Raw genomic sequence first — 57,671 nt, 5'->3', positions numbered from 1 at the left:
GTTAATATTACTAAAGGCAGCGTTTTTGACGGGCTTTCGCTTTTGGATTTTCATTCTTTTATCAGGGAAGAAGGCCTTATTACTCTGGTTGAGCGCGGGAAAGAATGTTTTCTTCCATCGGGATCGACAGTTCTAAGTCCGGGAGATTTGATCCATATCATTACAAGAGAGGAAAACATGGATCAGGTGTTTCATCTGGCGGGAAGAACTGAGACTCCTATCAATCGCATAGGCATTGTTGGCGGAGGGCGGTTGGGAGAACTCATCGCCGAAGAACTTTTAGCCAATAATGACATTTCCTTTGAGGCAAAAAAAACAAAAAAGAATTTTTTTACGTCATTCATCAAATCTTTTCTTCCAAAAAGCAAACGCAGCGTAATAATCATTGAAAAGGATTACAATATCTGTAAAGAGCTATCCGCTAAATTTCAAAACGTCCTTATTTTAAACGAAGATATTTCCGATGAGGCCTTTATCGCGGAAGAAAGATTAGGCGATCTTGATCTCATCATTACCACGACCGATAATCAGGACCTCAACATTATTGCGGCAATTTATTTAAAATCTTTAGGAGTAAGACGCGCTATCGCTTTAGTCATGAGCCCCGGACACAAAACCATCGCGCATCAGCTTGGAGTCGATGTGGCAATCCCGCTTAAATCCGTAGTAGTAGATTCAATACTGTCTCATTTAATGGGCAGGGGCATAAGCGACGTTCACAATCTTGGAGACGGAAGCGTCAGTATTATTAAAATAGAAATAGCGGAAGATTCTCCGGCGATTGAAAAAAGCATAAAAGATTTCCGTCTTCCGCAAAACGGGCTTTTAATGCTGGTAAACCGAGGCGAAACATCTTTTATTCCGCAGGGAGATTATGTTTACAAGGCGGGTGATAAAGTCGTCTTAATTGTCAAAAACGGCAATGAGGCGGAACTGGAAAAATATTTTGGTACGGCAAAATAAAATCATGAGAAAAAAAATAAAACATTTAGCGACTGTCAGACTGCTTGGAATCATCATCGGAGGGGTAACGCTCTTTATGATCCCGCCTTTAATAACATCAATTGTTTTAGCCGAAGTTTCCATGATTCGGGCTTTTGTAATCCCCTTAATAACAGGAATTGTTTTAGCCCTGTCTGCTATTCTTTTTATCCGCAAAGATTCACACGGCATCAGGCCGAGGGAAGGAATCCTTTTAGTATTTTTAACATGGATTTTTTCCAGCCTTATAGGAAGCATCCCGTATTATCTGTCTCCATCAGGAATATCTCTAATCGACGCAATTTTTGAAAGCTCTTGCAGTTTTTCAACCACGGGGGCGACAACTTTTCCCGACGTGGAATCGCTGCCCCGATCATTGATTCTCTGGCGGAGCATAGGCCATTGGGCGGGAGGCATGGGAATCATACTGCTGACAGTCGCTCTTATGCCGCTTCTCGGAGTCGGCGGGCTACAGCTAATAAAAGCCGAAGTGCCTGATCCCGAAAAAGAAAAAATAACGCCGAGGATAACTATAGCGGCAAAAATTCTCTGGGGCGTTTACTGCGTTTTCACTATTATCCTCGCCCTGCTTTACCGTATCGGAGGCATGGATTGGTTTGACGCGGTTTGCCACAGTTTTACGATAATGTCTACCGGAGGAGTAAGCACTAAAAATACCGGATTCGGTTATTATAACTGCGCGTTTATTGATTGGGTTACAGTAATTTTTATGTTGCTTGGAGCGTTAAATTTTAATTTGTATTACAGAATTTCTCAGAGAAAAATCCGCGACGTTTTTAATAATACCGAATGTCGCGTTTATTTTTCCATTTTTATAATTGCCGCGCTGGTAATCAGCTTTAGTCTGATTCCTCAATACGGTTCTTTTGGAAGCGCGTTGCGTTACGGGTCATTTCAAACAGCGTCGATACTGACAACAGCCGGAAACGCTAGGGCGGATTATTCCGCGTGGCCAAGTCTGGCGCAGGCGGTTCTTTTTCTGCTTATGTTTATCGGCGGCTGTTCCGGTTCCACTGCGGGAGGCATTAAGGTAATACGCTGGTCGGTACTTTTTAAGCAAACAATAAATGAGTTCCGGCGCATACTCTACCCACAGGGAGTTTTTAGCATCCAGCTAAATAAAAAAGTCGGACGCAAAGATGTAGTGTACGGAGTTGCGGGTTTTATTTTTCTCTACTTTATAATCGTCGCTATAACGACTCTTGCGACAGCCGCGTCGGGGTTCGATCTTTTTTCATCTTTCAGTACCGCTCTTTGCGTTACAGGCAACATAGGAACAGGCTTTGGCATAATCGGTCCGCATAATAATTACAGTATTTTTCAACCTCATCTTAAAATTCTATACTCGCTTGTGATGATCGCAGGGCGATTGGAGTTGTGGACTGTCATTGTACTTTTCACTCCCGGTTATTGGAAAAGTTTGTAATGAGCAGTGAGCAGTGAGCAATGTATTTATTCTTTGCTCCTTGCTCACTGCTCATTGCTAATTGCCTATAACCGTTTTGAGGGACGCTTTTACAGATGGGTTTTCCGTATTAATACACTGTACTTCGTTTCCATAGTCTTTTTGTATACCGGAAATAAATTCATCGGCCCATGACGGCGCCAATACTTTTACGTTGTCAAAATCAAGCAGAATAATTTCACCTGTTTTTATTTCTTTGAAAACATAGGCTTTTGCCTTTAAAAACGCTTCCCGTCCGGCAGGGCGGGACATAAGAATATCGCCCAAGTTACTTACTCTTATTTCCATAATTTACCGTTCTCCATTAAAATCAAGAATTGCCAAACAACCAGTTATTGAAGGCGTCTTTTCAAAAAAATTAATTCCATGTCTGTCTATAAAACAAGAACCGGAACCCGACTGAAAATACAAATGCCAGTTGTTTTCCTGAATTGTTTCGGCAATGAGCGCTTCTATTACTGTCTCTGCAATCATGTATTGAGAGTATTATTCTTTATCTGTTTTAGCAATAGAGTAACGGAGGACACGGAGTCTTGGTACGAGAATCTTCTCTTCCTCCGTGTACTCCAATAATAAGAAGGGCGTTTAATTAATTTGATTCAAGATCAGCCCAGTCTAACGTTGCGTTTCCATTAGTAAACTGCACTGTTTTGCCAGCTTTAAGCGTATACCCATAGGCTGGGGATACTGTTACTCCGGGTTTTGCATATGAAAACCCTTCTGATGTCCAGGGTTCTTCTGCTGAAACTACATAAATAGTAAAATAATTAGTAGAAGTATACGTTGCTGTTCCTGTGAATTTAGGATTACCCGATCCCGATGTAGCACTAAAGGCATTGAGCTTTGCTGTGCCGTTAGTAATTGCGGAGCCTTTTTGAGTACCACTGGTAACATAGGGGTCATTTGCGATCAAATAAAGAGGAGGAGTACCAACCATCGCCGTTCCTATAACATACCCTGTTATTTCACTTGGTATGTTTTGAATAGTCAGCCCACTGCTGCTACCGCCGCCACCGCCGCCGCCGCCTTTATCATCGTCATCGTTACAAGCAACCATTGAGAATCCAATTACCGCTGTTAAAGCGATAATCCCAAGAAATTTAAAAAAGTTTTTCATAGAAAACTCCTTTGGACGTTTAGTCCGAAGTGATTCCTGCCCATAGTGACAGGTAATCACGAAGATTTATCTGCCTCTATTGGCAGAAATTATCCCAACGGGATAATGTGTATGGTATTTATATATCACTGCTTTTTCTGTTTTATACCTGTAATGGTTTAGAATTCGTATGAAAAGGAAAAAACTATAATGGATTCTAGTACTGACAATAAGTCCATCTTGAACTTTGCGTGAAATTCTTCAAATAAATCTCAATTTTTTTCATTTTCGGTCAAGCAAAATGGCAAGTCCACGCCATATATAGTGAACCTTCTTTTGAAGGTTCGGGAAAAAACTATCTTATGGAGACCTCTATGGAAAATGTTAACAGAAACCACAAGAACAGCGTATTCTCTTCGCTGTTCAGCACACCGGACGTTCTAAGGGAACTATACTCGGCTATCGAAGGTATCCCCATCTCGCCGGATATACCCATCGAAATTAACACACTTTCAGGCGTCCTTTTCATGAAGCAGATAAATGACATCTCTTTCTTAATCGACAACCGCCTTGTCGTGCTAATTGAGCATCAGTCTACCATTAGTGAAAATTTGCCATTGCGCCTGTTTGAATACTCAGGGCGGATTTACGAGAAAATGATCGATTTGGAAAAAAGTATCAGAGAAAAATGATAAAAATTCCAAGGCCGGAATTTATCGTCTTGTACAACGGCATGGAAAATTATCCCGATTATTCGGAATTGAAACTGTCAGACGCTTTCATGGACGTTGAAGGGTTAAAATTAAAGGGTATAGATAAAACACCTCTGGAATTAATAGCGCAGGTATATAACATAAATCAGGGGCATAATTCTGAAATATTGAAAAAATGCGAGACGCTGGACAACTACAGTATTTTTGTTGACAAGCTTCAAGAGTTCCGAAAAAACGGACATAAACTTGATGAATCAATAAAACCTGTGATAGAATACTGTATAGAGAACAACATACTGAAGAAATATTTGCAAGAACACGGTTCGGAGGTAATAAATATATTATATACCTCCGAACCATGTTTCCTTAAAAAGTCTTTTATTTCTGTTGAAGGCGTTCTTTAATTTCCTCTTTAGTAAAACCCTGCTCTAATAATTCAAGGAAATACTTACGTTCTTCTTCTCTGCCGTCTTCCCAAGCTTCCCTGCGGTTAACGGCTATATCCATTTCCCGGTCATATTCGCCATCGCCAAAAATCATGCTGTTTTTCCCTCTCTCATAAATATTCCCCCGTGAGCGCGGCGCAAAGCATGCTCAGTTCCTAGTGGCTGTGACGGCGGATTACGCACGCCTCGGCGTGGCTGGATCGGCGCTCAAGAGGGGAACCTCGACCTACGATCTCGGTTGAGTTTCCACATCAATGTCGCCGGGCGGGTTTCGCGCCACCGCTCACGTAGAAAAATTTTTCAGTAACGAAAAAAAAATTAGTGGTTAGACCTGCCTGACCGCTAAAAATATAAATTTATATACAAGAACAAGAAATATCTTTCAATGAACAAATTATTAAAAAGCAAAAATATAATCAATATTTTTAGTGGTCAGGTGAATGTGGTTCGCAGTAAATTCTTCCCTCGCTCTCACAAAACGAAAGGGAAGAAGGAAAAAAGTCGCCGTCTTATGACATGAACCTTTATCCTTTTTCCCTCTTCCCTTTTTTCTTTCTTCTCTCTTCTTTTTTCTTTTTCTGTTACTTCACCGCCCACACTACGAAACCGCTAATGAGCGCCGTTACCGGGATCGCTATTAGCGTAAAAGTCCGCCAGAACTTTGAGCTTTGTGCGTATATCGCCGATAAGGCTGACTGCTTCTTGTAGGTTTCTAACATTGCGTTCAGTTGTTCCCGTAAGTTCGCCAGCAAGTTTTCTTGCTCTGTTATTATGTTCTCGTAACTGGCGATTAATATCTCGCTCTCGCTCAAGTTCAGTTTCAAGTCTTCCAATAGTTTCTGTTGCTCTTGCGTGTTGATTAGCGTATCGTTTATCAAGTTCTCCAATGTTTGCAAATCGTTGTCTATTGAAGAAAAGTCCTGCGAGAAGACAGCCTGCGATGAAAGCGAGAAGAAGAAAAAACAGGTAACGGCGGCGATGAAACGTTTTAGATAAGGATTCAAGAATTTTTTTGGGTGTTTGGGGTTCATTCAAATTATAATCTCCTGCAGAATATCGGCTATGCTGATGGAAATACCCACAATGAGCAGGGCTGTTTCTATACTTTAAATATACGGTTATTGGAGCGAAAAGGCAAGGAATAAAAGCGGTGTTAGGTATCATGTGCACTACCTAAAAAAAAGAAAAGGTGGAAAAGTTAAGACTCATAAATTTCTCTTTCTCATCAAAACACCATGCGCTTACCATTGATTCTAGGTGCTTTTTACATTGGGCTTGTATCATAACTTGATATATCTTTCTCGCCCATGTCAAATAAGCTGTCATAACTCTCTGTTACCGGTTTATTTCCCATACAATAAAATTCCTTCCGTTAAAATAGTGTTTTCCACGCATCTTTCATTCATTTTTATCGCGTCTTCTACCGTTTTTTCCGTAGAAACTATTAGATCACAAGGAATTATTTTATTAGCTCTAAATTTATTTTTTATGTCCATATACGCTTTCCAATCATCATAATCATTACTTATTATTACGCATATATCTATATCGCTGTCCTCATTCGGTTCCCCATACGCATAGGAGCCAAAAAGATATATTTTTTTTAAGTATTTGCTTTCAATACTTGAAACTATAAGAGAAGTGATAAATGGTATTTTTCCGTCAAACCTTCCTTTTTGCTGAACAGTTTGAGTAGTATTAATTCTTTCTATGACTGCCATATTTATCCTTATATTATTACTGTATTACAAAATTGCAATGGTTACAAGGAGAATAACAAAGCAAAAGAAAAATGAAAAGAGCAAGAGAGTTGCGTTTCCTTACAATTTTTTAACAACACTTTTATTTTAGATTTTTCCGAAAAAATTCTCACAAAGGACACGAAGGGGGAGAAGATCACAAAGAGGAAAAGGAGGTTGTCGTCCGAAATCTATGCTTGACAACTTCATGATAAGACAACGTATAACAACCTTTAATTCTTCTTTGTGCCCTTCTCTTTCTTGGTGTTCTTTGTGAGAAAATCTTCTGGAAATAATTAAAAAAAAGGGAAGAGGGCGCGTTGTCCGCTCCCTCTTCCCTACTCCTTTTCTATTCAATACTTGTTACGGCGCTGTGTATCTCTCCCCTACAATCACCGCAGGCGGCGCTGTTACCGTTACCGATGCTTTCGCATCATTGATGTAAATCGCGTAGGCTGTCGAGTTTACGGGTGCCGTAACCGTACCGCCGGTAATCGAAATTGTACCAGTGGATTCGTTGTGAATCGCCCTGCCGCTGGTTCCCGTTGCCGAGACTGTGCCGCCGGAAACGGTCAGCGTACCGGTGCTGTAGTTGAGAATCGCCCTGCCGCTTGTCGCAGTTGTCGAAACAGTGCCACCGCTCATTGTTATCGCGCTGGCTGATTCATTGGACACCGCGTTGCCGTTAGTACCGGTCGAGGTGTTTTGTACCGTACCGCCGGTAATTTCAAGCCGCACGACATTATCGGTTCCGCCTGTAATGTAAATCGTGCCGCCCGAAGCGTCTGTGTTTGTGTTTGCCGATGTTATCAACGTCGCCGTTGCGGTCGGTTGCGACACGGTGATTTTGCCGGTGGTGTTAGCAGCGTTGTACACCGTCCAGCCCGTTGTCGTTGAAACCGTGCCGCCTGAAATTGATACCGTGCCGGTGGAGGAATAAGCGTTGTACACCGCAGAGCCCGTTGTCGCTGAAACCGTACCGCCTGAAATATTTATCGCGCCGGCGATATAATTGTACACTGCATTGCCCGTTGTCGCTGTCGCCTGAACCGTGCCGCCGGAAATATTTATCGTGCCGGTGGCATAATTGTGAACCGCATTGCTGCCCGATGTCCCTGTCGCCCGAACCGTACCGCCGGAAATATTTATGGTGCCAGCGGCATAATTGTACACCGCCTTGCCCGATGTCCCTGTCGCCTGAACCGTGCCACCTGAAATATTTACGCTACCTGTGGAAGCATTGTAAATCGCTCTGGCGTTTGTGCTAGCGGCGGTGTTTGCTATATCCGCACCGCTAGTTATGGAAACGCTGCCTTCAATAACTATAGTGCCTATGGTTGCGGTTGCGCTGTTTCCGGTTATTTTCCCGCTAATCTCAACCGTACCCCATGTTCCGTTAGTATTGTTAAAACTGACGGCGGTAGTGCCGGTGTCCAATACTGAGCTTCCGTCCCCGAACTGTATAATGCAGGCGGATTGGGCGGCATCGGTTCGTATTGCGTTAATAACGGTCTGGATCGGTTGGTCTGCCGTTCCAACGGTTTCTGCGGTTGTACTTGTTTTTTTTGTTGCATTAAACGCTGTACTACTTCCGGTAATGGTGTATAAAGGCGAGCCGGGCTTTGCCGCCAGCACCCATGAATCAGACGAATCAATTCCGCTTGATGTAGCCTTGTTCGCCGTTACTACAACGCTGTACGTCGTGCCGTTGGCCAGGCCGTTGATTGTACCGCCACTGCTTGCGTTGGTGATTTTCGTGCCAGTTTTAACATCAGCCACGGAAAGGATTCCGGCTTTCCAGTACACATCATAACTGTCAGGCGTGATAGTCGGAGTTGTCCATGTGTAGGCGATTGTTCCGTTACCCGGTACTAGGGTAAGGGCTGGCACGTCGGTAAAGAGCTTCGGAAACGTATTCCCTACAATCACCGCAGGAGGACTGGTGATGGTCAACTCGCCGGGCGTTGCGTTAGCGCCGTACACCGAGTAGACCGTCCCGCTTCCGATTGCCCGAACCGTGCCTGCGGAAATCGTAACCGCGCCTTTGGATGCGTTGTAGATCGCCCTGCCGTTGGCTCCGGTGTTTTCCACTATGCCGCCTGTTATTTCAAGACGTAAATTGGTATTGTCCGATGTAGGCGCATTCAAGAAAATAGTGCCTTGAGCGGCGGTTGTATTTGCCGAAGTAATTAAAGTTGCTCCTGCCGTTTGCGACACGGTAATTTTGCCTGTGTTATTGTTGTATACCGCATAGCCGGATGTCGCTGAAACCGTACCGCTGGAAATGGTTACCGAGCCTGTGGTATTGTTGTACACTGCGGAGCCGGATGTCGCCGAAACCGTGCCGCCGGAGATGGTGACCGTGCCTGCGTTATAATTGTACACCGCGTAGCCAGATGTCGCCGAAACCGAACCGCCGGAAATATTTATCACGCCGGTGTTGGCATTATTGGCCACCGCATGGCCCGCCCCTGTCGCCGAAACCGTGCCGCCTGAGATAGTGACCGTACCTCCGGCATAATTGGTCACAGCCCTGCTTGATGTCCCCCCTGTCGCCGAAACCGTACCGCCGGAAATATTTATCGCGCCGGCGGCATAATTGTACACCGCAGTACCCGATGTCGCCAAAACCGTGCCGCTGGAGATATTTACACTGCCTCCGGCAAGATAGTTATTAATCGCATAACCGTTGCTCGTCCCTGTTGCCTGAACAGTGCCGCCTGAAACGTTTATCGTACTGGTGGAATAACTAAAAATCACCATGGCGTTACTGTTATTAGCGGTATTTTCTACCGTGCCGCCGTTTATTTCAAGGATGCAAGAACTAGCTAGATAAATCGTGCCTGTGTTATTGGCCGCGTTTGCCGAGGTAACCTTTGCCGTTTCCGACACGGTGATTTTGCCGGCGCCACTGACATACACCGCGATACCCGTACCCGCTTTAACCTCGCCGCCTGAGATGTTTACAGCGCCGGTGGAAGTGTAGTAAATCGCATTGCCTGTATTTCCTTGAACCGTGCCGCCTGAAATGTTTACTGCTCCTGTAGAATTGTTAAAAACCGCTCTGCCATTGGAGCCAGTGGCGGTGTTTTCTACCGTGCCGCCTTCAATGACAAGCCGTGGGTCGATAGCGGTATTAGCACTTTGAATGCTAATCGTGCCACTGGTAGCGGCGGTTGTGGATACGTTTGCCGAGGTAACCTTCGCCGTTCCAGACACGGTGATTTTGCCGGTGGAAGCATTGTACACTGCGGAACCCGTATCCGCTTTAACCTCGCCGCCGGAGATGTTTACCGCGCCTGTGGAAGCGTTATAAATCGCCCTGGCAGTTGCATTATTGGAAATGTTTGCCACCGTACCGCCGGTAATGTGTAAGGTACCCGTGGAATTGTGGTATACTGCAACACCTGTAGTGGTGGTGTTTTCTATATCCGCAACGCTGTTTATTGAAACAGCGTCGGCAATGACTATAGTACCAGTGGTTGTACCTGTCGAGCTTCCTGTTATTTTCCCGCTCAGTTCTACAAAGTTCCCCCAGCCTGTACCGCTAAAACTTGGGGGAGTCGTGCCGATGTCTAGCGCGGTAGTGCCGTCTCCGAAATCTATGATACAGTCTTTGCCCGCAGCATCGGCTTTGATAGCGTCAATGACTGACTGTATCGCTCCTGTGGTTCCAAATGCCGCGCCGTTTTTGGTAGCAGTAAATGATGAGCCGCTTCCGGTGATGTTATAAACGAGGGCTACCGGGATTGCCGATGCCACTTCCGAATCCTTGTTTGCATAGCTCGCCTTGATCGCAGTTACTAAAACGCTGTATGCCGTGTTATTGGTCAAACCGGTGATTTCTCCGCCGCTTGTCGCGCCGGTAATTTTCGTGCCGCCGTCTTTGATAGCCGCCGCAGTCAAGTTTTCTCCCTCTTTCCAGTACACGTCGTAACTGTCAGCTTCGGGAGCAGAGGCTGTCCATGTGTAAATGATTTTTCCATTACCCGGCTCAAGTTCAAGAACAGGCGCGGTGGTAAAGGGTAAATTTAAAGTATAGGTAACCGACAATACAATCGAATTATCCCAACCGGCTTTAATGCCAATGATTTTCAATGTAGTTGTCGTGTTAATGCTGATCTCTCCCGTATATAACGTGCTTGAAGCTGAGGGATTTGTTCCGTCTATGGTGTAGTAGATTGCCGCGCCTTCAGTTACATCTGATAAGGTAACCTCTAGCACCCTGGTGTATGTTCCCTGTTGAACTGATGCATATGGTCTTGTAACTTGCAGAGTATATGTCACATTCAGTTCGTCGCTGTCGTTATAGCCTTCCTTAACGGCAAAGGCTCTTATTCTCATTGACTTGTCAACAGTAATCGGCCCGTCATATAAAGTGCTTTCATCTGTGGGTTCCGTATCGTCTGTAGTGTAGTAAATATTCGCGTCAGATGGCGTTGTGGTTAAGGTAACGGTTTGCACCTCGGTATATAGTCCAAATCCAGCCGGTGATGCCGTGGGCTTCGCAACGGTTGGAATAGTTGGGTCAATAACATTAACAGTGAATTCGGCGGTTTTGCCGTTGTAGGTTACGATAATTTTATGATGTCCAACCGCGTTTTTGTCATAGGCGCTGGTATCCGTAGTATAGCCGGTAACCGCCGCCGTCGACTCGTCGCTGTAGGTTGCCGTTACGACCATGCCGGCAAGATTAAGGTCTTCGCCCAAGTTGTACCTGACCTTCGTCGGCAGGGTTACCTCGATGCTTTCAAGATCAGGGGCTATGACTTGCGCTCTAACAGTTACTTTAAATTCATCCGTCTTTCCCTTGTAAATGACGGTAATGGTTTTTTCTCCCGCAGTTGCGGAATCAAGGGCGCTGATTGTCAGTTTGCCGTTGTCGATTATTTCTGTTGAGCCGTTACTGTAGGTCGCCCTTACTACCATGCCGTCAGTATTTAACGTTTCGCCAATGTCGTATGTGTTTTTTGTTGGCGGTGTCGTTACCTCGATGCCGGTGAGGGTTTTTTTTGTCGTTCCGTTATCGCACCCCGTAAAAGGCAGGATTACGAAACCGATTACCGCTATAAGAGCGATAATTACTAATACTTTTCTTGTGTTTTTCATCTAAAACTCCTTCACTAATGATTTATACAAAAAACCGTAATTTCCAACAAAATGCGGAAATCCGGTATTTTTCCAGAATGAGTATTGTTTTTTTATGAAATTTATAATATAATAAATAACAAATGGAGAAATTAACTCTTTTATCAGATTTCCAGCATATAATTCCCCACCGGGGGGGGGGGGGGGGGGAAACCTGCCCCCCGTTTAAGGGGTGTAAGTGGACAAAAACCAAACCCCCCGGCCCCGAACAGCGTACCCCAGAAGAAAAAAAAGGGGGGGGATTTACCCCCCCGGGCCCCTCCTCCCCCCCAAAAGGTTGCGGCCCTTTTATACAACAGGCTCCTTCGTAGACTTTTTATACAAAACTTTGTTTTCACAATAAATCTTACAAATATGTTTTTTTCTAAAATGTTTATTTTTTTTTTATAAATTTTAATAATATAAAAAAAAAAATGGGAAATTAACTTTTTATCAGATTTCCAGCATATAATCCCCCCGGGGGGGGGGGGGGGGGGGGCAGATCATGCACGCCGTTTAAGGCGTGTAGATGGACAAAATCCAAACGCCCCGGCGCCGAACAGCGTACCCCAGATGAACAAAATGAGGCGGGATTTATCCCTCCGGGCGCTACTGCCTCACCAAAAGGTTCGGCGCATTTATACAACATGGGGATTTTTTTTAGCGCCACGCTGTGCCACATTATCCATCTGCACGGCTTCGTCGTGCCTTTTTCAGCGCCGTCCGCGCCGCGGTCAGAGCGAGGTACGCAACACTCTTCAAAAAATTCCCTATATTCGCGACCAAATTCCTTCACTTTCAACCCTGATATTGTTCTTTTGCTCATATTCTTCTATATACCACAACTATCTCCATTTGATACCTGTAATGGTTTAGAATTCGTATGGAAAGGAGAAAACTAGAATGGATTCTAGGTGCTTTTTAGCCGTTTTATCGGCAAGATGTAAGCCTCCCAGAGCCTCTTGCTTTTTTCTTTTTTCTCTCTTCTTTCTTCTTTCGTTCCTCCCTGCCCAGGAAAACAGGTTTTTTATCGACTTGCAGAAATTTCCACTGTACGTTAAGGCTGATTTTAACTATTCCGATGTTGTTTCTCCCGATCTACAGGACGGCTCATGGCAGGTTAGGGATAAATGGACAAACGCCGTCATACGCAGACTGGGTTTTCCCGGACTGCCTAAACGCCCTTTTCTGTCGCCTTGGGGGAGGCCGCCGCAGGAATGGACTTTTGTAATTCCATTTACATTGGACTCGTCATTATCGGACGATGACGCGCCGGTAATTCCATGCTTGTATCTTGCGTCTATCGGCATTAACTGGAAAATATATCTAAACGGAATTCTGATCAAGAAGGAAATGCATTTGTCAGATGGGCGTATCACGGAAGAACACTACGAGCGGGACGTAATCGTTCCCATAAACAGCAGCTTGTTGCAAAAAGGCAAAAATGTTCTTGTGTTCTGCATTGTTGGAGATCCAACCGATTATACAACCGGCTTTACATATCAATTTCCTTATTATATCGCCGACTACAATTATGTAATGCGTAAACATAACGAGACTGACCAAATAATTATTATATCAATACTTGCCATACTGGGGATATACCACTTTCTGTTTTTCGCAATTTTCCGCGAGAACCGCTACAACATAACATGCGGAATTTTTACATTTGGCATGGGTTTGTATTATCTGTGGCGGACTAACTGGGTACATCAATTTATCCACAATACCGCCGTTTTGATGAAGCTGGAATACTTTACGCTTTATTTCATGATACTGGCTCTTATGGCTTATACGGACAAGCTTTGCAATGGGCGTTATTTTATCGTTACAAAAATATACGGCGTTTTTTGTTCGGTTTTGGCGGTGTCCCAGTTGTTTTTTTCACGGACTTACGGAAGCGAAGCGGCGGGCGTTTGGCAAGTCGCAAGTATTTTGGCAATGATGTGGATTTTTATTTATAACATAATTTTCCCATTTAACCGCGAATTGAAAAAAGGCAAAAAGTTCGCCGATACATTGGTTAATACATATCCGGGGAATCTGTTGCTTTCTTTTACCATTTTCGTCTTAACCGTAATCTTTGATCTTGCTGATTCTCTTGCCATGCACTACTCGCTGGATTTAACCAGATACGGCATGGTAATCCTTGCATTGTCAATCATATTTATGTTATTCCGAATGTCCTTCTTGAAGAATAGGGAACTTAAAGATAAAAGCGCGTTACTGGAAAAGACGGCTAATCCCATATCCGCGCGTGAAAAGATATTCAATTCATGCGGTTTAACGGAACGTGAAAAGGAAATTGCCCGTCTAATGGTAGAAGGGCTTGACAATAAGGAGATTGGAGAGCGCCTTTTTATTTCCAACAGCACCATCGCTTTTCATGTAACAAATATTTTCCGCAAATTCGGCATTATAGACGGCAAGAACAAAGGCCGCGCGATGTTTTTGGTTAAATTACTCAATTAATGAGGGGCTGTTCACTCAGAAAGTAAATTCGATAACACTTGTCTATGCTGACGCGGCAATCCGTTCCTGTACCATTTCACCGATGATTTGGGAAGGAGTTTTATGATCGGCTATGGCTTTTGTATTCAGATAATTGGCGGTAATATTATCAATCGTTATAGTATGGGCGGTCTTTTTGCATTGGGTGAAATAACCTGTTCCATTAGGTCCTGGTTTAGGCGGATTTTTTGTCCATTTCTCGTCCAACCTTTTTGCTTCTTCGTCTGTCATGTGCGCCATTTTTACTCCTTCTGTTTTAATAGATAGTGATAGATATTCCTGCATGGCATTGCATGGAATACATTGCATCAAGCTTATCTCATTTTTCGGCAAAATAAAAGTGCTTTCTTGTTCTATCACTCCACCTTAAAGCGCGAAACTTCCCTTATCAAGGCGTCAATGGCGTCACGGTTCTTGAGGGTCATTCCATTGACATTGTTTACCGCTATGTTTATTTGCTCCGCGCCAATTGCCATCTCGTTCATGCCGCCGGTTATTTCCACTGTCATCTTCCCCAAATTCTGGCTCTCATTCATTACTTCCTGGCTGCCGTTAAGCATTTCTTCACTGCTGCTCTTTACCTGCCGCGTAAGATCATTCAAACTGCCGACGCTTTGCAGTACCTGTTTGCTCCCCTGTCCTTGCTCTTCCATAGCGTTGCGGACATTTTCTTCCTGTATCGAAACCGTCTTTACGCCTGAGTCAATCGCTTCGAACTTTTTAAGCACGTTATCTGTGGAGCTTGTAATATTTTTGATTGATTCCGCTATTTTTTTCAGTACCGTGCCGATTGTCTTGGACTGATCGCTGGAACTTTCCGCCAGTTTGCGGATTTCATCGGCGACTACGGCAAAGCCTTTGCCGGCCTCTCCGGCGTGGGCGGCCTCAATTGCCGCGTTCATCGAAAGCAGATTGGTCTGGCTGGCGATGTTCTCCATTACAGAGTTAATTTCCAGCAAGCCTTCCGACTCGCGGGATATTTCCTGAATGTCCGTTGCTACTTCCTGCAATCCGCCGCGGCCTACTTCGGAGGCTTCTTTTAATGAATTTACATTGGTGGCGTTATTCACCAGCGTGCTAGTAACAGAGCCGATATTGGCTACCATTTCCTCAATCGCGGATGACGCCTGCGAAACATTCTGACTTTGTTTTTCCACATGGCCGTTGAGTTTGTTAATATTCACTATTACCTGTTCCATTGTGGCGTTTGTCTCGGTTACGCTGGCGGACTGATTTATAACACGGCTCTTGATGCTCTGAATGTTGGAAGTGATTTCGTTTATCGCTGCGGCAGTCTCGGTCATATTGCTGGCAAGATCATTGCCTATATCTTTTAATACAGCGGCTTGCTTTTTAATAATAAGCACAAGGTCTTTAATTTTTTGAATTGTTTTATTAAAGTAATTGGCAAGATCGCCTACCTCGTCCTTGGAACTGACGGCGACGCTTCGGGTCAGGTCGCCTTCGCCCTCGGAAATGTCTTTGAGGGTATTCGCTACCTTTACGATTGGGGCGGTAGTGTTATTCAAAACAAAGTATATAAGTACCACCGCCGCAACAAGGGATATTGACACCAATATAATAGAAAACCGTTCTATCGCTCTAACTTCTTTCATGATATAAGATTCGACTGAACCGACCATTACCGACCAATTTGTTTTAGAACTCCCTATGGGAACATTAGCTATAGCTATTTGTATATTTTCTTTCAGCGTTGGAGCGTAACTGAAACATTCGAATTCAATTCCGTTTTTAACGGCATCTAACGCTTTGTTTATATAGTTGCCGAATTGCACTTCCGCATCGAGCATATTCTTTCCTATGCGTTCCGGCCTGTAACTCGCCATAACAAACCCAGTATTGGTGTAAATTGATATAGCGGAAACTTCATCAAAATCTTTCATTGTCTGCTCTATTCTGGGTTGTATCATGTCAATATCCAACTGACAGCCTACGGCTCCTACTATTTCATTGAGCCTCTTGTTAAGAATGGGGACTACGAGTCTGACGCAATATATGTCTTTTCCCGACAGATTAAAAATGGTTGGGTCGCTCATTCCAACTGTTGTCCTGTCAGGTCCGTTAATATGATCCATTACCTCTTTAACGACGGCGCTGGTTTGAGGCTGTATCTTTCCGGTTTCCTTTCCCAAAGCATAAGCAAACTGCCCCGTAGGGGTTGAGCCTACCCTGTTAATATAACGCGCGTCCATGCCGTCAATGGCGTCAGGTTTCCAGACGGTAAACATTCGGATAAAATCGGGCATGTCTTCAAAAACAGACTGCATCAGATTTTCATACTCATCGCGCCGCGTTGCCGGTTCAAGGTGTTCATAAAAATTCATTTCATTAGATAGCGTTTGCAGTACCTGTATATAGCCGCCTATCCTGCCGTCCCAGTACTGGGCGCGTTGACGCGCTAGATACATGGTTTTCTGTTTGGACAGATTCAATGCTATATCGGACGCCTGCCGTAATTGAATAATGGCAATGCCGCCGGCAATGACCGCCATGATTGCGATCATCATAATGCTCAGTTTAATTTTAATCTTCATTTTTCCCCCCTTAGATTTAAAACCCCTATTTTTCTCTAACAAAGCTGTGTTATTTTAGTTATTTAAAATAATACTATATTATTGTGAGAAAATCAATACTAAAATGGGTATTTATTGGACAGCCATGTAATTTACGCGGCAAACGCCATGCGCGTGTTACCGCGCATGGTGCCCCGCCGCTATCGCAAACTTATGGTGATGTTGGCTCTGTCGAACCCGTGGCGATTCCTATCTTATATGTGCCGGTTGCAGTGCTTGTATTAGGCGTTACTTTGAGATAGTAAACAGTGCTGGCGGTTAAGCTCGCTCGGTTGACAGAAGAAGAAATAGCAGTGTAGTTATAAAGAGTCGATGATGCCCCTTGAAGTCTACCTTCGCTAGTGTACAGTTGTACAGTCACAGTACCAGTCAGTGCGCCATCGTCCGTAACTCCTTTGAAGTGGATATATGCTGATGTATTCCCCGGACTTGTTGCATTTGTTGTAAATTTAAACCATTGATCGCCGCCTGCGGTTGTAATATTGCCGTTACCATATGTGCCTATGGTCAGATCGGTTATGCTTGCTGCTTCCGGCACAGTTACTTTTGGTGTTTGTGTATTTGACGTGTTGAACCCTATTATAAATGAGCCAGTGCTATAAGAAGGAGGCGTTACTTTTATATAGTAGGTACTGCCGCTGGTTACCGATCGGTTTGTAATAGTAGTGGAACTGGAAAAATATTCGTTGCCAACGAAAATTCTACCGTCGCTAGTATACACTTGTGCATACAGGTTGGACAATGTGACACACCGAATGTGTATATATTGTGCTCCCGTTACATTTGCGGTAAATTTATACCATTGTACGTCGCTTGATGTAGCAATACTTCCGCTAGTAAATTGGTCTGCCGTCAGTTCGGTTGCGCCTGTGGTTGGTATAGGAGAAGGTGTTATTATGGGCGTTGATTGTGTCGAGTTAAACGCTATCTTATATGTGCCGCTGTAGGTATTTGAATAAGGCGTTACCCTGATATAGTACGTAGTGGTGGCAGTTAATCCGGTTTGGTTGGTACTGGGAGTGGAGTTATCAAGATTTACTGGGTCTCTCACATTTTTACCGTCTGCTGTAAACAGCCTGACATATACGTCGGTCAGCGCGCCCGAGCCGGTTCCCGGCAGGAAGTGGATATAATGGGAAGTTGCCGTCGCGGTAAATTTGAACCATTGTTCGCCGACTGTGGTAGTAATATTGCCGTCAGTCCATGTGTCGGCGGTCAGCGCGGGTATGCTATCTATTGATGGTATAGTTATTGCGGGCTGTGTAGATGAATCACCGAACGCTATCTTATATGCGCCGTTGGTAAAGGAACTTGAATAAGGCAATACCATGATATAGTACTGAGTGTTGTTGGTTACAGTTTGGGTTGTATAGACATTACCACTGCTAAGATATGACCTGCTTCCTACTGGTGCACCAGCAGCAGTATACAATTGCACATCAATTCTGGCCAGTGTACCCGGTTGGAAGTGTATATATTGGGAAGTTGCCGTCGAGGTAAAGCTGAACCATTGTTCAGTTACTTTTGGTTCTGTTGAGGAAAGAGCTCCGTCATACCATGTTGTGTTGGCAGTGGGCAGTGGGGTTATGCCTGTGGTTGGTATATTTATTGAAGGTCTTGTTGTTGTTGTATTGAACCCTATCCTATACGTGCCGTTATAGGAGGTTCCTGCAGGCACTACTCTAATATAGTAAGTAGTGCTGGCGGTTACCGTTATAGAGGAACTGGTAGAATAGGTAAAAGATAGTCTATCCCCTTGGGTTCTACCTTCGGTAGTGTATACTTGTACATAAGCGCCGTACATGGTGCCATACAGGAAGTGTATATACGCGGAAGTGCCAGTCGCACCCGTGGTAAACTTGAACCACTGTTCGCCGCCTGTAGGCATACTTTTGCTGTCTGACCATAAGCCGGTGGTCAATTCGGTTACTCCAGTGGTCGGTATATCTACTATTGTTGGCGATGATGCTGTCGTGCTAAACGCTATCTTATATGCGCCGCTGAGGATGCTGGCCGATACTTTTATATAGTACACACTGCCGTTGGTTACAGATCGGTTTATATTAGTAGAACTGGCGGAAAGAGATGCGCTGGTTCCTACAGTTGTTGTAGTGTCGGCGCTGTACAGTTGAACAGTCGCGCTGGTCAGTGTGCCGGGTTGGAAGTGTATATACTGGGTTGCCGCCGTCGCTGTAAATTTGAACCATTGTTCCTTTACTGTTGAGCTAAGGCTTCCGTCAAACCATTTGTCGGCGGCAGTTAATTCAATGGGGGTTTGTATGGTGTATGTCGCCGTGAATACGCTGCTGTCGTTCCAGCCGGCCTTAACGGCTATGGCTTTGATGGTTGTTGTCGTAGTAATACTGATTGGTGTCGAAGCTGAAAACAATGTGCCAGAAGTAGCAGAGGGAGCTGTTCCGTCTGTGGTGTAGTAGATTGCCGCGCCTTCGGTTGTTGAGGACAAGGTAACGCTCTGCGTATTGATGTAGACTCCCTCCGCAGGGTTTGCCGTAGGCGTTGCGACCGTTTCCTTGTCAGTAATGGTAACGTTAAAGGTTCTCGAAAAACCCCCGTAAGCGACGGTAACGGATATACTTCCCACTGCGCTGGAATCAAAGCCGGTTATTGTCAACTTATCGATAGGAACAACCTCCCTTTTCCCGTCGCTGTAGCGTGCCGTTACTATCAAGCCGTCAGTATCCAAATCTTCGCCGACAGAGTACGTAGTTTTTGTTGGTCCCTCTAGGTCAATGCCATCGAGGGTTGGCTTGGGTTCCTCGCACCCTGTCATTGACAGGATCATGAAGCCTATTACGGCTACAAGCGCTAAAAAGCTACGCCTTTTAGCTTGGAGTTTTACCATTGTAAAACTCCCCGCATTTGTTCTTTTGTTTTTCATCTAAAACTCCTCTTTGTGATTTATTAAAAAAGCCGATCTTCCCCCATATCTCACTCCGTTCGACGCGCGTAAGGAATTGAGTTGTACAACGCCGCCAACGGCGGTTTGTACATAAGTGGAAATTCGGCATTTTTTCAAAAAATGAGAATATTGTAATAAAAGTGATGTTACTTTGCTTGTATAAGCGCTTATTGTATGGGGGGGGGGGGGGGTGAAATGTATATTACATGGGTTATTTACTAAAAATACCGCCGATATTTTTTGTGTTGGAGATTGATTTTTATCAAAATCGGCGGCTTTTTGACTCATTATAACTATTATAACGCAATATGATGGATTTTTCAGTCTCATTGTAAGAAAAATATCATATCAGAGTGAAAATTACATGTGGAATAGTTTAATCTGTCTGTTGTTTTTTATCTCTGTTTCTCCTACCTTGATTATCTCCCCGAGGAGAAGGAATACGCCTATTATTGTCCGGGCGAAAATCCCGCTTTCCGAAACCGTGCTTCGGTCCTTGACCGTGATTCCACGCGATAAAATCGTAGGATTTACCGTCAATTGTCACTTTGGTTGGGCGAATCATGCTTCTAAATTCGTATCCTTCAACAGAAACTTTTTCTCCCTCGCGCAGTCCGCTAATAAAACCAATATAACGGTTCAACATCGGAACAACGTAAACTTTATCCGCGCTTTCTACCGCGACAAATCCCTTTTCCAGTTTTAAAACGCCTTCTACTGTTACAGAACGAACCTCGCTACGGCTGCCCCTTTGTTGGCGAGTGGCATCGTTTAATTGCTCGGGTTTCTCTCCAGAACCGGAATTACGCTGATCCCTGATAGGTTGGGCGGAAATTGTACCCGCCACCAAAACAGCGATAACTAGGAAAATAATCAATTTTTTCATTTTTACTCCTCCATTATTTATTATATCTCTTATATAACCAAAAAACATTAATTATGTTACACTTTTATAGTGAAAAAATACTGTTTTTATCATTATGATTTCTGTAATCTTTATATTGCCGAAGAAGACGGAGCCGTCTGTTTTGTCTCATTTGGAGCGGGGAAAATACCTGATAATTTTGAGAAAAGCGAGACTCCGCTGATAAAAAAAGCGGCAAAGCAGTTTGACGAATACTTTAAAAAAGACAGGCTAAATTTTGACTTGCCGCTTGTTTTACATGGAACGGATTTTCAGGTAAAAATTTGGAAGGCGCTGCAAAAAATTCCCTATGGGCAAACGCGCAGTTACGGCGAATTAGCCGCTATGATTGGAAATCCAAAAGCGTGCCGCGCAGTAGGAATGGCAAATAACCGTAACCCAATTGCAATAATTGTTCCCTGTCACCGCGTAATCGGCCATGACGGAAGTTTAACAGGTTTCGGGGGCGGGTTAGATATTAAACAAAAATTACTTGATTTGGAAAAACGCTAATTTACCCTAAAACCGCCTCCGCAAAGTAACCGTCTTTTTAGACAGACTAACTCTGTTGAGAGGCAAGCGAAAGAAGCGAAATAAATAACGTTACGGCAAGAGCCGCGATAAACGCAATTAACGCGGCGGTAAAGCCAAAACTTATTACAAGCCAAATGCCCAATGTGTTGATTGCCGAGCGGTACATAAAAACAAAACCATGAAAAACAACCGGCAGGAGAGGAAGTAAAAGAATAAATAAAAAACGAGGTTTTCCTTTTGTGCGATACCGCCATGCGATTCCAATTATAAAAATCGCCATAGGCAGAAAATACAAAACACAGCCAAGCCGGTTTAAAATTTCCGCTTGAAAAATTTGACTTATATATCCGTCATCACCAAGTTTTTCCGCCGCCTCAAAGAGGTCACTAATCCGCAGATTTGTAAGCCCTCTTCTTACATCAGTAATTACCATTAAATCTTCATAACTGATATTTAAAAATATCCCGCCTACAACAGGGCTGCCAATAAGCCATTCGCCTTTAAAATCGTTATTCTTGTCTAAACGATCTAGAGCGTGGGTTAAAACATACACCTTAGGCTTTCCGTCATTTGTAAAAGGCGTAAGTTTCGCGTATTGGGAGGCGACGCTTGTCTTTGGAGTCATATTCGCGTCAAATTCCATGTATTCAAATCCGGTACCGTAAGCGACATCATCCGTTGTCGTAAGACCGTTAAAACGCATCACTACCCTGCCGTCCGCGCCGGGAATGGAAAATACAGCGCCGTTTAAATTTTCGCCCAGGGATAATTCCATCTCTTCAGTAAAAAAGGCGATTTCTTTGGCGTTTTTCTCGCTTACGGCAATAAAATTTTTCGCGTCGGGATCATCGGGAGTATATGTCAACAGTTCCTGAAAAATGTAAAACGCGCGTATCCATTCGCCCGACGCCATCGCCTCATAACCTGAAAGTTTTAAATTGTACAAATCAAAAAGATGTTCTTCCTTAGCGTTAGGCGCAAGAGAGGCAATCATGTTCCATGCTTCGCTTGCAAGCCGCGCGGCGTTGGCGGCTTCTACGCTTCCTCTTACGGCAAGCCGCGTTCCAAGATTAGCAAGCCAATGGGCGTCATAATAGCGTCTTTCATTAAAAGCTTCCCTGCTCATGGCAATAGCCTGCGCGGCGTCAACAGGTTTTTGATCTTCATTTAACGGGACAATATCTGAAATGTGGTAATCCGCCGCCAACGCTTCACGGGCGCGGTTTTTTTCATCATCTTTTTCAAAAGCGTCTTCGCGTAAATTTATTTTAATTTCCTTTCTAAGAGGTTCTAATTCGGGGCTGTTATACCAGACATGATCGCAGATACTCAAAAGTTGGTAAGCTTTTTCCCAATCCTTTAAGTCTCTGCACTCCTGCGCGTTCTTTTTCGCAAGCCGGTACATATCTCCGCTGTATATCATATTTTCTTCATAATTCTTAACCATTGGGAACACAAGAAAAAATATAATGCCATAAATAACAGCCGCGACAATCGCGGTAACTACGGAAGAAACAAGGCGTTTAAAAAACATTTCAGAAAAACTCTGATAATGATCATCAAGCGAAACAAGTCCAAAAGGAATCACAAGCGCGGAAAAAGCTACAGCGGGAAAAAAATTAATTATTTCTAACACCCCATGTATCAGCCGCCAACTGCGGGAATAAAGTAATATAGGAGCCGGCGAGCCGGGAAAAATAAATCTTAAAATCATGATAAGAAGAAAGGCAGACAAGGAATAAATAATAAAAATTGCCTGCGGGGAACGCATTTTATCAGTGTTAATCGCCATCATCCACCCGCCTCTTTGCGGCAAAAGCCAAAAGCGAATACAGGTTTACAAGCGTTCCAAAACCAAGAAAAACAAACGGAAGCGCGTATACCACGGGTATTCTATTATCAAGGAAAGACGCCGTAATCATCTGCATCTCCTGACTGTTAAAAAAAGTGTTAAGCGCAAGAATGCCCCTAAACGCGAGTATGGACAAGAAAAGATTGGCAAGCGGCCATGCGCTGAATTTAAGCACATAACCAAGCGAACATAAAAGGTAAATAAGAGACCCGACGTAAATTAAATATGGAAGAAAACCTTGTGAAAATTTTCGCTGGAACATTTCCGCGTTAAGCCTGATGTCTATTTCAATATCTTTTAAAAACCACGGCGCATCGTCGCCAAACGGGACTGGAGGAAGATCAAAATCCGCGCTTGCCGAGCGCTGAAAAGCCAGCGGCTGATTCGGTATCGCTACAACCCTCGGACCAAGAGGGTCAGACGCGCCATTTAACAGAATAACCGCAGTCTCATTTTTATTTAACGTATTCGACAGTATCAATCCTTTTCCGCCAAGAGCTATGCCGGAACTTTTTGCTGGCGGTACGGATCTCCATTGGTCTAAGGCAGTAGAAATTCCAAAACTAAACAGGAACGACAGTAACATTACGCATATAAGAGACATCAACGCAAAAAAACTTTTTCTAATTGAATAATTTAAAGCTATTACAATTGATAAAAACAAAGCCACTGTTAACGCCCAATGCGCGGCTGTTATAAGCAATGTAAGGGAAGTTTCCGGTTTAGGCGGCAGATTTTTAGCCCAATCAACACGAAGGGACAGAAACCTTATGCCTGTTACTACCGTAAAAATAATGATGAAGACAAGGCTGAAAAATATCGTTAATTTTGCTAATTTCCTCACAATATTAGATTATCACGGTAAAAACACACTTGCAAGGGTATTTATGGCTTTTTAAGCCTTAAATTTCAATTTAACACTTGGAATTCCCCGCCAATCTTTAATTGCGGGAGAATAATTGTTGAGAAAATACAGATTAAAGTGCATAATAAAGTATGAACACTCAAATAGCGGTTTTAGGCGCGGGCGCATGGGGAACGGCAATAGCAAAGGTCATTGCTGAAAAAGAGAAAGACGTACTTATCTGGAGTTATGAGACTGAGGTAAGAGACGATATAAACAATAAAAAACAAAATTCCAGATATTTGCCTGATGTTGAATTACCAAAAAAAATAAGAGCGACCTCGGATATCGAAGAAGCCGCAGAAGGTAAACAATTCCTTATTTACGCGGTACCATCTTTGTTCCTGCTTGACACGTTGAAAAAAACCCTTTCAATAAATTCCATAAGAGAGGGAAAAACTATAATCGCAGCGATAACAAAAGGCTTTTTACCCGCCGAAAACGGCCCCCGTCTGATTCTGGAAACTATGGAAGATTATCTGCCAGGCTTTTTCCGCCAATCCCTTGTATACATTTCCGGTCCAAGCCACGCTGAGGAAGTATCGCGGGGAAAAGTAACGGGGCTTATCGCGGCAAGTGAAAATCCAAAGAACTCAATCCGTTTTAGGGACTTGCTAAAAGGCCCGCGCTTACTGGTTTATTCATCGCTTGACGTAAGGGGAGTACAGGCGGCGGCGGCGGCAAAGAACGTTATAGCAATCGCGTTTGGTTTGTTAGACGCAATGAAAACCATCGGTAAAATGGATATGTTCGGAGACGGCACCGAATCTCTTTTGCTTGCGGCGGGATTAAACGAGATACAGACTCTTGGCAAAGCGTTAGGCGCGACTCATACCGAGACATTTACTTCCATTTCCGGAATTGGCGATTTAGACGTTACGTGCCGTTCTATTTACGGAAGGAACAGGCGCTTTGGCAGGGAAATAATCGAAAAAAATATACTAAAACCGTTTAAAAACATCGATGATCTCCTATCCCGAATCAGTGAAATAGGCTATTTGCCGGAAGGCGTAGCCGCCGCTAAATATGTCCATATTCTAGCCGAGAAACACAAGCTTAAAATGCCCGTCTCCATCGGATTATGCAGACTATTAAACAGGGAAATTGATCCGCAGGAATACTGTGAAACTCTTTTGGCGGATTGGGTTAAATAATGAATTTTTCTTACGCTCTAAATACTTTTACAGGTCCGGCATTAATCATCATAATTGTATTTGCCGAATGTATGGTAAAATTTTCAAGTAACCGCAAAATAAGAAAAAATTTCTGTATTGTGTTAATCGCTGTATTTTTATTGTTAATCGCGGATTTCGCGTATTCACTCAATAAAAGCGCCGGAAATTTTACTGAATACAGAATAATCTGGCCTGTTATCGCCGCTCTGCTCCTTTTTACTTATTTATTTGTCATACTCAAAGAAAATAAAACCGATTATTTAACCGGACTTGACAACCGCTACAGCTTTTTTGAATTTGTGCATAAATTTACACGTAACAAGAACGGCAAATCGCTTATAATCGCCATGATTGACATAATTAATTTTAAGTCTATAAATGAATCCTACGGTAATCTTGAAGGTGATAACGCCCTGCGTAATATGGCGCAGATCATAAAATTTTGCGGCAGAAAATCAGATTTCGCGGCGCGTTACGGCGGAGATGAATTTGTACTTGCCGTAAGAACAGAAATAGGCATTGACGATTTATTGGACAAGATTAATGAAAATTTAGATATGTACAATAAAAATAATGGAAAACCATATCAGATAAAAATAATTTATGGGTTTGACGCGTACTTCTCAGACGACACCAGACGGATAGATGATTTTTTAAATCACATTAACGGCCTAATGCACTTAAATACCGAAGAAAAACGCCGCGCGGGAGATTTTAAAATATGATTACTTTAGAATATTTCAGCGCGATAATCGGTTCCTGCATAATAATAATCCTTATTGCGGCTGACTATTTGCAAAAATACAATACGGATGTTTTTCAACGCAAATTATTACTTATAATGCTAAGCGCGGTTTTTATTTCCGCTATATGTGATTTTATCGGTTCTTTATTGGGGGGAAAAGCGGAAATTCATGTAAATAACGAATTATACTATGTTTGGTCAATTTATTTTATTGCGCGTAATTGCTGTTATTATTACGGCGCTGTTTTTATAGACTATTTCGCGCATGAAAATATTATCAGGACAAAAAAATTTATAAAAATAGTAACTGTTTTTCTGGCGTTATATACGCTCAGCATAATACCTAATTTCCAATTTGGATATTATTTTTATCTTTCAAAAGATAATACTTATATCAGGGGAATAGTATTTTTTCTTCAAATAATAATAAGTTATTTCCCAATAGTAATAATTTTAGTCGATATAAGCCTTGCCTACAAATATATTAAACACAACCAAATTTTAATGATTATTATTTTTGTTGTCATTACGTCCGTTGGAGCGGTCGTGGATATTTTACTTGGTACGACAAAACTGATTTGGCCGTGCGTTACAGCGTCAATATTATACATATATTTCTTTATGCTTAGATACGATTTAAAAGTTGACAGTCTTACCGGCATGGGCAACCGCAATGATTTTTATAAATTCATTAACAAATTTTATCTTGACAGCCGGAGCTATAAACAAAAAAATAAAAATGAATACGCGTTTATTAAAATAAATATAAATAAATTAGGAGAAATAAACGATATCCACGGCCATCTGGAAGGCGATAACGCGGTGCGCGACATCGCTACAATAATTAAAACTTATTTCAGGCATACTGACTTTGCGGTGCGTTATGGCGGAGATGAGTTTATTCTGATTACTACGGCAAAAAATGACGTTCATCGCATTATTGAGCGCATAAATAACGCCGTTGACAACCAAAACAATAAAAATATACGGCCTTACAAACTCTGTATAAGTTACAGTTACGACATATATAAGGTTAATTCCGGCATGCAAATTCAGGATTTTCTCGCGCAACTTGACGGTAAAAATAAAATAAATCAATAAAAATAAAGACGGGGTAAAAAATGTTTGAAAAATTATCCGGAAAAATTACCGACGCTCTTCGTTTTGTTACGGGCAAAGCGTCAATCAGCGAAAAAAATATTGAAGACGCGGTAGAAGCGATTAAAATGGCGCTTCTGGAAGCGGATGTAAACCTGCGCGTCGTGCGCCGTTTTGTAAACTCGACAATTGAAGAGGCAAAGGGAGAAAAAGTTTTACGCTCCGTAGATCCCGGCCAGCAATTTGTTAAAATTGTCCATGACAAATTGGTTTCCTTTCTTGGAGACGAAGACCCCGCAAGCCGCGCTTTAAAATTAAAAGGCCCCGATGTAATATCGACAATTTTAATGCTTGGTTTGCAAGGATCGGGAAAAACCACAAGCGCGGCTAAACTTGCCCTGCGTCTTAAAAAAGATGGGCGCAAACCCCTACTTGTAGCATGCGACTTAATCCGCCCCGCCGCGATTGAACAGCTTGCCGTACTCGGCGGACAAGTTGGAATCCCAGTTTATAAAGAAGACGGCGCAAAGGACAGCGTAAAAGTTTATCAAAACGCCTTGTCGTGGGCTAACAAAAACATGATCGATACCGTCATCATCGACACGACAGGCCGCCTGCAAATTGACGAACCGATGATGCAGGAGCTTTCCCGCCTAAAAAACGCCTCGGCTCCCGATGAAATGCTCCTTGTTGCCGACTCAATGACGGGACAAGCCGCCGCGGACATCGCAAAAACATTTGACGAAAAGGTAGGGCTTACCGGAGTAATCCTAAGCAAGTTCGACTCGGACACGCGCGGCGGCGCAGCGCTCTCGCTGAAAACGGTAACAGGAAAACCTTTAAAGTTCACGGGCACCGGAGAAAAACCCGAAGATTTTGAGCCGTTCCACCCAGAAAGAATAGCAGGCCGTATCCTCGGCATGGGCGACGTAGTCAGTCTTGTAGAAAAAGCCCAGGAAGTGATTGATCAGAAGGAAGCTTTAGAACTCCAGAAAAAAATGGAGAAAGAAAACTTCACTCTTGATGACTGGCTGAACCAAATCCGCTCCCTTAAAAAAATGGGCTCTCTGCAAAAAATGTTAGAGATGATTCCCGGTATGCAGGGACAGATAAGCGAAGATGACATTGATAAAGCTGAATTAAAAAGTCAGGAAGCGATACTAAGCTCCATGACTATTAAAGAGCGCAATAATCACTTGATTATCGGTCCGCCGCGAAGAAGCAGAATCGCCCGCGGTTCGGGAACATCTGTCGCAGAAGTGGCTAGATTGTTAAAAAAGTTTGAAAAAATGCGCGGCATGATGAAAAAAATGGCAAAAGGCGCAAGAGGCGGCTCAATGCCAAATATGCCGGGTATGTTCCAGTAGTGTATAATAATTAATTTTTTTAAGAAGACCTCTCGCAAAGGCGCAAAGACGCAAAGTTGTTGTTCGCAGGATCATCGTTTTTCCTTCAAGATTTGTAGTCAAAATTATATATCTTGATCAACAATGGACTGTCGGACATGAACTTTGCGCCTCTGCGCCTTTGCGCCTTTGCGAGTAAAATTTGGGAATAATGCCCTGTAAATATTTAATAATTACGGACTACTAACAATCAGAGGGTTCGTCTCTGTTTGTGCGGAAGGGCATCGCGGCTAGACCGTTTTGGGCGTATAACGGAGTGGGGCCGTACTTGTACCACGCGTACCGCGCTCTTTTGGGCTGTTGTACTTTTTCTGAACTTAAAATTACGCTGTCGCCTTCTATTTCTGCTTTCGCGGGATAGTATTTGCCTTGAGCGGCGGCTATTTCAAAACTTGTGGCAACATCATTTGTACTGCCCCGAAATTCAAGGCCGCAGTCAGCGTTATCAAAGTGAAGACGTAAAGCGCTACCCTGCTCTTCCAGCCAACTGAATACGGGAGCGTCGGCGTCAATGTCTTTACCATAAACTTTTTTTAGCGCTTGTAGGGCAAGACGGAGACCGACAGTTTGTTTGTCGTAGGGGTGAATATTGTCAAGCTCTCCGCAATCAATGATTATGGCAAGACCTGAATTTGCGATGTCAAGGGAAGCTAGATATTGGCTTTCCCTTAGCAAGCACCAATGGCGCGGGGGATTCCCGGAATCAATCTCCTGGCGCGAAGCGTACATGGTCAATTGAACAAATAAAAACGGAAGGCTGTTGTCGTTCCAGTCGCCGCGCCACTGTTCTACAAGGTAGTACATCATTTCGCGGTAGTCACAGGCGCGAAGATCGTCTTCCTCTCCCTGATAGTAAATAAAACCTTTTATAGTAAAAGGAGCGGTGCGCCGTATCATCGCGGTATGAAGATTTGTTGGGCGATAAGGGCTGGTTTTTCCCGCGGGCTGAGGCCACGGGCACTCGCCGCATTCCTTGTTCAGTACTTCCCAGCTTACATCAGGCTCTTTTTCCCTGCGGGCGCAGATACGCTCGTCCCACTGCCGCCATTGTTCAAAATAATCCGTCATTTCGGCATTGTACTGTTCGATGGTTTTATTGCCTATTTTTTGCGCGTAATCATCAATATAACGTTTGCCCGCCACGGTCTTGTTAAGCTGTTCTTCACTCATCCACGCACTGATTGACGTGCCGCCCCACGAACAATTTATTATACCGATGGGAATTTTAGTTTCTGCGTTAATTTTTCGCGCGAAGAAAAAAGCGGCGGCGCTGAGCATTGCAGACGTTTCGGGCGTACATTCCTTCCAGCAACATTTAGATTCTTCGCGAAAAAAGTCTTCGTCTACAACGGCGCGTTTAGTCACTTGATAAAAACGTATGTTGGGATTGGCGCAGGAGGCAAGTTCGGCTTTTCCGTTTTCGCAGTTTACAAGCTCCATTTCCATATTGCTCTGACCGCCGGCAAACCACACGTCGCCTGTTATTACATTTTTAAAACGTATCTCATCCCAGCTGTCGCTGAAGACCAACTCGCCTGTTAAACCGGCGGCAAGGGGCGGCAGCATAAGGCTCCATTCAGTACGATACACTGTGGCTGACGCGCGAACGCTATGTTCACCGCATTCCCAACGGACGCTGACAGTCCCTCTTTCATCTCCGCTACATCCCCAAATTCTAACCGGTTTTCCGCATTGTAAAACCATGTTATCGCCGAAGATCGGAACTGTCTGCAATGTCAACCGTACCATGTTACATCCGGTTCTTTTTTACCCAATCGACAATCTCGTCTATTTTTCCAAAGACGAGGCCTGTTACCGTATCCGCGCAACCGTAATAAATCGCCACCCTGCCTGAGTCTTTGTCAACAAGCGCGGCTACTGGGAAAGTTACGTTAGGCACGTCACCCGCCAATTCATAAATCTCACGCGGGTTGATGATATACGGTCTTGGCCGCGCTATAACCTTCCACGGCTTTTCAATATCCATCAATGCCGCGCTGAACGAATACACAAAGCCGTTACAGCTTGTCAGTACCCCATGATAAAAAACAAGCCAGCCTTCTGATGTTTCGATGGGGCAAGGCCCCGCGCCTACTTTTGTACTTTGCCATCCGCCTGACGGCGACATAACATGACGATGTTTGCCCCAGTAAACCAGATCGGGGCTTTCCGAATAGACAATATCTCCAAAGGGAGTATGCCCCGAATCGCTGGGACGGCTGTACATGGCGTAATTTTTTCCAATCTTGCGCGGAAAAAGGGCGCCGTTACGGTTGAATGGCATTACCACGTTTTCCATTTGATAAAATTTTTCAAAGTCATAAGTGTAACCCAGGCCGAGGCATGGGCCATGATAACCGTTACACCACATTATGTAATAACGGTCTTCTATAAAAATTACGCGGGGATCGTACTTGTAATCCGAGTCGGGGATTTCAGGATTATCCTTGATAAACTTTACAGGCTCATCTTCAATAACCCAATGAATACCGTCCTTACTGCGTCCCGCATGAATGTCCATGTGACGCGCAGTATCATCACAACGGAACACGCCGGCAAACTCTCCCTTAAACGGAACAACGGCGCTGTTAAAAATACTGTTGGACCGTAATGTTAAATCCCGTGGAATAATAGGGTTTTTAGAAAAGCGCCACATCAGTTCCTTTTTTGGATTGCTGTCAGACGGCCTGTCTTCCCAGGGAATGTTCGGCAGACTGTTTCCATTTACAATTATACTGCTCATATCTTTCTCCTTAATTATTTATTCGCGTCTTCTATTAACGCGTTCCATTGCTGGGAAACCGATTCAATAAGTTGGGCGGCTTCGCCGTCATGATACCAGATTTGCCATGCTATGTCGCCGCGGTTCAGCCCCGGAACATGCAAGTTGTATCTCCACCGCTGGAATTCCGGGTCGCGGATATATACCCATGTCTCGTCAATAGCGCGGGTATCCCTGTAAACTTGATACAGAGGCGCTTTCCAGTCATTATCAATCGGCGTATACCACGCCTGAACTGCCCACATAATAGCGTCTACTTGATCTTTTTTATATGTGGCGGGAACAACCATTACGTTTTCATCGGTAAATACAATATAACTTTTGGCTTTTGGACCTTTTGGCGGAAGAACCATTCCCCAGTCGTCTTTTATAGTAGAAAAATTATTTACGATATATTGCTGGTCAATACGCATTGCGACTTTACCGTCATTGAAAGCGGGAATATGCCAGTCCCATTTAGCGTTTGGCGGCTTTTCCATCATAACTTTTTCATCTCTTAACTTCATATAAAACTGTACCGCTTCTACAAACTCCGGCCTATTTGTCGCGTTGACAAGTTTTCCGGTTTTCGGATCTTTATCAACATATGTCGCTCCGTTACCGCCGACAAAAGCGTCCAGTATTTCAGTACTCAGATCGCTTGGCATGGCGTAAATATCAATTTTACCGTCGTTGTTTATGTCCCTTGTAAGCTTTTTGCAGATTTCAAGAAATGTATCCCATGTCCATTGGTTGTTTTTCTGCAAGTCATAAGGAAGGTTTGGATCAAGCCCCGCTTCCCTGAACAATCTCTTGTTCCAAACAATAATAGTGGCATGAAAGCTGCCGCCATATCCGGGCGTAAAAGCATATATTTTATTGTTAAAGGCAAATACGTCATTAACAGTTTTGTTCCAATCAACAATATTTGTTTTTCTAATATCTACCTGCCCGTTATCGCTTACTGGGTACAATAGACTTTGACGATACAAGGCAAACGCCCAATCCGGCTGTAATACCATAACTTGCGCCGCCGGTTTTCCAGCCATGATGGAAGTGGAAGAAATTTGTGACATTTGACTCCATGTCGCAATTTTTTTTTGCTTGATTTCAATGCCATTGTTATTTAAAAGCGCTTTCCTGTACTCAAGTAATTTTTCGTCATAATCGCTTTTCGGGACGATTGAATTAACATCGTATTCCTCCCACCAATTGCCAATGATAACACCGCCCATCGCTTTAATCGCTTTTACAACCGATGCGGGAGCCTTAGGAATTTTTGTCTGCCCGGATATTAGTTTTACATCAGAGTTAGACGTTTGTCCCGTATCAGAGCCTTCCGTACTCCGAGTGTTACAACGGGCAGCCGGTAAGATCATAACAAGTATCACCACAACAGCCAAAAAAGAAATCTTTTTTGGACTGATTGATGACGGTCCGCGTCCGTTTTTGATGATACTCATACTTATTCCTTAATGCGTTAAGAGGGAAAATATCCCCGGTAATGTAATTACCGGGGTTTAAAATATTATTTATTAGCTTCGGCTATTTTTGTGTTCCAGTCTTGAGAAACCGATTCAATTAACTGGGCGGGTTCGCCGTCATGGTACCACATATTCCATGCAATATCACCACGTTCAAGTCCGTTGATATAGGTATGGTATTTTATCATGGCAAGTTTCGGATCGCGGACAAGCACCAGGGTTTCGTCAACGGCGCGGGCATCACGGAAATAATTGTACTGTCCGGATTTCCAGTCGTCATCAGCGGGAGTATACCAGAGCGCCACTGCCCAAAGAATTTTTTCCACTTCCGCCGGCTTATATGTGGCGGGAATGACCATCAGGTTATCACGGCTAAACACTCGATATGTAGGAGATTTCGGCCCTTTGGGAAACAGCACCATGCCCCAGTCATCTTTCATTCTATTCAGTTCAACAGAATCACTGTTGGCTATATATGATTCATCAATCCGCATCGCGACTCTTCCGTCAATAAACTCTGATTTGTACCAATCCCAGTTGCTACCGTCCGGCCTGGGTTTTAAAACGCCTTCGGTTTTTAACCTGATTGCATACTGCAGGGCTTCCAAAAATTCCGGCCTGCCGGTGGCATTGACAAATTTACCCGTCTTGGGGTCTTTGTCTACATATTGGGCGCCGTTGCTGGAAATAATCGCGTCCAGTATTTCCGTTGAAAGGTCCGCGCACATAGCGTAGGTATCAACTTTGCCGTCGTTGTTTATATCCCGTGTCAGCTTTTTACAAATAGTAATAAACTCCGCCCAGGTCCATGTGCCAGCTTTCTGCATATTGTATGGGAGGTTGGGATCAAGGCCAGCTTCCCTGAACAGCCGTTTGTTAAAAAACAAGGCCTGGAAATTGTTCAGATTTATGCCTACAGAAAAGGCGTAAATTTTGCCGTCAAAGGTAAAGGAATTAATAGTAGGCTGGTTAAACTCTACCGGTAAATATCCCTTTCCAATCGGCTTTGGAGTTTTGATAGTGTTGGGTATCGGAGCAAGCAGACCACGCGCCCTCATCGCCATAGCCCAGTTTGGCTGAAGCATAAAAACCTGCGCTTCAGGTTTTCCGGTCATTGTGGATATAACCGCTTTCTGCTGCATTCCATTCCAGTCGGTAATGGCCTTTTCCCTGATGGTGACGCCGTATTCCTTCATTAATTTTTTACGCTGTTCAAGCGTTCTTTCAGCCGCGTCATTCTGCGGTCTTCTGGTATTAACGTCATAATCCGCCCACCAGTTGCCAATAATAATTTCCATGCCCTTTACGCTCGCCTTGTTCTGACCCCATGCGGGAAATGCCGCAATCAGCGCCAGCGCAGCCAGCGCTATAATCATCGTTCTTTTCAGCATTATATGCCTCCTAAAAATAAAATTTATCTCAAGCGGCCGCCGTAAAAACGGCATCCGCATTGAAACCATCCGGAGGTGACCATAAAAGCCAACCAGCTTTCGCAGTCACCTTACATCTTAATACCTGTCTGGCTCAATGACTCAACAAAGGCCTTTTGCGCCACCAGATACAACAATACAAGCGGGGCAAGGCATATCAGCATACCGGTGGCGATTATCGCCTGGGTATATCCCATCGGCGCAACCGTATAAACAGCGCCCGCGCTGCTGTTCATCGACATCCACCACGCGCCCAGCCTATCGGCAATCCCGCTTAAACCTACTGATAATATTTTATAGTTACTTAAAAACAATGTCGAGTAGAAAGAATCCGTCCACTGCCACACAAAGGAAAACAAAAAACAGGATGTGAGCATGGGCATCGCGTCTGGAAGCATTATCCTGATAAAAGTCTTGAATCTGCCGCAACCGTCCACCCACGCCGCTTCTTCAAGTTCTTTTGGCATTCCACGGAAATACTGCCTGAGCATAAAAATATACAATCCGCTTTTCAAGCCCATGCCAGTAGCGGAAAGCAGCCAATAACAGGCGGCGCTGTCCAACAGATTCGCCGGACTGCCCGTTATAAGCCGGATAAGGCCGAATATGTCAAAAAAACGGAAATTAAGATAGAGCGAAGCCATGATGGTCTGAGGCGGCACGACAATAATCAACATAACGCACATAAACCAGAAATTTTTCAGCGGAAATTTATAACGGGCAAAACCGTAACCCGCCATAGTACACGCGGAAACCTGTAAAACAGAACTGACCAGTATGATAATCATAGTTTGCAGCAGCGCGGGCCAAAACTCAAGCAACTCTCCCGCCAGCTTGTAATTCCACAGCGTAAAATGACGCGGGATGCTCACAACCGTACTGTCGTACAAATCCTGCTGTTCCATAAAACTGACGCTGAGTTTGTCCAACAACGGCTGCACGATAAGAAAGCACAGGCCAAAGAGCAGTACCGCGCGGCAGATTTTATACGCTATGTCAAGAATGGTTTTTTGAAGATGATATGAGCGGGATATGCCGCCCCAACCTTCGGTTTTATCATTGTTATTCATAGTAGTACACCCTTTTAGAAATCAACGACATCGCAATGCCAATGATTACAATAACGGTAAAAAAATACACCCACGCCATTGCGGTAGAAAAACCGTATTCCATACGCTGCATCATTGTTACCCGTATTTTTTCCATAACGCGATTATCAGTTCTGATAAAATAATCAACGACGCTGTAAACGACATTAACAAGTATCAAGGGACTGATCATTGGGAACGTTATTTTCCAGAAACACTCCCAGCTTGTCGCACCCTCAATTTTAGCCGCCTCAAACATACTGGGCGGAATTGTTTGCAGGGCGGAAAGGAAGATAATTATCTGTATGCCGGAAGCCATCGCTATATCGTAAATTTGATTAATGATTTGGAAAATATACGCCATAAAGTCGCTTGCGGCGCCTTCAGTAACGAGTATCTCCTCAAGCACGCCGGTAACGGACGATTTCATTAAATTGCCTTCTTTGATAATATCAGCCATGCTGCTTAAAAGGGTATTATTGGTCTCAAGCCCAATCATGATGCCGGAAGAAAGAATTACAGGCAGAAAGAAAATCGCCCGCACGACGCCCCTTGCCTTAAATTCCTGATTCAGTATGAGAGAGGCAAACAGACTGAAAATAATTACAGCGGGGACAATCAAGAGCATGCGTCCTATTTCTTCGACAAGCAGCCTGTTAAACTCAGGATCAATCATAAGAACGCGTTTTAAATTTTCCATACCGGAAAAATCCATCGAGAATCCGTTTTTAACAAGGTCGATATTAACGTCACTGAATACCATACGCAGAGATTCCAGAATCGGCAAAAACAGAAACGCCAAAAGGCCGAGCAGGAAGGGCAGAATAAACAGATAACCCGCGACAGCGTTCTTGCCTTCAAGCGTCAGGGAATATTTATCGTTCTTTTTTATTATATACATTATCTGCCCCTCCGTAGTACTTCGTAACTGTATGCGCTGATAACAACACCGTCATAATTAACGTCATTGTCCGTACTGTTTACTATAACGCGCCTTCCGTCTTCATATTCGGTAAGCGTCAATCCCGTAGATATAATGACATGATTGGTAATCGCCTGATCGTACAGTCCTGCAAAATCGATGGAAAATTTTTGATAAAGGGCGTTTGCGTCAGGCGCCCATTTGTCGTATTCGTTAGCATAAAATTGCCTGAACTTTGTTTCTTGCAGCACGGTAGTTTCTTCGGTCATAAAACTAAAGTACAGCCCTGCGCCGCTCTCAATGGTTTTAAGCAGATTTTTAGTGTAATCTTCGGCAAGGTTTATCGCCGGTCCAGAATACGGAACAAGTCCGTGAAGAACAATCTGATAAAATGGCACCGAAACGTCAGTAATGCCGAAACCTTGATCGTCGATAGCCATGTCAGTAATAAAACTTGCCCAAGGCGCGGCATAAGCGTAACCCGTATTCAACATAACGCCGGTTCCCTTACCCGATAATTCATTAAGTTTTTCCTGTCTCATCTTCATTGAAGCTTCTCTGCTGACAAGCCTCTTTTCATGGTAGTCGCCTGAAAGTTTCGCTCCCATGTTTCTGAACGCGATGTTACGCAGATTAAATTTCGCAGACTTACGCGAAAATTTGTCTATCAAGGACATCATATAGGCGGGGCGGGCAAGGTAACTGAGTTTGCCCCAGCGGATACGCTCTCCAAACCAGACAAAACTGAAAGGATATTTTTCTATCCGTTTACGGTTTATGTAGCGAGCCGCGTCGCGGTAAAGATCGAAACCGTCAAACGGTTTGACATTCCTAATAAAAAGAAAATCCGCTTCGGGAAAAATTTCATAGTCGTTTTTCTCCGCGGCGGATGTCATTTTTTTAAAGTCTTTTTTACTGCCAAGCTCGCCTATTAATTTAATTTTACCAGGTATTGAATGATCAACGCTGCGGTTAAACCAGCCGGTAAGTTTTATCCTCACATTTTTCCAGCCCCATTTGGCAAAGTCATTGATCATGCCTTCAGTTTCTTTATATGAGGTAAGTTTCAAAGGCAGATCAATCGGAATGCCAAACCGATGCTGAGTCTTATTCACCGCGCCGACAATCTCTATGGCGATTGGCACGCCGTTTTCCTTACTCCTACCCAAGGACGGATACTTACTCATAAGCCATGAACGGTATTCTTTCGCCATGCCAACATAACCGTCTTGAGCGCAGGGCGTATAACGCAGGGTGATACTTTCGCCGGCGGGCAGATTTCTTTCGTACAGGTATACCGACCTGTCAGAACGGCCTGAAATGTCCATTTTAGCGCCGTGGACTATGTTAAATTGGGGATATACATTGTTCCACGAGCTGTTACGGCCCGATATGTCGGCGCGCACTCCCGCATACGAAGCGCCATCTTCAATGACGCATAACATGGCGTTCCCGTTTTTCTGTATGCCAAATACGGGGAAAAGCGCCTTGTTGTCATTGATTATCGCGTCACGCGGCGCCGCCTCATCCCAGCCGTATACGTCGTTGTTATACGCTAATTGATTTTGCTTTTCATTGTTAAAATATATCAGCGCCCCGCTGCCGTCGGGAACAAGCAGGTAGCCTTTGTCATCGACTCCCCCGGCCCCCATATACGGCAGAAGGCTTAATTGGGTTATGGGATACGCTGACCGGTACGCTATTCTGTCAAAAGGCACATTAAGCACCAGTGATTTGCCGTCAAGCGTATAACGAAGCGTTATGTTAAACGCGGGTTTGTCCGCGCCTTCCGGCACAGAATAGAGGGAAGCGTCTTCAGAATAGTCATCGAATGTGTAGCCGGCCTGAGCGAAAAGTTCTTCCATTGTTTCCTTCATGTATTCCTGCGTATTATCGCGTATCACATACATTTTTGTCCGGCTGAGATCGGGGTAATTGGACAAGAGCTTTGCCTTATCGTCGCTTGAGCGCAGATTGTTAATGTCATAGAGACGGTAACTTGCTTCAACCTTGCGCCTGTCTTCAAGCTCCATTTGCTCTAAAAACGGCAACATTCTCTGTTCGGGCGCCGCCGGGGGAATGATATAACTGCGGGCAATATCGCCGATTGAATAACGCACTTCAAGCGTATTATCCGACAGGGAATAATCGTAAACACCTAACGCCACGCTGTTTAGGCTTGAATACAAAGTCATGCCAACTCCGGCGGCATCGGCGTATTCAAGAGAGAACTGGGAGCCTAAAAAATCTTTTGTCACAACGTCGGCAAGCGGGTCGTTCTCGGCATCTTTTGGATTGGAACGCCATTGCACGCCGGTTGCCTTATCCGTAAGAATTATTTCAGCGGTTTGCGGCAAAAAACGAAGATGCAAATATTCATTTTCAAGAACAAGCTCTTCCGTACTGCCGTCGTTTTCAAAAAGAGTAACAGTCCTCGCCCTTGACGCCTGCCTCCCGCAGGAACCAAAAGCAAAGAGAATGAATAAAACCATAAAAATTCCCGCAACTCTCCTCACCATTACCCCTAACTCCTCCCTAATCCCATCTTTTCTTCACTGCTCATTTCTCACTGCTCACTGTTATAGTACCCTAAAAAGTATTTCCTTATACAAGGATATAAAGTAAGCGACAGCGTCGCTGACAAGACTGAAGAAAATTACAAATATAAAAACCATTATTCCCATTCCAACTATGGTAAGCAAACTGGAACCGATTGTCTTCGCCAATGAATAATCGTGAACCATCATCATACCGGCAAGGATCAGTATGCCTGTCCATATGGCGGAAAAACCCGCAAGCACCCAGTAAACCGCTCCTTCGTCAAAAGTAATTATTTGGCTTAACACTATCATAACCGCATTGATGATCACATAAGGCGTAAGCGCGTAACAAACGGCCATATAAATTTCAAACATTCGACCCTTGCCGTCCATAAGAGTCGTAAGACTCCAGTTTGCTACAGTCCATAACCCGACAGGCAATAAAATTCGCAGGGCGACAATGACAGAGTTAAAGTATTCCATGTTAATTGAAACAAACTGGAAATTTGTCAATGTAAGGCGAAGAACTTCCACCACGACGGCAAGAGCGATTATAATATTTGCCGCGGCGATAGAACCGCGCTTTTCATGAGTTAAATCCCAAAAACCGTCAAGCGGGTGGGTGCATACATAAAGCGAGTATTTAAGCGTTTTTCCCAAACGCGTCCACCATTCTTTATCGTTAAGGTATTTCATGCTTCCTTAATCTCCTTGACGGTTTTAATTGAGAATCTGATAACAGGCGGCAGAAGAACCGCAATTCCTATAATTAAAAGTATCCACCAGAGGTTTTCTTCCATCCATTGTTTGCGGTACAACTGGAAAGCTTTTCCGTAACCTTCGCGGTAATGTTTTAACTTATAATACTTCATGGCTTTTTGAAATTCTTTTTCCCTAAGCGCCGCCCGCCCAATTCCAATGTAAGCCAAATCATAATTTCCGTTCATTTTTAAAACTTCTTCCCAAACTACCGCTGATGACTCATAATGGCCGGCTTTGTATTCATTTAACGCTTCGTTAATTAACGCTCCATAACCGGTAAGCTCAAAGCGGGTAAGGGTGGCTGCTCTTGAATCAAGGGCATATAAAGAGTATCCCATTTTTTCAATAGCGGTTGGCTGTAGAAATGAGCCTTCACGGTTGCCGACTCCGCCAAAAGCGTATAACAGGTTTCCCTGAAAATCATACATAAAAATACGCCCGCGCGCCCTGTCAAAACAAGCGTAAGAATCGTTATCAAAAGCCACTACGTCTATAAAACGTGAACGGCCTGATATGCCTCCCGCGTTACCTACCGCTAAATCGCCTACAGGATCTTCATAACCGTTACGGATTAAAATATCCTGCCCCATCGCGTTAAGCCGCCTGACAGGATCTGTCTGCCCCATAGAATTGGTAACATAAATAAATCCGTCCCTATCTATGGCGACATTGCTGTACTCTGTCGGAATGAAAAGGTCCATGCGCTCTTTTTGCGCCTGAGTAGAAAGAAGCTTCCATATATAATCAATTGGATTAACTGTTACCTTATTCGCGCCCATATAACCGGAAAATTCCCAACGGCTGTCAAACTCCATAAGCCCTTTGTTAATGTTACGCGCCTGAATAAAAACGCGGTTCGCGAAATCAACGACAAGTTTTACAGGAAGAAATTCCGTAAGCTCCCCGATGCTCTCATCATCAGGTTTGTCAATCGTATGAATATATTTCCAGTTATTATCAAGCACAAGCACGCGTCTATTATTAGTGTCCGCGATATAAAGATTACCGTCCCTGTTTTCAAAAATATCCATAGGATAATTAAACGGCGATTCCTCCCCGTTAATGATTACGGAAGAAACATTCGCTTTTACGGTATGCTTGCCCTTTTCATCAACTTCAATTTTTAAAATCCGGTTATTGCCCGAATCGCAAACATAAATGCGGTTATCTCTGATAAATAACCCCTGAGGATCCCTAAAATGGCCAACTTCCAAATCAGTTCCAAGGATATAGTCGCTCACACGGTACGCGTCGGGCGAAGAAACTTGCTCCAGCCAATAGTCATAATTGTAGGTGTAGTTGGTGGGATCGGCGTGGAGTGATAGTACGGGGGTAAATAACATAAGGGCGAGTAGGAAGAGTGAGCAATTAGCAATGAGCAATGAGAAATGAGAAATGAGGAATGAAGAATTAGGAATGAACAATGAGGAATGAGCAGTGAGCAGTGAGGAATTAGGAGAATGTTTTTTATATTTAAAAATTAATTTAACTTTTTTCATTTGTTATTATTCCTTTATTCCTGAGCTTGCCATTGTTTGTAGGACGTTGCTTTGGGCAAAGATAAACATTACTAATGGGACAATCATTATAAAGAGCGTTACTGCGGCTCCTACGCCGGCGCGGGCGATGCCGCCTGTGATAATCTGGCCAAGCGCGTATGGCAGCGTTTTTAATTGTTCCGAATAAATAAAGTTGGACGCTCTCGCGTTCCAAAGGTTTTGAACGGAAAAGATCATTACGGTAAGCCACGCCGGCTTAATCATTGGCAGAATTATCCATATAAAGATTCTAAATTCTTTCGCGCCGTCTACCTTTGCCGCTTCCAATAGCGTATCCGGTATGGTGTCAATGAACTGCTTTAACAGGAAGAATCCCATAGGCATCGCAAACGCGGGAACAATTACGGAAAGGTAAGTGTCTACCCAGCCAAGACGCGCCATAACAAGGTAGTTGGGAATCGCGGTTACATAGCCTGAGAACATAAGGGTTATGATTACGCCGTTAAAGAAAATTTTGGAACCGGGGAATTTGTATTTTGAAACGACAAACGCGCCCATAGAAGCTACAATAATTAAGCCGACGGTTCCGACAACCGTAATGAATACCGTATTAAAAATGTAACGTGAAAATGTAACCCATGATTTGCTCATAAGAATAAACATATCCTGAAAATTATTTAATGTCGGACGTTTGACAAAAAGAGTGGGCGGAAAACGGAAGATTTCATTTAACGGTTTAAACGCGTTGTTAATCGCAAAAACTAGCGGATACGCGAAGAAAAGCCCAAAAAGAGTGAGGATTGTAATAATAAACGCGTCGCCGCCGAATGAACGGTTAAGTCTTCTGCCGCCGACTAATTTTTTGGGCTTTTTTACCATGTTAAGTCCCCACCCGTTTAAGCATTTTTTGAATAATCGTATTAATTACAATCATTGTAAAAAACAGTATTGTTGCAATGGCGGAAGCATAACCCATTTCAAAACGCACTGAACCGTAATCAACAAGATGGTTGACTACGGTATGCACGGCATAATCCGTGCTTGGAGAGCCGGCAAGCGCGACTGTAACATCCGCTACCCCGAATGATTGCGTAATAGCCATGACCGCGCCAAACATCAACATTCCCTTCATGTTCGGCAAAGTAATGTACCACAACTCCTGCCAGCGGTTGGAAATTCCGTCTACAAGACCAGCTTCGTAAAGAGTCGGATCAATCGTGGAAAGACCGGCAAGGAACGCGAGGAAGCCCGCGCCCAAACTCATCCATAGGATAACTATAAGCATTACGGGCATCATATAACGCGGATCGGTCAGCCAAAATATCGGCTGGTCAATAATACCTATGTTCATTAAAATGCCGTTTATGTAACCGTAAGCGTCGCCTGAAAATATCAATGTCCAGATCATGTAAACAGCTCCGGAGATTGACGGCGCATAGAAAATTAAAGTTACAAAGGCGCGAATATAGCGAGGCAATTCGTTAATAAACCACGCGAACAGAAAAGCTGCGATATAGCCGATTGGCCCCGTTATCGCAGCCATAATAAACGTGTTTTTAAGCGAAATTAAAAACACATCGTCACCTAACAGCAGGTTGATATAATTACGCAGACCGATAAACTTTGGCGGTTCAAGAATGTTATAATACGTAAAACTGAAAAATATCGATATTATGACGGGAGCGACAAAGAAAAGAAGGAATACAATCGCATAGGGAGCCAGAAAAATATAACAGACTTTATTCTTGCCTATTTCTTTTATGAGTCTTTTATTCTTCTCTTTTATTTTGTTTAAATATCTTGAAAGATTCATCCTTCCCCCTATTCCAAACCAAATTCTTTTCGTTTTTTAATTAACTCATCGTTAATTGTAAGCGTGTAATCCAACAAGGTTTCCCGCGTATCCTGCCCTTCATTTAAAATTTTACGCACCGCGTTTGTAATATGGCGGCTAATGAAGTATCCGCCGGGAACCTCAGGCACTCCCACAGTCCACTTGCGCTGTTCGTCAAGAACCGCCATTTGTTCCGAGCCCCAGGAAAGCCGCCTAAAAGCGGCATAATTCGCTGTGGGATAACGCGCGGCGGCGCCCATGATGCTTTCAAGCTCGCGTCCGTACCTAAGCTGAGTATCCGCGCTGATCCACCATTTCATAAATTTCCATGCCGCTTCTTTGTTTTTCGACCCGGAAAAAATCATGGAAGCGAGAGTTCCCGTTGAAACGGAGCGGTTTATTACTCCATTTTCCCTGGGCAGGCCGGGCATTCTGGAAAAACCCCATAGGCCGCGGAGTTCAGGCGCGAATACTTCAAGGGTATTAAAATTTGTATAATCCGCAAACGCGAGCGGCATTTCGCCAGTACGGAAACGGTTTACAAAATCGTAAACAACGGGCGTTTTATAGTGGGTGAAAAATTTTGTGTAAACGTCAAAAGCTTCTATGGCTATTTCATTGTCCAAAAGAGTCCGCGAGTTGTCTTCATTGTACATGCGTCCGTCGCGCTGGAATAGGTGCGCTAGGAAGTTTGAAAAGTCGATATTGGCCTGAATGCTTGTCGCGACGGAAGGAACGCCAACATTCATATTGTTTTTTTGAATAACGGGCAGGATATTAATTAATTCATCCCATGTATCGGGGATTGGAAGCTTTAATTCTTCAAAAATATCCTTCCTGTAAAACATTACGTGAAAATACTGCGTTTCCGGCAAACCGTATACGCCGCCTTGAAATGTAAAAGGAACAATCACGCTTGTGCTTAAATCCTTTACCGCCTCATCAAAATCCGGAAACTTTGAAATATCTACCGCCGCACTGCGAATGGCATAATTGACAGGATCGCCCTGCGGAACGGTAAGAGCCATATCAGGCCCCGTACCCGCTACAACGGCAGGCATAACCGCGTCCGCGGCTACAAGTTTTACGTTTACTTTTATCCCGGTTAACGGAGTAAAAGTATCGTCTATCATTGATTTTAAAATTGTACTTTGATCGCGCCCGGCTAGAATCCAAACATTGATAACATCGGCGCTCTTACGGTGAAAATCGCCAAGGTTATTGTAATCAACAAAGAACGACGCGACAAATGAGCGTATTTCATGCGAAGCGGCGACAAAGAAATTTTCTTGTATCTTAGGCAATTTCGCGCCAGAGGCGCTGATTGTAATGTAATCAATATCAAGCTGTGATTGGGAAAGGGCGAGCAAACTGTCGCCAAGAGAGCTAATATTTGTTTTAAAATTGACAAGCGTTCTTGGAATTTTGTCAGGCCTTCTAACAAAAAGTTCAAGCTGACGGGCAAGGGTCAACGCTACCGCCGCCTGAGCGCTTCGCTCTCCTGAATAGTTCGTTAAATCATCCACAAGTTTAAAAAGTATTTTGCTCTCCAGTTCCATCGCCTCAATAACTTCTGGATACACGACATCAACGCGGTAATCGCGGTAAATATCCGGCTCAGGCCCCGTCAATACAAGTATTTTACGGTATATCGCGTTTAGGCGAAAAACGCTTTCTTCCATAACATTAAGCATTTCGCCCATGCCGCCCAGAGTCGCCTGGATACGAATGGTATTAGGGCCAGCTTCCAACGGAAAATAAAAATACCCGTTGTTATCACCTAACGTGATAAGATTCCACTTATTGCTATAAACAAAAGGCACGGCGGAAAGTTCCTGAACGGGAATTTCCCCGTTTATCATAACAGTACGATTTGAAACAAAACCTCTGTTGTAATTTTGCCTGCCCTTAATTGAAATACGGTACATCCCGTCTTCCGGCGCTTCAAATTCCCACTCGATCCACTGACCAGCCACGCGCCAGCTTTGACCGCCAATCATGTTAAGCCTTATCCTTGCCACGCTTGGAGGTTCTGTCGCTCCCGAAGAACGATCATAAATAGGATACAGGGATGGATCGGATCTTCGCGTTGATTTTTCTCCCTGAATCCTCAATAAATAATTACTGCGGCTGTTTTTATATTTATCTAAATTTACGTTAGAAATATAATCACGGTAATTCTGCGTCTTGACAGGGGCTTTTATTGAAAGAGAACGGATCACTACAGGTTCATTTATGCCAGTAAGCCTGATGGTATTTGCGCCTTGCCGCAAATAGAAAGAATAAGGCTCCGCAAAATAACCCAATGAATCCCTAAACCACGCGTTTTCCCAGCGCGGCTTTTCAACCTGGGAAGAACGGATTTCGTTACCCTGATTGTCAAAACGGCTGTTGGAACTGTCGCCCCAGACGCGCTGGAAAGAAAGCCTGTCGGCGCCAAGAAAGGGAATCTCGCCGTTAATTGAAAGAGCGCGTTCTATCGCGATTCCCCTTGACTCAACGGGGAAATATTCCATTTTTATATAATAAAGCCCCGCCTGTTCAACATTGACCGTATACTCAACATAACCTACTTCTTCCGTAAGCAGAACACGCGCTTCATTCTCAAAATTTTCAAGAATAGAAACTCCCTGCGCGGAAGTCCACGCGAAAAGATTGACAGGTATATCACTCTTTCCGGCAGGCGCGTCAATGTAACGTTCCATGTAGCGGGAATATGTATTGGTTCTTCCGGTACTCGCGCCGCTAAGATCAAAGCCGGCATACTTTGCGGAAAAATCCTGTTCTTTCCTTGAAACGGCAAATATAATCAGCGCCACAATAACGATTACAACAGCGGCAGTTATCAAAATTTTAATTTTAGAATTATTTTCACCCATTTTTATAACTGCCTTTATTCATAAAATTTTCCTATTTTACGCTATTAATCATAATATTGATAAGGACGGAACTGTCCGTCGAATTCGGCTGACCCGTCATCCGGTCAAAAAGACCGTATTTTTCCCCATTGCCTCTTATAGCCCCATTGTCCCAGTAAATTGGAACAAGACCGTATTTTTTTGCGGTAACAAATACATGGGTAAAGTAATTTATTCTGCTTTGGCGCGCCTGCGCTTCAACCGCTTTGTCGTCCGGATGCAACTGTAAAACCGCGCCAGTTTCTCCGATAATTACCGGAATCTTATTATCGATAAATTTTCCCTTAAAGGGGGCAAAATCATTTTCTACTCTTTGTTTTTCGCCGTCCGTTCCCCAAGCGGAACGTTTCCCGTCTATGGCAAATTCACTTGGCTCGTAATAATGAAAAGTAACAATCTGCCTGTTAGGCGCGCTGTCAGGCGGCAGCCAAAAATAATTGGCGACGGTGTGTTTAGCTACGGTACAATAACCGGGAATAACCAGATAACGCGATGCGTTATTGGAACCGGTGCCCCTTACAACTTTTGTAAAAAGCCTATTCCATTCGTTTACAATATCATATTGAGGATTCTGTACGCTTTCACTGCCCCAACCCCAGTTGCCGTCATGAATCTCGTTCATTGATTCAAAGATTAGCCAATCGCCGTAATTTTTAAAATACTCCGCTATCTGCTTCCACACCCGTACAAATTTAAATGTTACTTCTTTGTAGCCGTCTTCGCTTGCCATAGCTTTGTTGACAGAAAGCCAGCCATTATCTCTTCCTTTTACGGTTGAGCCGTCGTGGTGTAAATTGATGATCGCTTTAAGACCGGCGTTACGCGCCATATTAACCACTTCTTCTACACGTTCCATATATTTTTCATTAATATGGTAATCAGGCGCGGGACCAATCCATCCCATCCATGTTACGGGGATGCGTACTAAATTAAAACCGGCCTGTTTAACGCCGTTAAGCAGAGCCTGATTTATTTTGGGGTTCCCCCAGGCGGTTTCGCTTGCCCGTCCGCTGACATAGGCGTCAAGACTGTTCCCGACATTCCAACCGACAAGCAGTCCTTCATCACGAAAATAATCGAAGGCTGTTTTATCAGACATCGGCTGTGGAGCGTAATCATTTTTTGTATCTGGAACTTTTGGCTTATATGAAAGATTAACCGCCTCTTTTTGCGAAACAGAAGCCGAATGGCATGATACTGCCAACAGGACAGGGATAAACAAGCATAGCAAAAATTTTTTCATTATTTGTGGCCTTCCATAAAAGCTCTTTAAACCTCACACAAAGGAATTATTTTACATGGAGATAAACGGCGTTTTAATGACGTTTACCGCGTTAGTTCTGACCACTTTAAGTGGTCAGAACAATCCTCTGTGTGAGGTGATATACGTGTTTTATTATTTTTTAGTAAAAACAAATTCGCTAAAAGTTATAGTAAACCCTTTTTGTACACCGGAACCCTTAACGCCTTTTTTGCCAGCGCCTTCCGTTTCCATTCCTATCAAATTTGCTTCAGGTTTTGTGCTTGTCGAGCTTTTATTCACGACAAGCGTTATTTCCGCGGAGAATGGCACGCCAGCTTTAAGCTTCGAGCCGGGAACTATTACTTGCGGGCAAAGTTCAGTATGATAATTTGCCGCCGGAGTATGATCTACTAAGTAAATCCTCATTTCAGCTTCCATATCGCGGCTTGCAGTACAGGTGAATTTTAATGTATAGGTATCTCCTTTATTGATCTTATTTCCATTAAATACGCGAGGATCATTAAAATAGATCATATAGCCGTTCGCGTATTCAAAATTGTCAACAATATTCCATACAACACCAGTTAATTCGCCGCCAACCGGCTTTGCCATCTTCGCCTCAGCCGCCGCCGCGTCTTTTGCAGCTTTGTCATTGGCTGCCTTTTCAGCCTTAGTCAACTCGGGAGTACCGCCTGAATAAAGCTTGACATCCCACAATTTAAATTCAAATGGGCCGGGACTGCCGTTGCGGGTAGTCTGGAACTCAATAAACTGAGCCAGCTCAGTATTAACCTTCGCCCCTATCGATTTCCCCCATGAAGGCTGCATCAGGAATTCTATCGGCACAACGACCTTTATAGGCTGACCTTTTACAGTAGGAAACCTATACTCATAATAAGCATAATCTTTTACGTCTGATGTGGTGATTTTAACGGCATAATCGTCTCCATCGCCCATAATCATAAACGAAAAGCCGGTACACTTTTTGAGTATGTCCAGAGTCGCCGCATCAGGAGTTACTTTAACATTAACAAAGCCATACTCGTATTTATTGGTTATGTTCCCTTTAAAACTGTAGGCAGCCAAATTCTTTTCCTTGCCTTCGGTCATGGTAATGGTGGACGAGCCTCCATTATCCTCATCGCCGTTGACTGTCCATGTCCACTTTAGAGTTTTGTCATAAGTGGTGATTTTTGCCCATGCAACTGAAGTAACCAGCGTCATAAGCGCCATGCAGAGTATCAAAGATACTGTTCTTGATTTTTTCATAAAAACCTCCATAAAGAAATAAATTAATATTAGAATTGTACTTGTCTCAAGATCAATTCTATTATGATAATAATACCCTTATTATCCGCTACCGTCAATAAATATCTATTCCTGCTTAAAAACAAATTCGGTAAAGTTTAATGTTACCGCCTTTTGTTTGCCGGAATTTGCCACTCCTTTTTTGCCTTCACCCTTGGTTAAAAACACTAACGCATTGGCGCTGCCTGACGTGCCGGTCGCCTCTGCTACAGTCTTGAAGGTTATAGTCGCGGAAACTACTTCGCCAGCCTTGGATTTTTTAATCTCCGCCATACCCTCATCACCAAGCCATGAAAGGGATTTCCAGTAACTTGCCGCCGGAGTGGTATCGACCAAACCAACCAGTACAATGTCCTCCAAGTCGCGGCTTGTCGTGTAAGTTATTTTTAAGGTATAGCTCTCGCCCGGTACAATTTTATGCCCATTAAACAAACGCCTGTCGGAGAGTACGCCCTGATAACCGTCGCCATACTGGAAATTGTCATTTAAATTGAGGGCGAAAGCGCCCAGATCGCCGCCAATTCCCTTAGCCGCCGCAGGAGCCGCCGCCTTTGGTTTTGATTTATTGACATCTTTTTCATTAGGAACGCCGCCGCTATACAGTCTTACATCCCAAAGTTTAAATTCAAATGGACCGGGACTGCCGTTGCGGGTGGTCTGGAATTCAATAAATTGAGCGTTGGCAAGATTGACAGATGTCCCTACTGTTTTACCCCAGGAAGGCTGCATAAGGTACTCTACCGGCACTATAATCGTTACAGGCTGGCCTTCTACCGTGTCAAAAGCATACTCATAATACGCGTAATCCGTTACATCAGATGTTGTAATTTTTACCGCATAACGGTCGCCGTCGCCTAAAATCCTGAATGAAAAAGCAGAAATGGTTTTAAGTATGTCCAGGGTTTTTGGATCGGGGTACAGCTTAACATTAACAAAGCCATACTCGTACTTGTTGGTTATGTTGCCCTTAAAACTGTAGGCGGGCATACCTTCCTGAGTGCCCTCGGTCATAGTAATAGTGGATGTTCCGCCATTATCCTTGTCGCCGTTGACTAACCAGTCCCAACTTGTGGCTGTCGAGTCATAGGTAGTAATTTTGCCGCTTGTCGCACAGGCAAAGACAACGACACAAACAGCTACAAAAAGAGCCAAGAGACACAACTTTTTTGTGTTTTTCATAAAAAACCTCCATAAATAAAGAATTAATTTAATATTATTACTGCGCTAAAAACTTTGTCTCAAATGCAATTCTATTATAACAATAATACTCTCATTATCCGCTACCGTCAATAAATATCTATAATAAAGCATGAAATTTTAGAACTAACGAATAACTTTTTCTATAAAACCGGGATATGTTACAGCCGCAGATTCGGCGGTAGTTATTTCGAGAGGATAAGGACTGCCAAGAGCGGCTGCGGCAAAAGACATAACAATTCGATGGTCGCCGTGGCCGTCAATAACAGGATTTTTAATGGGAGACAATGCGCCTTTTCCGTGAATAATTAAGCCATCCGGTAATTCAGTACAGCGTATTCCAAGTTTTGCTAACTCTTTCATCATTACGGCAATGCGGTCTGTTTCTTTGATACGGGCATGGGCGACATTGATAAGTCTAGTGTCTCCGTCCGCAAAAGCGGCAGTAACCGCCGCCGCAGGGAGCAAATCGGGCGTTTTGTTAAGATCGAAAGTTCCGCCGCGAAGGGAACTGTTGCGGGAGACTGTAATAGACTGATTGTTTTCGCCGTTGTCATTATATTGAATATCACAGCCCATTTTACTCAGCATTTCAAAGAAAAATTTGTCTCCCTGAGTGTCCTGCCGGTCAAGACCGAGCAATGTTACAGGGCCTCCGGTAATCGCGGCGGCGGCGGCAGGGAATGCGGCGGATGAAAAATCACCCGGTACTGAGGAAGAAAACGCCTTCCATGAGGAGCCACCGGTAATGGAAAAAAATGAAAAATCCATCTCGGTTGCTAAACCGCTGGTTACTGAACCGCCAGTACTGTAAGGAATACCGTGGGCCTTTAAATAGGAAAGAGTCATCTCAATATACGGTTTTTCGTTAAGAATGGGGACTTCGATTTCGGTGACAGTACCGGCGGGGGCTAACGGAGCGGCAATTAAAATTGCCGATAAGTACTGGCTTGTATGGCACGGTAGGCTCACTTTCCCGCCTTTCCATGGGCCGCTAATCGTTATTGGGGCGCATCCATCATTACTCCTAGAATTAACCCCAAGACCGGCCAACGCGTCAAGAAGGGGGGCAGCGCTGCGTTTTTGGATCTGTTCATCGCCTGTAAACTCAATTGGTTTTTGCTGAAGGCCGGCAACGGCAAGCGCAAGGTAAAGAGTAGTGCCGGAATTGCCCACGTCGATTAAAGTGCGCGGGTCTACCCCGTTTTTAAAACCGTTATTACCCCGTATTTTCCAACTTGTTATTTCATCTCCGTTACGCTGTTCCGCTATTTCCGCGCCGAAAGCCTTGCAGGCGCAGAGACACGAGCGGGTATCCAATGAATCAAGCGGGTATTCTATTACTGATTCGCCGTCCGCAAGAGAGGCTATCAGTAATTGCCTGATGGTGTGGGATTTTGAAGCGGGGATTTTAAAAGTACCGGTAAACCGGCGCGGAGTTATGCAAACATTCATCGTGTGTCTTACGCTTTTTTAAGAATCCTCTCTATCCTGTTTATCAACTCTTCTTTTTTAACCGGCTTCTTAATGTAATCAACCGATCCCATTTCACGCGCTTTTGCCTGATCCTGCGGGTTTTCAGAAGTCGTGTAAATCGCTATAGGCACGTTGTGTAATTTGGTTAAATCACGTATCCTGATGTAAGTATCCCATCCGCCCATTTCAGGCATATTCAAATCCAATAACACCACATTGGGAGTATACCCCTGGAAGAACAAGTTTAAAGCCCCTTTACCGGAATTGACCGTGGTAACGTCATAATTTTTCTCCAGCATGGATTTTGTCAGTGTAAGAACGGTCTCTTCATCATCAATTACGATGACCTTTTTCTTTTCATTGCCCGATTCAACCTTGAATTTTTCTGATTCAACTTTAAGATCATCAAAGTTCCGGCCATTCTCGGTACTCATTTCATCTACAAGGGTTACGGCGGATTTTATTTCCTGCATGGCGCCGTTCACTATTTGGTTCATGCCATTTACCACGCTATTGCTGATATTAATGAAATCGTCCGTTTGTTTATTCAGGCTATCGCCTGATGCCAACATTTCTTCCGACCCTTTTTTAACCGTTACGCTTATTTCTTTCAGGTGTAGCATGGATTCCAGTATTTGCTTTCCTCCCTCTTCCTGTTCTTGCATCGCGTTGCGGATGTTTTGTTCATGTTGCGAAACCGTCTTTACCTCGTCATCAATAACGCCGAAACGGGAAAGAACCTCATTGGCAGATACGGTTATGCTGTCTATGGAAGTTTTTATCTTTTTCAACATCGCCGCGGTTGTCTTTGACTGCTTTGCAGATGATTCGGCAAGTTTGCGAATTTCATCGGCGACTACGGCAAACCCTCTTCCGGCTTCTCCTGCGTGGGCGGCCTCAATTGCCGCATTCATCGAAAGCAGATTTGTCTGGCTTGCGATATTATCCATGACCGCGTTTATCTGCAAAAGCCCCTCGGAGTCCTGCGCAATATCCTTTATCTTTTCCGCTACCGTTTGAAGCCCCGTTTTGCCGTTTTCAGACGCTTCCGTTAAACTGCCGACATTTTTGCTGTTTTCAACCAAAGTTCTGGTTACCGAATTAATGTTAGCTGTCATTTCTTCAACCGCGGAAGATGATGTATTGATATTTTTGGACAGGCTTTCTATCTGGGTATTCAGGCTTACAATGTTATTTTGAATATTTTTTGCCGCCCCACGCGCTTCAGCGGCGCTTTTGTCCTGTTTGGCCGTCATGTTTTTCATTCCTTCAAAATTAGTTGAAATATCGTCAACCGCTTTAGAAGTTTTTGCCATATTTGTGGAAAGCTCATGACCTGTATTGGTAAGCGCGTTGATTTTGTATTTGATTACCCCTACAAGGTTTTTAATTCTATCCATCATAAAGTCAAAGTCATGCGCGAGTACGCCTATTTCGTCCATGTGTTTGAATTCAACCCGACGCGTTAGATCCCCATCTTCCGCTATTTTGTCCAGCGTCAGTACCATGTTATTCAAAGGTTTGAGCGTACCGCTTAGAAATATAAAAGAAATTACTAAAATAGCCATTATGACAGCCATCATCAACAGGAAGAGGATTGTCATATTGCCTTTCAGGGCATCTTTAATGGAAAGTGGTTGAATAGCGACAATATGCCAGTTAAGGGTAGGTACGCTAACCAAAGCCGCCACGCCTTCGGCTACGTTGAAAAATTGAGATTCGTTTATTTTTACCTTTTCAAGAATTTCAGCGCCGGTATTTCCCAGGGCTTTATCCAGCTTTGTTTTATTGGTAACAAGATTAACGTCCTTACTGCCGGTTATTTCCCCTAAATCGTTAAAGAGGTATAAATTCGCGCTGCCTTTATAATTCTGATAAATATTGTTGACAAATTCCGTAAGGTCGATACCTGTTCCCACAAGGCCTATTGGCTTATGCTGCGCGTCAAAAACCGGCGCGTTGATAAACAGCATTGTCTGTTTTAGTTCCGCGTTATAGTTGATGTTAAAATTATATTTTTCCGTTTGGTACAGAGTCATTTTATACCAATAGTTATCGGGGTTTTCGGCGTCAAGCGGAAAATGATTATCCGCGGCAAAATAAAATTCTTTGTCAACATCGCTGCACCAGAAAACCGATTGGCTTTTGAACGACCGACGGTATCCGTCTATCTCTTCAAAGGCAATTCCTTTCAGGTTGGCGTCAGTAGGGTTGAGAAAGTGGCGCTGTATCACAGGGGAAGTCGTCATTTTAATGGCAATGGCGATTTCGCTGTTTACCGATGTTTCCAGTTTGGCTTTTTGAAGTTCCATCTCGTCCCACAGTTCGTACCCGGCAGTGTTATGGAGAGTTTGCCACATTGAAAAAGCAAAAGCTACGCTCCCACCAATAAAAATAACCAAAAAAAGAATTACGGAGAAAATAATATAACGAGTTTTTATTGAGGTTCTGCGTTCCTCAGTTTGTTTTTCTTTCATTTTTTTCCTCTTAACTTGCAAGTATAACACAATTTTATGAAAAGAATCAATATTTGAATTGTCTCATTATATTAAAATATTAACATTCATTCTACTTAACAGGATTATCAAAAAAGTCAGAAATGTCAAAAAATACCTTTTTAATATCAGGTTCTTCTGCTGATAATTTTCTTTTTCCAATGGTAAGAATATCACACGCAACATCAGACCCATTTAATTTAATTTTAATCAATTCCTGTTTTATCCGTTCATAATCCGGATATTTATATTGTATCCATGCATATTCAGCAGTTATTCCAAGATTATGATTATCCGTACAAATTTTAATTATATCCCCTTCCTTGGCAGATTCGAATTCTATTATGCCAATAGGAGTGTTTTCTATTTCAAATTTTCCCCTACTAATTGGCTTTACATTAAAAATATTTTTTCCCATATTAATTCACCTCCGATTTATGCATATATTTTATCATAATTTACTAATCTTAAAGAAAAATTTCTACCACGAACCACACGAAAAACACGAACTTTTAGTCAAAATCTTGTTGTTCGTGTTGGTTCGTGGTAAAATTCAAAGGAATCCAAATTAAGCCAATTGAAGCTACTGTAATGTGTTCCGATTATCTATTCCACCTTGAACCGTGAAACTTCTTTCATCAAGTTGTCAATAGCCGCACGGTTCTTGTTTGACATATCACTGACACTATGTACAGCTATATTAATCTGATCCGCACCCGTTGCCATTTCGCTCATGCCGCTTTCAATTTCCTGCGTTATCTTTTCAAGATTCTGGCTCTCGTGTACTACTTCTTTGCTTCCTTCAAGCATTTCTTCTGAGCCGCTTTTTACCTGCTGTGTATTTTCCTTCAAACCGCCGACGCTTTGCAAGAGTTGTTTACTTCCCTCGCTCTGTTCTTCCATCGAGTTGCGGATATTTTCTTCCTGATCCGAAACGGTTTTAACACTTGTGTCTATCGCATCAAACCTTTTAAGTACGGTATCGGTGGAACTGGTAATTTTTTTTATTGATTCCGTTATCTTTTTCAACACCGTGCCGATTGTTTTGGACTGATTGCTGGAACTTTCCGCAAGTTTGCGGATTTCGGCGGCAACTACGGCAAATCCTTTGCCCGCTTCTCCGGCGTGAGCGGCTTCTATCGCTGCGTTCATCGAAAGCAGATTTGTCTGGCTTGCGATGTTTTCCATTACCGCGTTAATTTCCAATAAGCCTTCTGATTGGCGCGATATTTCCTGAATGTTTGTTGCTACTTCCTGCAATCCGTTGTGCCCCGCTTCGGAGGCTTCCTTGAGGGTCTTAACATTAGCAGTGTTGTTGATCAGCGTGCCGGTAACAGAATTGATGTTGGCGACCATTTCCTCAATGGCGGACGAAGACTGAGAAATATTGCGTCCTTGATTTTCAACATTACCGTTGAGTTTATTGATGTCGGCGACAACTTTTTCCATTGTGGAGTTGGTTACAGTAACGCTGGCGCTCTGGTTTATGACGCGCCCCTTAATGCTCTGAATGTTTGCGGTAATTTCATTTATCGAGGCGGCGGTCTCGGTCATGTTGCTGGAAAGGTCATTGCCTATATTAGACAGATTTGTCACTTCTTTCTTGATGATGCCAATCATGGTTTTGATTTTATCCATTGTTGAGTTAAAGTCTTGGGCAAGTTCGCCGATTTCATTTTTAGCTTTGACATTGATGCTCTGCGTCAGATCGCCTTCGGATATTTTTTTAAGCGCGCCTGTAATAATTGTAATAGGTTTGGTAATGCCGCGGATAACAAATATCATAATAAACAAAAGTACAACTATTAGAATTGAAACAAAGATTATGGCTGATAATTGAACCCTGTTTAACTCCGCGAATACCACGCTTGTCGGTATGGTGGTAACTACTATCCAATTCGGCCCCGGAATTAGCGATGATGAGATTATGTATTTACTGTCCATCGCGTAAAACGTTTCGTTTTTCAATACGCTGTCCTTGTACTGTTCAATGCCCTGATCCTCAAAAAAATTAACTTTCATTACCTTTTCATGGTCTTTGTTGCTGATAAAAAGTCCATCTTTGTTAAGCAGCCAGCTTTCCATTCCTTCAATATGGTTTTTTTCGTTCACAATATCTGTCAGTGAACTAATCGCTATATCCGTACCAATAACGCCCAGATCATTTTTGTTGTTATCGTATATGATGGTGGTAAGGGAAGTTGAGAAGGTTTGGGTTGCCAAAGCCGTGTAGGGATCGGTGTAAATTACATCCCCGGGGCGGGCTTTCGCGTCCTTGAACCACGCTCTTGCCCGTTGATCATACTTATCGGGGGGATTCCAGTGCGGAGAAAAGACAATATAACTTCCCGGCTCAAAAGTGGGTATGTTGTTTCCCATATACATTTGTGTCGCGTTTTTTAGGACGCTCCTATTTCGTAAAAAAAGGGCGGCCAAATCATCCTTTGGAATTGCGCTGTCATCAAGGCTGCGCGCGCCCGATCTTGCATAGAGGGCAGCTATGGCTGATGTTGTATGCTTGAGCGCCTGTTCATAGGCGGCAAAGGTCAGAATCAGATTATTTTGAATGGCTGATGTCTGCTCCTGAATGTAGGTTTCCATCTGTTTGGTAGTCATAGAGCGCATTTGCGATATAAAAATAATTGACACCGATACTGTGCCTGCCAACATTCCCGCCAGAGAAATAACCGTTAAAACCACGTTTAATGATTGTTTTACCTTCATCTTTTGTTACTCCTGTCTAGATATTATGGAACTTAAAAATCCCACTTTTATTCAATTATCCTTTAATTTGTAATTTTTGTCAATAAAAATCATAAAAAAGTACAGGGGTAACGCGCTATGAAGTTTTCTGCGCTGAAGCGAAATCTGAACAGAATCCGTTCTTTTCCGATGCGCCAGGACGGCACGGAAAGACGAATAAACGGCGCACGCTGGGGGATGTCCAAGAAGTAAGAATATAACCACGGAGTTACACGGAGGAAGAGAAGATTTTCGTACAAAAACTCCGTGTACTCCGTGGTTTAAAATTCTTTTTGGACAGCTCCCACATTTGTTGGAAAATGGGGATTTTATTTGCGCTACGCCATGCCGAATCATTCCAAAGACGCACTGCGTGCGCCGTTTTTATGCGGGGGCAAAAAGAATTTCTTACAATTTTATGCTTTTTTTCCTTTATTTTTTTCTTTATTTTATTTTAATACCATTGCAAGAGATATTTCGTGTAACGTTCCGGCTGTATATGACGTTTTTTACGCCCGATAAGGAAAAATGCGAAGCGATTTTATGGGCGCAAAAAATGTGGTGGAGCAAAATACCACAAAGTGGCGAAGCGTTTACCGGCCTCGTTAGGCGAAGTAAAGTCTGGCATTTACAATAATTCTTCACTTTTCATCATTAATAATTTTATGCATACTATTAATGTACCAATTCCATAACCAAGTGGTGCCATATACCATAAATTCTCATTTATTATAACGCCAAAAAACCCAAGTAAACATAAAATGCCATTTAACCTTAATATCCATTTTATATTTATAGATAATTTTAACATAAAACCAGAAAAAATAAATGCCAATCCCATAAATAAACCCCATCCCAAATAATCTATTGCCATTATAAATGAGGGCCATGTTCCTATTTTAAAATATTCAGGAATATTTATTCCATTTTTAATTAATTGTTTTATTACAATTATATTTATCCAATGTATTAAATTAGTAAGAAGCATACATGATGAAACGAAAATAATGGCCAACAATCTATAAATATTATGTTTTATTTTATTATCAACAGGTAGTGAAATTATAAGTAATACCATATATATTCCTGAAAGCATCGTAATAATTTCCATAATATTTATTGTTATATTATTACTGAATAAAATTAATAATACAACTGATATAAAATATAGAAGACAAATTAATAAACCAGTTTTTGCAATATTTTTAGTATTCATATTATTTTCTCCATATAGTTTTATTTATATTTTATTTCCAATTATTTATTTTGTCAATATATATTCATATTCAATATTTACAATAATTTCCCAGACTTTATTACGCTTAACGTTCCGGCAGTAAAAGACGTTTGGGGCAGGTAATAAGGCAATGCGAAGCATTGACCCCTGCCCCAAATGTGGCGGAGAAAAAACGCACAAAGGAGCGTAACCCCGACTAGGGTTTTGCGTAGCCCGAGCCGCCGTAAGGCGGCGTACATTTGTATGCCTACTTTCCTCTCAGTCCTTAACGTGAACCTGTTCATCCCTTTACAGTAGGTTATGTCCGAATATGCGGGATTGTCTATCTTCTCCCTCATCTTTTCAGATAAATTGTCTTCATATTTCTTGTCCACTATATAGAGCTTGTAGAAAAACAATAAATATCGCATAACAAAATAAAAAATTGACATAAGAAGAAAAACCGCGATATAATAAATTTATTATGGCAAGATATAAACATAGCGAAGCGGGAAACGGGCAGGG

General features: G+C 43.3%; 44 protein-coding genes (1 of these 44 running past the window's edge). 10 read left to right on the top strand and 34 right to left on the bottom strand.

What is annotated here, in order from left to right; translation table 11 throughout:
• Together ACYVRA_RS01105 and ACYVRA_RS01100 are read left to right on the top strand one after the other, a co-directional pair.
• A protein-coding gene (locus tag ACYVRA_RS01105) for an NAD-binding protein (RefSeq protein WP_461250905.1) crosses the window boundary here: on the top strand, positions 1-963 show its 3' portion. 474 nt of this gene lie to the left of the window's left edge; the window shows 963 of its 1,437 coding nt (coding positions 475-1,437); its start codon lies off the left edge, out of view; its stop codon occupies positions 961-963.
• Positions 964-967: 4 nt separating this feature from the next.
• A complete protein-coding gene (locus ACYVRA_RS01100) occupies positions 968-2,428 on the top strand; it encodes a TrkH family potassium uptake protein (RefSeq protein WP_461250904.1) in 1,461 nt (486 codons plus the stop codon).
• 57 nt (positions 2,429-2,485) lie between these two features.
• On the opposite strand, the gene ACYVRA_RS01095 is transcribed toward ACYVRA_RS01100, so the two are convergent.
• From ACYVRA_RS01095 to ACYVRA_RS01085, 3 genes are all read right to left on the bottom strand, one after another.
• Positions 2,486-2,755 carry an STAS-like domain-containing protein gene (locus ACYVRA_RS01095; protein ID WP_461250903.1) on the bottom strand — a complete coding sequence of 90 codons (270 nt, stop codon included), beginning with the start codon at positions 2,753-2,755 and terminating at the stop codon, positions 2,486-2,488.
• 3 nt (positions 2,756-2,758) lie between these two features.
• Complete coding sequence (locus ACYVRA_RS01090) at positions 2,759-2,941, bottom strand: hypothetical protein (protein WP_461250902.1); 183 nt, start codon at positions 2,939-2,941, stop codon at positions 2,759-2,761.
• Between the two features lie 115 nt (positions 2,942-3,056).
• Positions 3,057-3,584 carry a hypothetical protein gene (locus ACYVRA_RS01085; protein ID WP_461250901.1) on the bottom strand — a complete coding sequence of 176 codons (528 nt, stop codon included), beginning with the start codon at positions 3,582-3,584 and terminating at the stop codon, positions 3,057-3,059.
• A 353-nt stretch (positions 3,585-3,937) separates the two neighbouring features.
• On the opposite strand from ACYVRA_RS01085, the gene ACYVRA_RS01080 reads away from it, so the two are divergent.
• Together ACYVRA_RS01080 and ACYVRA_RS01075 are read left to right on the top strand one after the other, a co-directional pair.
• Entirely contained in the window at positions 3,938-4,255 is a 318-nt protein-coding gene (locus ACYVRA_RS01080; protein WP_461250900.1) for a hypothetical protein, read from the top strand.
• On the top strand, positions 4,252-4,680 hold the full coding sequence (locus ACYVRA_RS01075; protein ID WP_461250899.1) for a hypothetical protein: 429 nt from the start codon (positions 4,252-4,254) through the stop codon (positions 4,678-4,680). The genes ACYVRA_RS01080 and ACYVRA_RS01075 overlap by 4 nt, the downstream gene beginning before the upstream one ends.
• On the opposite strand, the gene ACYVRA_RS01070 is transcribed toward ACYVRA_RS01075, so the two are convergent.
• The 5 genes from ACYVRA_RS01070 to ACYVRA_RS01050 all read right to left on the bottom strand — a co-directional run bounded on the left by ACYVRA_RS01070 (position 4,655) and on the right by ACYVRA_RS01050 (position 12,414).
• The gene (locus tag ACYVRA_RS01070; protein ID WP_461250898.1) at positions 4,655-4,816 is read right to left on the bottom strand and encodes a hypothetical protein; all 162 of its coding nucleotides are present in this window, start codon (positions 4,814-4,816) and stop codon (positions 4,655-4,657) included. The two genes, ACYVRA_RS01075 and ACYVRA_RS01070, sit on opposite strands and share 26 nt — an antisense overlap.
• Before the next feature lie 487 nt (positions 4,817-5,303).
• A complete protein-coding gene (locus ACYVRA_RS01065; protein ID WP_461250897.1) occupies positions 5,304-5,753 on the bottom strand; it encodes a hypothetical protein in 450 nt (149 codons plus the stop codon).
• A gap of 312 nt (positions 5,754-6,065) precedes the next feature.
• Entirely contained in the window at positions 6,066-6,443 is a 378-nt protein-coding gene (locus ACYVRA_RS01060) for a nucleotidyltransferase family protein (RefSeq protein ID WP_461250896.1), read from the bottom strand.
• A 381-nt stretch (positions 6,444-6,824) separates the two neighbouring features.
• Positions 6,825-11,570, bottom strand: coding sequence for a chitobiase/beta-hexosaminidase C-terminal domain-containing protein (locus tag ACYVRA_RS01055; protein ID WP_461250895.1), 4,746 nt, complete (start codon positions 11,568-11,570; stop codon positions 6,825-6,827).
• A 460-nt stretch (positions 11,571-12,030) separates the two neighbouring features.
• On the bottom strand, positions 12,031-12,414 hold the full coding sequence (locus tag ACYVRA_RS01050) for a hypothetical protein (protein ID WP_461250894.1): 384 nt from the start codon (positions 12,412-12,414) through the stop codon (positions 12,031-12,033).
• 77 nt (positions 12,415-12,491) lie between these two features.
• Between ACYVRA_RS01050 and ACYVRA_RS01045 the strand changes: the two genes are divergently transcribed.
• Positions 12,492-14,060 (top strand): response regulator transcription factor, encoded by a 1,569-nt coding sequence (locus ACYVRA_RS01045; RefSeq protein WP_461250893.1) that lies wholly within the window; start codon positions 12,492-12,494, stop codon positions 14,058-14,060.
• 42 nt (positions 14,061-14,102) lie between these two features.
• On the opposite strand, the gene ACYVRA_RS01040 is transcribed toward ACYVRA_RS01045, so the two are convergent.
• The 4 genes from ACYVRA_RS01040 to ACYVRA_RS01025 form a co-directional block, all read right to left on the bottom strand.
• Complete coding sequence (locus ACYVRA_RS01040; protein WP_461250892.1) at positions 14,103-14,339, bottom strand: hypothetical protein; 237 nt, start codon at positions 14,337-14,339, stop codon at positions 14,103-14,105.
• Between the two features lie 116 nt (positions 14,340-14,455).
• On the bottom strand, positions 14,456-16,654 hold the full coding sequence (locus ACYVRA_RS01035) for a methyl-accepting chemotaxis protein (RefSeq protein WP_461250891.1): 2,199 nt from the start codon (positions 16,652-16,654) through the stop codon (positions 14,456-14,458).
• A gap of 190 nt (positions 16,655-16,844) precedes the next feature.
• A complete protein-coding gene (locus ACYVRA_RS01030; RefSeq protein WP_461250890.1) occupies positions 16,845-19,592 on the bottom strand; it encodes a chitobiase/beta-hexosaminidase C-terminal domain-containing protein in 2,748 nt (915 codons plus the stop codon).
• A gap of 397 nt (positions 19,593-19,989) precedes the next feature.
• On the bottom strand, positions 19,990-20,499 hold the full coding sequence (locus ACYVRA_RS01025; RefSeq protein WP_461250889.1) for a hypothetical protein: 510 nt from the start codon (positions 20,497-20,499) through the stop codon (positions 19,990-19,992).
• A 69-nt stretch (positions 20,500-20,568) separates the two neighbouring features.
• Here ACYVRA_RS01025 and ACYVRA_RS01020 point away from each other — a divergent pair, with 69 nt between their 5' ends.
• Positions 20,569-21,030, top strand: a complete 462-nt coding sequence (locus ACYVRA_RS01020) for a methylated-DNA--[protein]-cysteine S-methyltransferase (RefSeq protein WP_461250888.1) — start codon at positions 20,569-20,571, stop codon at positions 21,028-21,030.
• A gap of 46 nt (positions 21,031-21,076) precedes the next feature.
• Here ACYVRA_RS01020 and ACYVRA_RS01015 read toward each other — a convergent pair whose 3' ends face one another.
• Together ACYVRA_RS01015 and ACYVRA_RS01010 are read right to left on the bottom strand one after the other, a co-directional pair.
• Positions 21,077-22,846, bottom strand: a complete 1,770-nt coding sequence (locus ACYVRA_RS01015; RefSeq protein ID WP_461250887.1) for a hypothetical protein — start codon at positions 22,844-22,846, stop codon at positions 21,077-21,079.
• Positions 22,833-23,747 carry a hypothetical protein gene (locus tag ACYVRA_RS01010; RefSeq protein ID WP_461250886.1) on the bottom strand — a complete coding sequence of 305 codons (915 nt, stop codon included), beginning with the start codon at positions 23,745-23,747 and terminating at the stop codon, positions 22,833-22,835. The genes ACYVRA_RS01015 and ACYVRA_RS01010 overlap by 14 nt, the downstream gene beginning before the upstream one ends.
• Positions 23,748-23,899: 152 nt before the next feature.
• Between ACYVRA_RS01010 and ACYVRA_RS01005 the strand changes: the two genes are divergently transcribed.
• From ACYVRA_RS01005 to ffh, 4 genes are read left to right on the top strand one after another with little or no spacing between them, the layout of a single operon-like run.
• Positions 23,900-24,961, top strand: coding sequence for an NAD(P)H-dependent glycerol-3-phosphate dehydrogenase (locus ACYVRA_RS01005; RefSeq protein WP_461250885.1), 1,062 nt, complete (start codon positions 23,900-23,902; stop codon positions 24,959-24,961).
• Complete coding sequence (locus ACYVRA_RS01000) at positions 24,961-25,707, top strand: GGDEF domain-containing protein (protein ID WP_461250884.1); 747 nt, start codon at positions 24,961-24,963, stop codon at positions 25,705-25,707. The genes ACYVRA_RS01005 and ACYVRA_RS01000 overlap by 1 nt, the downstream gene beginning before the upstream one ends.
• Positions 25,704-26,828, top strand: a complete 1,125-nt coding sequence (locus tag ACYVRA_RS00995) for a GGDEF domain-containing protein (RefSeq protein ID WP_461250883.1) — start codon at positions 25,704-25,706, stop codon at positions 26,826-26,828. The genes ACYVRA_RS01000 and ACYVRA_RS00995 overlap by 4 nt, the downstream gene beginning before the upstream one ends.
• A 20-nt stretch (positions 26,829-26,848) precedes the next feature.
• Positions 26,849-28,192 carry a signal recognition particle protein gene (gene ffh, locus ACYVRA_RS00990; RefSeq protein WP_461250882.1) on the top strand — a complete coding sequence of 448 codons (1,344 nt, stop codon included), beginning with the start codon at positions 26,849-26,851 and terminating at the stop codon, positions 28,190-28,192.
• Positions 28,193-28,414: 222 nt separating this feature from the next.
• Here ffh and ACYVRA_RS00985 read toward each other — a convergent pair whose 3' ends face one another.
• The 20 genes from ACYVRA_RS00985 to ACYVRA_RS00890 form a co-directional block, all read right to left on the bottom strand.
• Positions 28,415-29,980, bottom strand: coding sequence for a sialate O-acetylesterase (locus tag ACYVRA_RS00985; protein ID WP_461250881.1), 1,566 nt, complete (start codon positions 29,978-29,980; stop codon positions 28,415-28,417).
• Between the two features lies 1 nt (position 29,981).
• The gene (locus tag ACYVRA_RS00980) at positions 29,982-30,974 is read right to left on the bottom strand and encodes a glycoside hydrolase family 130 protein (protein WP_461250880.1); all 993 of its coding nucleotides are present in this window, start codon (positions 30,972-30,974) and stop codon (positions 29,982-29,984) included.
• A 14-nt stretch (positions 30,975-30,988) separates the two neighbouring features.
• A complete protein-coding gene (locus ACYVRA_RS00975) occupies positions 30,989-32,455 on the bottom strand; it encodes an ABC transporter substrate-binding protein (RefSeq protein ID WP_461250879.1) in 1,467 nt (488 codons plus the stop codon).
• Positions 32,456-32,520: 65 nt separating this feature from the next.
• Positions 32,521-33,867 carry an ABC transporter substrate-binding protein gene (locus ACYVRA_RS00970; protein ID WP_461250878.1) on the bottom strand — a complete coding sequence of 449 codons (1,347 nt, stop codon included), beginning with the start codon at positions 33,865-33,867 and terminating at the stop codon, positions 32,521-32,523.
• Positions 33,868-33,977: 110 nt separating this feature from the next.
• The gene (locus tag ACYVRA_RS00965; RefSeq protein WP_461250877.1) at positions 33,978-34,976 is read right to left on the bottom strand and encodes a carbohydrate ABC transporter permease; all 999 of its coding nucleotides are present in this window, start codon (positions 34,974-34,976) and stop codon (positions 33,978-33,980) included.
• Positions 34,969-35,895, bottom strand: coding sequence for a carbohydrate ABC transporter permease (locus tag ACYVRA_RS00960; RefSeq protein ID WP_461250876.1), 927 nt, complete (start codon positions 35,893-35,895; stop codon positions 34,969-34,971). Before ACYVRA_RS00960 ends, ACYVRA_RS00965 begins: the two co-directional genes overlap by 8 nt.
• Positions 35,895-38,435, bottom strand: coding sequence for a DUF5696 domain-containing protein (locus ACYVRA_RS00955; RefSeq protein WP_461250875.1), 2,541 nt, complete (start codon positions 38,433-38,435; stop codon positions 35,895-35,897). Before ACYVRA_RS00955 ends, ACYVRA_RS00960 begins: the two co-directional genes overlap by 1 nt.
• A gap of 60 nt (positions 38,436-38,495) precedes the next feature.
• The gene (locus tag ACYVRA_RS00950; protein ID WP_461250874.1) at positions 38,496-39,152 is read right to left on the bottom strand and encodes a YIP1 family protein; all 657 of its coding nucleotides are present in this window, start codon (positions 39,150-39,152) and stop codon (positions 38,496-38,498) included.
• Positions 39,149-40,717, bottom strand: coding sequence for a hypothetical protein (locus ACYVRA_RS00945; protein ID WP_461250873.1), 1,569 nt, complete (start codon positions 40,715-40,717; stop codon positions 39,149-39,151). The genes ACYVRA_RS00950 and ACYVRA_RS00945 overlap by 4 nt, the downstream gene beginning before the upstream one ends.
• Positions 40,718-40,723: 6 nt before the next feature.
• Entirely contained in the window at positions 40,724-41,596 is an 873-nt protein-coding gene (locus ACYVRA_RS00940; RefSeq protein ID WP_461250872.1) for a carbohydrate ABC transporter permease, read from the bottom strand.
• A 1-nt stretch (position 41,597) separates the two neighbouring features.
• Positions 41,598-42,530 (bottom strand): carbohydrate ABC transporter permease, encoded by a 933-nt coding sequence (locus tag ACYVRA_RS00935; protein ID WP_461250871.1) that lies wholly within the window; start codon positions 42,528-42,530, stop codon positions 41,598-41,600.
• Between the two features lie 8 nt (positions 42,531-42,538).
• Complete coding sequence (locus ACYVRA_RS00930) at positions 42,539-45,430, bottom strand: extracellular solute-binding protein (RefSeq protein ID WP_461250870.1); 2,892 nt, start codon at positions 45,428-45,430, stop codon at positions 42,539-42,541.
• 31 nt (positions 45,431-45,461) lie between these two features.
• Complete coding sequence (locus tag ACYVRA_RS00925) at positions 45,462-46,712, bottom strand: glycoside hydrolase family 5 protein (protein ID WP_461250869.1); 1,251 nt, start codon at positions 46,710-46,712, stop codon at positions 45,462-45,464.
• A gap of 153 nt (positions 46,713-46,865) precedes the next feature.
• Complete coding sequence (locus tag ACYVRA_RS00920; protein WP_461250868.1) at positions 46,866-47,981, bottom strand: CIA30 family protein; 1,116 nt, start codon at positions 47,979-47,981, stop codon at positions 46,866-46,868.
• Positions 47,982-48,086: 105 nt separating this feature from the next.
• Positions 48,087-49,199 (bottom strand): CIA30 family protein, encoded by a 1,113-nt coding sequence (locus tag ACYVRA_RS00915; RefSeq protein WP_461250867.1) that lies wholly within the window; start codon positions 49,197-49,199, stop codon positions 48,087-48,089.
• A gap of 144 nt (positions 49,200-49,343) precedes the next feature.
• Positions 49,344-50,672 (bottom strand): 3-phosphoshikimate 1-carboxyvinyltransferase, encoded by a 1,329-nt coding sequence (gene aroA / locus ACYVRA_RS00910; RefSeq protein WP_461250866.1) that lies wholly within the window; start codon positions 50,670-50,672, stop codon positions 49,344-49,346.
• An 8-nt stretch (positions 50,673-50,680) separates the two neighbouring features.
• Positions 50,681-53,170: a methyl-accepting chemotaxis protein gene (locus ACYVRA_RS00905; protein ID WP_461250865.1), complete on the bottom strand. Its 2,490-nt coding sequence runs from the start codon at positions 53,168-53,170 to the stop codon at positions 50,681-50,683.
• Between the two features lie 91 nt (positions 53,171-53,261).
• Positions 53,262-53,606 (bottom strand): hypothetical protein, encoded by a 345-nt coding sequence (locus ACYVRA_RS00900; protein WP_461250864.1) that lies wholly within the window; start codon positions 53,604-53,606, stop codon positions 53,262-53,264.
• A gap of 188 nt (positions 53,607-53,794) precedes the next feature.
• Complete coding sequence (locus ACYVRA_RS00895; RefSeq protein ID WP_461250863.1) at positions 53,795-55,912, bottom strand: methyl-accepting chemotaxis protein; 2,118 nt, start codon at positions 55,910-55,912, stop codon at positions 53,795-53,797.
• Positions 55,913-56,558: 646 nt separating this feature from the next.
• Entirely contained in the window at positions 56,559-57,146 is a 588-nt protein-coding gene (locus tag ACYVRA_RS00890; RefSeq protein ID WP_461250862.1) for a hypothetical protein, read from the bottom strand.
• Between the last annotated feature and the right edge of the window lie 525 nt (positions 57,147-57,671).

It is taken from the genome of Treponema sp. R8-4-B8 (assembly GCF_054786175.1).
The sequence above is the reverse complement of the archived record's forward strand: the minus strand, read 5'-3'. Positions and strand labels throughout refer to the sequence as shown.

What these genes read in the sequence shown, in the direction of transcription:
- ACYVRA_RS01080 (WP_461250900.1), top strand. Translation starts at nt 3,938, where the DNA reads ATGGAAAATGTTAACAGAAACCACAAGAACAGCGTATTCTCTTCGCTG.
- ACYVRA_RS01050 (WP_461250894.1), bottom strand. Translation starts at nt 12,414, where the DNA reads ATGAGCAAAAGAACAATATCAGGGTTGAAAGTGAAGGAATTTGGTCGC.
- ACYVRA_RS00985 (WP_461250881.1), bottom strand. Translation starts at nt 29,980, where the DNA reads ATGGTACGGTTGACATTGCAGACAGTTCCGATCTTCGGCGATAACATG.
- ffh (WP_461250882.1), top strand. Translation starts at nt 26,849, where the DNA reads ATGTTTGAAAAATTATCCGGAAAAATTACCGACGCTCTTCGTTTTGTT.
- ACYVRA_RS00930 (WP_461250870.1), bottom strand. Translation starts at nt 45,430, where the DNA reads ATGGGTGAAAATAATTCTAAAATTAAAATTTTGATAACTGCCGCTGTT.
- ACYVRA_RS01065 (WP_461250897.1), bottom strand. Translation starts at nt 5,753, where the DNA reads ATGAACCCCAAACACCCAAAAAAATTCTTGAATCCTTATCTAAAACGT.
- ACYVRA_RS00945 (WP_461250873.1), bottom strand. Translation starts at nt 40,717, where the DNA reads ATGAAAAAAGTTAAATTAATTTTTAAATATAAAAAACATTCTCCTAAT.
- ACYVRA_RS01045 (WP_461250893.1), top strand. Translation starts at nt 12,492, where the DNA reads ATGGATTCTAGGTGCTTTTTAGCCGTTTTATCGGCAAGATGTAAGCCT.
- ACYVRA_RS00900 (WP_461250864.1), bottom strand. Translation starts at nt 53,606, where the DNA reads ATGGGAAAAAATATTTTTAATGTAAAGCCAATTAGTAGGGGAAAATTT.
- ACYVRA_RS00920 (WP_461250868.1), bottom strand. Translation starts at nt 47,981, where the DNA reads ATGAAAAAATCAAGAACAGTATCTTTGATACTCTGCATGGCGCTTATG.
- aroA (WP_461250866.1), bottom strand. Translation starts at nt 50,672, where the DNA reads ATGAATGTTTGCATAACTCCGCGCCGGTTTACCGGTACTTTTAAAATC.
- ACYVRA_RS00925 (WP_461250869.1), bottom strand. Translation starts at nt 46,712, where the DNA reads ATGAAAAAATTTTTGCTATGCTTGTTTATCCCTGTCCTGTTGGCAGTA.
- ACYVRA_RS00960 (WP_461250876.1), bottom strand. Translation starts at nt 35,895, where the DNA reads ATGTATATAATAAAAAAGAACGATAAATATTCCCTGACGCTTGAAGGC.
- ACYVRA_RS00940 (WP_461250872.1), bottom strand. Translation starts at nt 41,596, where the DNA reads ATGGTAAAAAAGCCCAAAAAATTAGTCGGCGGCAGAAGACTTAACCGT.
- ACYVRA_RS00975 (WP_461250879.1), bottom strand. Translation starts at nt 32,455, where the DNA reads ATGAGTATCATCAAAAACGGACGCGGACCGTCATCAATCAGTCCAAAA.
- ACYVRA_RS01085 (WP_461250901.1), bottom strand. Translation starts at nt 3,584, where the DNA reads ATGAAAAACTTTTTTAAATTTCTTGGGATTATCGCTTTAACAGCGGTA.
- ACYVRA_RS01095 (WP_461250903.1), bottom strand. Translation starts at nt 2,755, where the DNA reads ATGGAAATAAGAGTAAGTAACTTGGGCGATATTCTTATGTCCCGCCCT.
- ACYVRA_RS00965 (WP_461250877.1), bottom strand. Translation starts at nt 34,976, where the DNA reads ATGAATAACAATGATAAAACCGAAGGTTGGGGCGGCATATCCCGCTCA.
- ACYVRA_RS01000 (WP_461250884.1), top strand. Translation starts at nt 24,961, where the DNA reads ATGAATTTTTCTTACGCTCTAAATACTTTTACAGGTCCGGCATTAATC.
- ACYVRA_RS01055 (WP_461250895.1), bottom strand. Translation starts at nt 11,570, where the DNA reads ATGAAAAACACAAGAAAAGTATTAGTAATTATCGCTCTTATAGCGGTA.
- ACYVRA_RS00895 (WP_461250863.1), bottom strand. Translation starts at nt 55,912, where the DNA reads ATGAAGGTAAAACAATCATTAAACGTGGTTTTAACGGTTATTTCTCTG.
- ACYVRA_RS01005 (WP_461250885.1), top strand. Translation starts at nt 23,900, where the DNA reads ATGAACACTCAAATAGCGGTTTTAGGCGCGGGCGCATGGGGAACGGCA.
- ACYVRA_RS00890 (WP_461250862.1), bottom strand. Translation starts at nt 57,146, where the DNA reads ATGAATACTAAAAATATTGCAAAAACTGGTTTATTAATTTGTCTTCTA.
- ACYVRA_RS01025 (WP_461250889.1), bottom strand. Translation starts at nt 20,499, where the DNA reads ATGAAAAAATTGATTATTTTCCTAGTTATCGCTGTTTTGGTGGCGGGT.
- ACYVRA_RS00935 (WP_461250871.1), bottom strand. Translation starts at nt 42,530, where the DNA reads ATGAATCTTTCAAGATATTTAAACAAAATAAAAGAGAAGAATAAAAGA.
- ACYVRA_RS00955 (WP_461250875.1), bottom strand. Translation starts at nt 38,435, where the DNA reads ATGGTGAGGAGAGTTGCGGGAATTTTTATGGTTTTATTCATTCTCTTT.
- ACYVRA_RS01060 (WP_461250896.1), bottom strand. Translation starts at nt 6,443, where the DNA reads ATGGCAGTCATAGAAAGAATTAATACTACTCAAACTGTTCAGCAAAAA.
- ACYVRA_RS00970 (WP_461250878.1), bottom strand. Translation starts at nt 33,867, where the DNA reads ATGCTGAAAAGAACGATGATTATAGCGCTGGCTGCGCTGGCGCTGATT.
- ACYVRA_RS00950 (WP_461250874.1), bottom strand. Translation starts at nt 39,152, where the DNA reads ATGAAATACCTTAACGATAAAGAATGGTGGACGCGTTTGGGAAAAACG.
- ACYVRA_RS01070 (WP_461250898.1), bottom strand. Translation starts at nt 4,816, where the DNA reads ATGATTTTTGGCGATGGCGAATATGACCGGGAAATGGATATAGCCGTT.
- ACYVRA_RS01030 (WP_461250890.1), bottom strand. Translation starts at nt 19,592, where the DNA reads ATGAAAAACAAAAGAACAAATGCGGGGAGTTTTACAATGGTAAAACTC.
- ACYVRA_RS01075 (WP_461250899.1), top strand. Translation starts at nt 4,252, where the DNA reads ATGATAAAAATTCCAAGGCCGGAATTTATCGTCTTGTACAACGGCATG.
- ACYVRA_RS01100 (WP_461250904.1), top strand. Translation starts at nt 968, where the DNA reads ATGAGAAAAAAAATAAAACATTTAGCGACTGTCAGACTGCTTGGAATC.
- ACYVRA_RS00995 (WP_461250883.1), top strand. Translation starts at nt 25,704, where the DNA reads ATGATTACTTTAGAATATTTCAGCGCGATAATCGGTTCCTGCATAATA.
- ACYVRA_RS01015 (WP_461250887.1), bottom strand. Translation starts at nt 22,846, where the DNA reads ATGATGGCGATTAACACTGATAAAATGCGTTCCCCGCAGGCAATTTTT.
- ACYVRA_RS01090 (WP_461250902.1), bottom strand. Translation starts at nt 2,941, where the DNA reads ATGATTGCAGAGACAGTAATAGAAGCGCTCATTGCCGAAACAATTCAG.
- ACYVRA_RS01040 (WP_461250892.1), bottom strand. Translation starts at nt 14,339, where the DNA reads ATGGCGCACATGACAGACGAAGAAGCAAAAAGGTTGGACGAGAAATGG.
- ACYVRA_RS00980 (WP_461250880.1), bottom strand. Translation starts at nt 30,974, where the DNA reads ATGAGCAGTATAATTGTAAATGGAAACAGTCTGCCGAACATTCCCTGG.
- ACYVRA_RS00915 (WP_461250867.1), bottom strand. Translation starts at nt 49,199, where the DNA reads ATGAAAAACACAAAAAAGTTGTGTCTCTTGGCTCTTTTTGTAGCTGTT.
- ACYVRA_RS01035 (WP_461250891.1), bottom strand. Translation starts at nt 16,654, where the DNA reads ATGAAGATTAAAATTAAACTGAGCATTATGATGATCGCAATCATGGCG.
- ACYVRA_RS00905 (WP_461250865.1), bottom strand. Translation starts at nt 53,170, where the DNA reads ATGAAAGAAAAACAAACTGAGGAACGCAGAACCTCAATAAAAACTCGT.